The sequence below is a fragment of the Streptomyces sp. NPDC057697 genome, assembly GCF_042799335.1.
Taxonomy (GTDB): domain Bacteria; phylum Actinomycetota; class Actinomycetes; order Streptomycetales; family Streptomycetaceae; genus Streptomyces.
This window is the reverse complement of the sequence record NZ_JBHVJA010000010.1, coordinates 110,357-166,464: the sequence shown is the minus strand read 5'-3', so window position 1 is coordinate 166,464 and position 56,108 is coordinate 110,357. Positions and strand designations below refer to the sequence as shown.

Annotated in this window: 49 protein-coding genes (2 of these 49 running past the window's edge); 20 read left to right on the top strand and 29 right to left on the bottom strand. The window is 73.1% G+C overall.

Annotated elements, in window-relative coordinates; all coding sequences use genetic code 11:
* Both ACFVFH_RS24760 and groL read left to right on the top strand, forming a co-directional pair.
* Window positions 1-128, top strand: the 3' portion of a protein-coding gene (locus ACFVFH_RS24760) for a cold-shock protein (protein WP_003967346.1). The gene continues 79 nt to the left of window position 1, outside the view; the window shows 128 of its 207 coding nt (coding positions 80-207); its start codon lies beyond the left edge, outside the window; the stop codon is at window positions 126-128.
* A gap of 369 nt (window positions 129-497) precedes the next feature.
* A complete protein-coding gene (gene groL / locus ACFVFH_RS24755; protein ID WP_072487928.1) occupies window positions 498-2,120 on the top strand; it encodes a chaperonin GroEL in 1,623 nt (540 codons plus the stop codon).
* Between the two features lie 131 nt (window positions 2,121-2,251).
* Here groL and ACFVFH_RS24750 read toward each other — a convergent pair whose 3' ends face one another.
* The 3 genes from ACFVFH_RS24750 to ACFVFH_RS24740 all read right to left on the bottom strand — a co-directional run bounded on the left by ACFVFH_RS24750 (window position 2,252) and on the right by ACFVFH_RS24740 (window position 5,208).
* On the bottom strand, window positions 2,252-3,493 hold the full coding sequence (locus tag ACFVFH_RS24750) for a hypothetical protein (RefSeq protein ID WP_383772407.1): 1,242 nt from the start codon (window positions 3,491-3,493) through the stop codon (window positions 2,252-2,254).
* A 300-nt stretch (window positions 3,494-3,793) separates the two neighbouring features.
* Entirely contained in the window at window positions 3,794-4,012 is a 219-nt protein-coding gene (locus ACFVFH_RS24745; RefSeq protein ID WP_383772405.1) for a ferredoxin, read from the bottom strand.
* A gap of 5 nt (window positions 4,013-4,017) precedes the next feature.
* Window positions 4,018-5,208, bottom strand: coding sequence for a cytochrome P450 (locus ACFVFH_RS24740; RefSeq protein ID WP_383772403.1), 1,191 nt, complete (start codon window positions 5,206-5,208; stop codon window positions 4,018-4,020).
* Window positions 5,209-5,320: 112 nt separating this feature from the next.
* Between ACFVFH_RS24740 and ACFVFH_RS24735 the strand changes: the two genes are divergently transcribed.
* On the top strand, window positions 5,321-5,920 hold the full coding sequence (locus ACFVFH_RS24735; RefSeq protein ID WP_383772401.1) for a TetR/AcrR family transcriptional regulator: 600 nt from the start codon (window positions 5,321-5,323) through the stop codon (window positions 5,918-5,920).
* Window positions 5,921-6,014: 94 nt separating this feature from the next.
* On the opposite strand, the gene ACFVFH_RS24730 is transcribed toward ACFVFH_RS24735, so the two are convergent.
* The gene (locus ACFVFH_RS24730; RefSeq protein ID WP_383772399.1) at window positions 6,015-7,625 is read right to left on the bottom strand and encodes an adenosine deaminase; all 1,611 of its coding nucleotides are present in this window, start codon (window positions 7,623-7,625) and stop codon (window positions 6,015-6,017) included.
* A gap of 260 nt (window positions 7,626-7,885) precedes the next feature.
* Between ACFVFH_RS24730 and ACFVFH_RS24725 the strand changes: the two genes are divergently transcribed.
* The 4 genes from ACFVFH_RS24725 (at window position 7,886) to ACFVFH_RS24710 (ending at window position 9,468) form a co-directional block, all read left to right on the top strand.
* A complete protein-coding gene (locus ACFVFH_RS24725) occupies window positions 7,886-8,401 on the top strand; it encodes a hypothetical protein (protein WP_383772397.1) in 516 nt (171 codons plus the stop codon).
* Window positions 8,398-8,742: a winged helix-turn-helix domain-containing protein gene (locus tag ACFVFH_RS24720; protein WP_383772395.1), complete on the top strand. Its 345-nt coding sequence runs from the start codon at window positions 8,398-8,400 to the stop codon at window positions 8,740-8,742. The genes ACFVFH_RS24725 and ACFVFH_RS24720 overlap by 4 nt, the downstream gene beginning before the upstream one ends.
* Before the next feature lie 254 nt (window positions 8,743-8,996).
* Entirely contained in the window at window positions 8,997-9,245 is a 249-nt protein-coding gene (locus ACFVFH_RS24715) for a hypothetical protein (RefSeq protein WP_383772393.1), read from the top strand.
* Complete coding sequence (locus ACFVFH_RS24710; protein ID WP_383772391.1) at window positions 9,235-9,468, top strand: hypothetical protein; 234 nt, start codon at window positions 9,235-9,237, stop codon at window positions 9,466-9,468. Before ACFVFH_RS24715 ends, ACFVFH_RS24710 begins: the two co-directional genes overlap by 11 nt.
* Window positions 9,469-10,015: 547 nt before the next feature.
* Here the strand turns inward: ACFVFH_RS24710 and ACFVFH_RS24705 are convergent.
* The 3 genes from ACFVFH_RS24705 to ACFVFH_RS24695 all read right to left on the bottom strand — a co-directional run bounded on the left by ACFVFH_RS24705 (window position 10,016) and on the right by ACFVFH_RS24695 (window position 13,632).
* Window positions 10,016-11,563 (bottom strand): PTS transporter subunit EIIC, encoded by a 1,548-nt coding sequence (locus ACFVFH_RS24705; protein WP_383772389.1) that lies wholly within the window; start codon window positions 11,561-11,563, stop codon window positions 10,016-10,018.
* Between the two features lie 48 nt (window positions 11,564-11,611).
* Entirely contained in the window at window positions 11,612-12,592 is a 981-nt protein-coding gene (gene murQ, locus ACFVFH_RS24700; RefSeq protein ID WP_383772387.1) for an N-acetylmuramic acid 6-phosphate etherase, read from the bottom strand.
* A gap of 122 nt (window positions 12,593-12,714) precedes the next feature.
* Window positions 12,715-13,632 (bottom strand): MurR/RpiR family transcriptional regulator, encoded by a 918-nt coding sequence (locus ACFVFH_RS24695; protein WP_383772385.1) that lies wholly within the window; start codon window positions 13,630-13,632, stop codon window positions 12,715-12,717.
* 215 nt (window positions 13,633-13,847) lie between these two features.
* Between ACFVFH_RS24695 and ACFVFH_RS24690 the strand changes: the two genes are divergently transcribed.
* Window positions 13,848-14,216, top strand: a complete 369-nt coding sequence (locus tag ACFVFH_RS24690) for a hypothetical protein (protein WP_383772383.1) — start codon at window positions 13,848-13,850, stop codon at window positions 14,214-14,216.
* Window positions 14,213-14,485, top strand: a complete 273-nt coding sequence (locus ACFVFH_RS24685) for a DUF4031 domain-containing protein (RefSeq protein ID WP_383772381.1) — start codon at window positions 14,213-14,215, stop codon at window positions 14,483-14,485. The genes ACFVFH_RS24690 and ACFVFH_RS24685 overlap by 4 nt, the downstream gene beginning before the upstream one ends.
* 10 nt (window positions 14,486-14,495) lie before the next feature.
* Here ACFVFH_RS24685 and ACFVFH_RS24680 read toward each other — a convergent pair whose 3' ends face one another.
* The 3 genes from ACFVFH_RS24680 to ACFVFH_RS24670 form a co-directional block, all read right to left on the bottom strand.
* Window positions 14,496-15,728: a Cmx/CmrA family chloramphenicol efflux MFS transporter gene (locus ACFVFH_RS24680; RefSeq protein ID WP_383772379.1), complete on the bottom strand. Its 1,233-nt coding sequence runs from the start codon at window positions 15,726-15,728 to the stop codon at window positions 14,496-14,498.
* 90 nt (window positions 15,729-15,818) lie between these two features.
* The gene (locus tag ACFVFH_RS24675) at window positions 15,819-16,466 is read right to left on the bottom strand and encodes a hypothetical protein (RefSeq protein ID WP_383772377.1); all 648 of its coding nucleotides are present in this window, start codon (window positions 16,464-16,466) and stop codon (window positions 15,819-15,821) included.
* A gap of 140 nt (window positions 16,467-16,606) precedes the next feature.
* Window positions 16,607-18,886: a heavy metal translocating P-type ATPase gene (locus tag ACFVFH_RS24670; protein ID WP_383772375.1), complete on the bottom strand. Its 2,280-nt coding sequence runs from the start codon at window positions 18,884-18,886 to the stop codon at window positions 16,607-16,609.
* Between the two features lie 248 nt (window positions 18,887-19,134).
* Between ACFVFH_RS24670 and ACFVFH_RS24665 the strand changes: the two genes are divergently transcribed.
* A complete protein-coding gene (locus ACFVFH_RS24665; RefSeq protein WP_383772373.1) occupies window positions 19,135-19,824 on the top strand; it encodes a copper homeostasis protein CutC in 690 nt (229 codons plus the stop codon).
* A 229-nt stretch (window positions 19,825-20,053) separates the two neighbouring features.
* Here the strand turns inward: ACFVFH_RS24665 and ACFVFH_RS24660 are convergent, their stop codons facing one another.
* Window positions 20,054-22,147 carry a HelD family protein gene (locus ACFVFH_RS24660; RefSeq protein WP_383772371.1) on the bottom strand — a complete coding sequence of 698 codons (2,094 nt, stop codon included), beginning with the start codon at window positions 22,145-22,147 and terminating at the stop codon, window positions 20,054-20,056.
* A gap of 633 nt (window positions 22,148-22,780) precedes the next feature.
* On the opposite strand from ACFVFH_RS24660, the gene ACFVFH_RS24655 reads away from it, so the two are divergent.
* Complete coding sequence (locus tag ACFVFH_RS24655; RefSeq protein WP_383772369.1) at window positions 22,781-22,972, top strand: hypothetical protein; 192 nt, start codon at window positions 22,781-22,783, stop codon at window positions 22,970-22,972.
* 72 nt (window positions 22,973-23,044) lie between these two features.
* A complete protein-coding gene (locus ACFVFH_RS24650; protein WP_383772367.1) occupies window positions 23,045-23,428 on the top strand; it encodes a hypothetical protein in 384 nt (127 codons plus the stop codon).
* 220 nt (window positions 23,429-23,648) lie between these two features.
* On the opposite strand, the gene ACFVFH_RS24645 is transcribed toward ACFVFH_RS24650, so the two are convergent.
* The 3 genes from ACFVFH_RS24645 to ACFVFH_RS24635 all read right to left on the bottom strand — a co-directional run bounded on the left by ACFVFH_RS24645 (window position 23,649) and on the right by ACFVFH_RS24635 (window position 28,795).
* Complete coding sequence (locus ACFVFH_RS24645) at window positions 23,649-25,292, bottom strand: DNA repair helicase XPB (protein WP_383772364.1); 1,644 nt, start codon at window positions 25,290-25,292, stop codon at window positions 23,649-23,651.
* 171 nt (window positions 25,293-25,463) lie between these two features.
* Window positions 25,464-26,006, bottom strand: a complete 543-nt coding sequence (locus tag ACFVFH_RS24640) for a hypothetical protein (RefSeq protein WP_383772362.1) — start codon at window positions 26,004-26,006, stop codon at window positions 25,464-25,466.
* A gap of 329 nt (window positions 26,007-26,335) precedes the next feature.
* Window positions 26,336-28,795, bottom strand: coding sequence for a helicase-associated domain-containing protein (locus ACFVFH_RS24635; RefSeq protein ID WP_383772360.1), 2,460 nt, complete (start codon window positions 28,793-28,795; stop codon window positions 26,336-26,338).
* An 85-nt stretch (window positions 28,796-28,880) separates the two neighbouring features.
* On the opposite strand from ACFVFH_RS24635, the gene ACFVFH_RS24630 reads away from it, so the two are divergent.
* A complete protein-coding gene (locus tag ACFVFH_RS24630; protein WP_383772358.1) occupies window positions 28,881-29,966 on the top strand; it encodes a hypothetical protein in 1,086 nt (361 codons plus the stop codon).
* Between the two features lie 451 nt (window positions 29,967-30,417).
* On the opposite strand, the gene ACFVFH_RS24625 is transcribed toward ACFVFH_RS24630, so the two are convergent.
* From ACFVFH_RS24625 to ACFVFH_RS24610, 4 genes are all read right to left on the bottom strand, one after another.
* Entirely contained in the window at window positions 30,418-31,407 is a 990-nt protein-coding gene (locus ACFVFH_RS24625; protein ID WP_383772356.1) for an ABC transporter substrate-binding protein, read from the bottom strand.
* A gap of 74 nt (window positions 31,408-31,481) precedes the next feature.
* Window positions 31,482-32,405: an ABC transporter ATP-binding protein gene (locus tag ACFVFH_RS24620; protein ID WP_383772354.1), complete on the bottom strand. Its 924-nt coding sequence runs from the start codon at window positions 32,403-32,405 to the stop codon at window positions 31,482-31,484.
* A complete protein-coding gene (locus ACFVFH_RS24615; protein ID WP_383772352.1) occupies window positions 32,402-33,484 on the bottom strand; it encodes a FecCD family ABC transporter permease in 1,083 nt (360 codons plus the stop codon). Before ACFVFH_RS24615 ends, ACFVFH_RS24620 begins: the two co-directional genes overlap by 4 nt.
* The gene (locus tag ACFVFH_RS24610; protein WP_383772350.1) at window positions 33,481-34,491 is read right to left on the bottom strand and encodes a FecCD family ABC transporter permease; all 1,011 of its coding nucleotides are present in this window, start codon (window positions 34,489-34,491) and stop codon (window positions 33,481-33,483) included. Before ACFVFH_RS24610 ends, ACFVFH_RS24615 begins: the two co-directional genes overlap by 4 nt.
* 130 nt (window positions 34,492-34,621) lie before the next feature.
* Here ACFVFH_RS24610 and ACFVFH_RS24605 point away from each other — a divergent pair, with 130 nt between their 5' ends.
* Window positions 34,622-35,248 (top strand): HAD family hydrolase, encoded by a 627-nt coding sequence (locus tag ACFVFH_RS24605; protein WP_383772348.1) that lies wholly within the window; start codon window positions 34,622-34,624, stop codon window positions 35,246-35,248.
* Window positions 35,249-35,366: 118 nt separating this feature from the next.
* Here the strand turns inward: ACFVFH_RS24605 and ACFVFH_RS24600 are convergent, their stop codons facing one another.
* The 5 genes from ACFVFH_RS24600 to ACFVFH_RS24580 all read right to left on the bottom strand — a co-directional run bounded on the left by ACFVFH_RS24600 (window position 35,367) and on the right by ACFVFH_RS24580 (window position 41,697).
* Window positions 35,367-36,755 (bottom strand): DUF6177 family protein, encoded by a 1,389-nt coding sequence (locus ACFVFH_RS24600; protein WP_383772346.1) that lies wholly within the window; start codon window positions 36,753-36,755, stop codon window positions 35,367-35,369.
* 41 nt (window positions 36,756-36,796) lie between these two features.
* Window positions 36,797-37,813 (bottom strand): hypothetical protein, encoded by a 1,017-nt coding sequence (locus tag ACFVFH_RS24595; RefSeq protein WP_383772344.1) that lies wholly within the window; start codon window positions 37,811-37,813, stop codon window positions 36,797-36,799.
* A complete protein-coding gene (locus ACFVFH_RS24590) occupies window positions 37,810-40,047 on the bottom strand; it encodes a hypothetical protein (protein WP_383772342.1) in 2,238 nt (745 codons plus the stop codon). The genes ACFVFH_RS24595 and ACFVFH_RS24590 overlap by 4 nt, the downstream gene beginning before the upstream one ends.
* A gap of 65 nt (window positions 40,048-40,112) precedes the next feature.
* Complete coding sequence (locus ACFVFH_RS24585; protein ID WP_383772340.1) at window positions 40,113-40,511, bottom strand: DUF6507 family protein; 399 nt, start codon at window positions 40,509-40,511, stop codon at window positions 40,113-40,115.
* A gap of 187 nt (window positions 40,512-40,698) precedes the next feature.
* Window positions 40,699-41,697, bottom strand: a complete 999-nt coding sequence (locus ACFVFH_RS24580) for an alpha/beta fold hydrolase (RefSeq protein WP_383772338.1) — start codon at window positions 41,695-41,697, stop codon at window positions 40,699-40,701.
* Window positions 41,698-41,870: 173 nt separating this feature from the next.
* On the opposite strand from ACFVFH_RS24580, the gene ACFVFH_RS24575 reads away from it, so the two are divergent.
* Window positions 41,871-42,491: a helix-turn-helix domain-containing protein gene (locus ACFVFH_RS24575; protein ID WP_383772716.1), complete on the top strand. Its 621-nt coding sequence runs from the start codon at window positions 41,871-41,873 to the stop codon at window positions 42,489-42,491.
* A gap of 39 nt (window positions 42,492-42,530) precedes the next feature.
* Here ACFVFH_RS24575 and ACFVFH_RS24570 read toward each other — a convergent pair whose 3' ends face one another.
* Window positions 42,531-42,755 (bottom strand): hypothetical protein, encoded by a 225-nt coding sequence (locus ACFVFH_RS24570; protein WP_329590327.1) that lies wholly within the window; start codon window positions 42,753-42,755, stop codon window positions 42,531-42,533.
* A 247-nt stretch (window positions 42,756-43,002) separates the two neighbouring features.
* Between ACFVFH_RS24570 and ACFVFH_RS24565 the strand changes: the two genes are divergently transcribed.
* On the top strand, window positions 43,003-43,386 hold the full coding sequence (locus tag ACFVFH_RS24565; RefSeq protein WP_383772335.1) for a cold-shock protein: 384 nt from the start codon (window positions 43,003-43,005) through the stop codon (window positions 43,384-43,386).
* A gap of 38 nt (window positions 43,387-43,424) precedes the next feature.
* Here ACFVFH_RS24565 and ACFVFH_RS24560 read toward each other — a convergent pair whose 3' ends face one another.
* The 4 genes from ACFVFH_RS24560 to ACFVFH_RS24545 are packed head-to-tail and all read right to left on the bottom strand — an operon-like array spanning window position 43,425 to window position 46,958.
* A complete protein-coding gene (locus ACFVFH_RS24560; protein WP_383772333.1) occupies window positions 43,425-44,291 on the bottom strand; it encodes a 1,4-dihydroxy-6-naphthoate synthase in 867 nt (288 codons plus the stop codon).
* Window positions 44,272-44,988 carry a futalosine hydrolase gene (locus ACFVFH_RS24555; RefSeq protein WP_383772331.1) on the bottom strand — a complete coding sequence of 239 codons (717 nt, stop codon included), beginning with the start codon at window positions 44,986-44,988 and terminating at the stop codon, window positions 44,272-44,274. The genes ACFVFH_RS24560 and ACFVFH_RS24555 overlap by 20 nt, the downstream gene beginning before the upstream one ends.
* Window positions 44,989-45,026: 38 nt before the next feature.
* Window positions 45,027-45,506, bottom strand: coding sequence for a DUF2771 domain-containing protein (locus tag ACFVFH_RS24550; RefSeq protein ID WP_093540354.1), 480 nt, complete (start codon window positions 45,504-45,506; stop codon window positions 45,027-45,029).
* Between the two features lie 27 nt (window positions 45,507-45,533).
* On the bottom strand, window positions 45,534-46,958 hold the full coding sequence (locus ACFVFH_RS24545) for an MFS transporter (RefSeq protein WP_383772329.1): 1,425 nt from the start codon (window positions 46,956-46,958) through the stop codon (window positions 45,534-45,536).
* 443 nt (window positions 46,959-47,401) lie between these two features.
* Here ACFVFH_RS24545 and ACFVFH_RS24540 point away from each other — a divergent pair, with 443 nt between their 5' ends.
* From ACFVFH_RS24540 to ACFVFH_RS24525, 4 genes are all read left to right on the top strand, one after another.
* Window positions 47,402-48,337: a DUF3027 domain-containing protein gene (locus ACFVFH_RS24540; RefSeq protein WP_383772327.1), complete on the top strand. Its 936-nt coding sequence runs from the start codon at window positions 47,402-47,404 to the stop codon at window positions 48,335-48,337.
* Window positions 48,338-49,130: 793 nt separating this feature from the next.
* Window positions 49,131-52,337 carry a sacsin N-terminal ATP-binding-like domain-containing protein gene (locus tag ACFVFH_RS24535; protein WP_383772714.1) on the top strand — a complete coding sequence of 1,069 codons (3,207 nt, stop codon included), beginning with the start codon at window positions 49,131-49,133 and terminating at the stop codon, window positions 52,335-52,337.
* Between the two features lie 182 nt (window positions 52,338-52,519).
* Window positions 52,520-53,401, top strand: coding sequence for a DUF5707 domain-containing protein (locus ACFVFH_RS24530; protein WP_383772325.1), 882 nt, complete (start codon window positions 52,520-52,522; stop codon window positions 53,399-53,401).
* A 200-nt stretch (window positions 53,402-53,601) separates the two neighbouring features.
* Entirely contained in the window at window positions 53,602-54,375 is a 774-nt protein-coding gene (locus ACFVFH_RS24525) for a DUF5707 domain-containing protein (RefSeq protein ID WP_383772323.1), read from the top strand.
* A 125-nt stretch (window positions 54,376-54,500) separates the two neighbouring features.
* On the opposite strand, the gene ACFVFH_RS24520 is transcribed toward ACFVFH_RS24525, so the two are convergent.
* Window positions 54,501-56,108: the 3' portion of an HAD-IC family P-type ATPase gene (locus ACFVFH_RS24520; RefSeq protein WP_383772321.1), read on the bottom strand. 873 nt of this gene lie beyond the right edge of the window; only the last 1,608 of its 2,481 coding nucleotides appear in the window; its start codon lies off the right edge, out of view; its stop codon occupies window positions 54,501-54,503.

Below are 56,108 nucleotides of genomic sequence, written 5' to 3'. Positions count from 1 at the left end.
TCGTCCACTACAGCGCGATCCAGATGGACGGATACCGCACCCTCGAAGAGGGTCAGCGAGTTGAATTCGAGATCTCGCAGGGCCAGAAGGGGCCGCAGGCAGACATGGTCAAGCTCGCCGTCGGCTGAGTTCGAGCGGTCGGCCAACGACACCACTCACGCACGGAGGGCCCGTACCCCGGGGGTACGGGCCCTCCGTGCGTCTGCGTGCGTCTCAGTGCGTCCCGTGCGTCCCATGCGTGAGCCCCCGGCGCGCTCCGCGCCGCCGCCCCGGGAGCCCCGGCGCGGTGTCCACATCCCGAGGGGGACGCTTGCACTCTCGGGGGTCGAGTGCTAATCATTGGCGTTAGCACTCTCCAGGTGAGAGTGACAGAACTTGGACCGGGCCGGTGAGGCCCGCAGGTCGGTGGGGCAAGGAACCACCGGTCACGCAGGCCGTCCGTCGCGGGCGCCACTCGGTCCGGAGAAATCCACCCCTGTCCGGGAGGACCACTTCACATGGCCAAGATCATCGCGTTCGACGAGGAGGCCCGGCGCGGTCTCGAGCGCGGCATGAACCAGCTCGCCGACGCCGTCAAGGTCACCCTTGGCCCCAAGGGTCGCAACGTCGTCCTTGAGAAGAAGTGGGGCGCCCCCACGATCACCAACGATGGTGTTTCCATCGCCAAGGAGATCGAGCTGGAGGACCCGTACGAGAAGATCGGTGCGGAGCTGGTCAAGGAGGTCGCCAAGAAGACGGACGACGTCGCCGGCGACGGTACGACCACCGCCACCGTTCTCGCCCAGGCTCTCGTCCGCGAGGGTCTGCGCAACGTCGCCGCGGGTGCCAACCCGATGGCGCTCAAGCGGGGCATCGAGAAGGCCGTCGAGGCCGTCTCCGCCGCCCTCCTGGAGCAGGCCAAGGACGTGGAGACCAAGGAGCAGATCGCTTCGACCGCCTCCATCTCCGCCGCCGACACCCAGATCGGCGAGCTCATCGCCGAGGCCATGGACAAGGTCGGCAAGGAAGGCGTCATCACCGTCGAGGAGTCCCAGACCTTCGGTCTGGAGCTGGAGCTCACCGAGGGTATGCGCTTCGACAAGGGCTACATCTCGGCGTACTTCGCCACCGACATGGAGCGCATGGAGTCGTCCCTCGACGACCCGTACATCCTGATCGTCAACTCCAAGGTCAGCAACGTGAAGGACCTCCTTCCGCTGCTGGAGAAGGTCATGCAGTCCGGCAAGCCGCTGCTGATCATCGCCGAGGACGTCGAGGGCGAGGCCCTGTCGACCCTGGTCGTCAACAAGATCCGTGGCACCTTCAAGTCCGTCGCCGTCAAGGCCCCGGGCTTCGGTGACCGCCGCAAGGCCATGCTCGGCGACATCGCCATCCTCACCGGTGGCACCGTCATCTCCGAGGAGGTCGGCCTCAAGCTGGAGAACGCCGGTCTCGACCTGCTCGGCCGCGCCCGCAAGGTCGTCATCACCAAGGACGAGACGACGATCGTCGACGGCGCCGGTGACAGCGACCAGGTCCAGGGCCGCGTCAACCAGATCCGTGCCGAGATCGAGAACTCCGACTCGGACTACGACCGCGAGAAGCTCCAGGAGCGCCTCGCGAAGCTGGCCGGCGGCGTGGCCGTCATCAAGGCCGGTGCCGCGACCGAGGTCGAGCTCAAGGAGCGCAAGCACCGCATCGAGGACGCGGTGCGCAACGCCAAGGCCGCCGTCGAGGAGGGCATCGTCGCCGGTGGTGGCGTGGCTCTGCTCCAGGCCTCGGCCGTCTTCGAGAAGCTGGAGCTCTCGGGTGACGAGGCGACCGGCGCCAACGCCGTCAAGCTGGCGCTGGAGGCCCCGCTCAAGCAGATCGCCGTCAACGGTGGTCTTGAGGGCGGCGTCGTCGTCGAGAAGGTGCGCAACCTGGCCGTCGGCCACGGTCTGAACGCCGCGACCGGCGAGTACGTCGACATGATCGCCGAGGGCATCCTCGACCCGGCGAAGGTCACGCGTTCCGCCCTGCAGAACGCCGCGTCCATCGCCGCGCTGTTCCTCACCACCGAGGCCGTCATCGCCGACAAGCCGGAGAAGGCCGCCGCGGCCGCCCCGGGCGGCATGCCGGGCGGTGACATGGACTTCTGATCCTGACGGATCGGTCGTTCCTGTACGGCTCTGTCGTCTCGGCCCCCTGGACCAGCCGGTCCAGGGGGCCGAGGTGTCTCACCGCGCGTACACACGCGCCCTGCCCGGCCGGGTACCGGAGGAGTGCCGTCCTACGGGAGCCGGTCGAGGAGCCAGGCGCAGAGCTCCTCCGTCACCAGGGTGTGCCCCTCGTTCCGGGAGGCGAGCCGGAACTCGTCCAGCCCGCTCGCGCCCGGCGGGAGCCGCGAGATGTCCGTGTACAGCTCGTCGTCCGTGTCCAGGTCGGCGACGTCGACCGCACTGACGGACGGGACGAAGCAGTGCGAGCGGATGCGCACATCGGCCTTGAAGCCGAGGAACGGGTCGAGGGAGTTGAAGGCGTCGGCGAGGATGCCGAAGCCCTCCAGGGAGCCGCCGGGCGCGCCGTCGATCGACGGAAGCCCGCTCGTACGGCCCTCGTTGGTCTTCAGGGTCAGCACCCGCAGCTTCGCGACGAGTTCGTCGCGGCCGGGTGCCTGGGTGTAGAGCCTGGTCCCCACGACCGACAGGCCCTTGCCCTCCAGGGCCAGTTCCCCCGCGCGCACATCGGTGCCGATGCCGGTGTCCGTGCCGTTGGCGACGCCGATCAGCCGGGGCCGGCGCGGCCACTCGCCGACGGCCGCCATCTCCGCCAGGAACGCGGCGCGCGCGTCGCTCTGGTCCGGGGTGTCGTCCCACTTCGCGAGGTGCCGCCACAGCAGCTGGCGGGCGGCCGGGCTGTTGATCTGGTCGGAGAACCGGCTGTCGAGGTCCTTGATGTAGTGCGCGAACGCCTGGAGCGCGACCGGGATCCAGGCGCCCCGGTGCGGGCTGTCGTACGAGAAGTACAGCGCCGTCCGGTGGTCGATGCTGTCGGTCTCCATCCTGGCCAGCGCGTGCCGGGTGACGAGCCCGCCCGCGCTGAATCCGCCCACGGCCAGCGGCGCGTCGCCCCGCTGCTCGGCGATGGTCCGCGCGATCGCCGCCCGTGCGGTGCGGGAGTTGTCCAGAATCGATGCACTGCGTTCGTGGAAGCCGAGAAGAATGACGTCGTGGCCCCGGCGGCGCAGCTGGCTGATGAGCGCGTAGTCGCCGAACTCCATGATTTCCCAGGAGAATTCCAGCTCGCTCGGCCCGGTGCCGAAGCCGTCGGCGACGATGACCGGCCGCATCAGGCCGGTGTGCCCCTCGCCGTAGTAGACCCAGGCGGTGCCGCCCGGCAGATCCCATACGGTGCTGGGCGGCAGCGGAAGGGAAGCGGGCCGCTGGGCGTCGAGGCGGGGGCCCGGGGCCAGGGCGATGGCGGGCCTCTCGCGGAGCCCGGAGACGATCTGCTCGTGGGACGGTTCGGACATGGTTCGCTCCCCTTTGGGCCGGTTGATTACGATGCGCGCCAAGAGGACCACGCAACGTAGCGATCAAGCGGCGAAGGAGGATCAAACCACCCCCAGGTGGGAGCCGGTTTCGGACACCGGGCGTGGCGCGGTGCCGGGTCGGTCGCGGCGGCGCGATCTCGACGGTGGGGGCCGTCGGTCCGGCGTGCCCGGCCGGCCGGGCGGCCCGCCCGCGAGAGGGGCGGCGGGGGCGCGACCGCGTGCGGGGGCCCGAGCCGCCGGGCGGGGGCGCCGCGGCGGCTCGGGCGTGGTGGCGGGGGCTCAGTCGCGGCGGGGGCCGATGACCGAGGCTCCTTCGTGCACGGTGATCGCCAGGGCCGGGCAGATGTCGGCCGCGTCCAGGACCCGTTCGTCCGGCTCGATCCCCTCGGTCCGCGCGCGGGCGCGCTCGCCGTCCAGGGCGAACACCTCCGGGACCGTTCCGGCGCACATCCCCGAACCCTGGCAGAGCTGGGCGTCGACGCGTACGTTCCAGGTCACGGCGCTCACCACTCCACCGGCATGACGCGCGGACCGCGCACCAGCATCTCGGACTTCCAGGTCACGTCGCCCGCCAGGCGCAGCCCGGGGAAGCGGGTGATGAGGGCGGACAGCGCCTCCTGGAGTTCCAGCCGGGCCAGCGGGGCGCCCAGGCAGTGGTGGACGCCGTGGCCGAATCCGAGGTGCTGGTTGCCCTCGCGGGCGATGTCGAGCACGCCCGGGGCGGTGAACCGGAGCGCGTCGCGGTTGGCGGCGCCCACGGCGACCAGGACGGGGCTGCCCGCGCGGACGAGCGTTCCGCCGACCTCGATGTCCTCGGTGGCGTACCGGGGCTGACCGGCCCCGCTGCCCAGGGGGACGAAGCGGAGCAGCTCCTCCACGGCGTTCGGCACGAGCTCCGGCTCGGCCCTGAGCCTGGCCAGCTGGTCCGGGTGGTCGAGGAGGGTGAGGACGAAGTTGGGGATCTGGGACGCGGTGGTCTCGTGTCCCGCGACCAGGATGCCCACGCAGAGGTCGATGAGTTCGAGTTCCGAGAGCCGGTCGCCGTCATCGCGGGCCTCGATGAGCGCCGTCATCAGGTCGTCCTGCGGTGCCCGGCGGTGCTGGTCGATCAACCCGGCCATGTAGGCGCGGAGTTCGGCGCGGCTCGCGTCGAACTCCTCGGCGGTGAGCGAGCTGGTCGACAGCGCGTCGTCGCTCCACACGCGGAACCGCGGCCGGTCCTCGGTGGGCACGCCCAGCATCCGGCAGATCACGGCGACCGGCAGCGGCAGCGCGAACAGGTCGACCAGGTCGGCGGGCGGTCCGGCGGTCTCCAGCTCGTCGAGCAGGGCGGCGGTCAGCTCCCGGACCTGGGGGCGCAGCTTCTCGACCTGGCGGACGGTGAACGCCTTGGCGACCAGGGAGCGCAGCCGGGTGTGGTCCGGCGGGTCCATGCCGAGGATCCCGCCGTCGCGCTGCCCCTCGGACTGGCGGGGTTCGTCGTGCGAGGCGGCCGCCGCGCGGCTGAAGCGCTGGTCACCGAGGACCAGCCGGGCATCGGCGTAACGGGTGACCAGCCAGGCCGGCTCCCCGTACGGCAACTGGACCTTCAGGAGGCCCGATTGGCCGCGGACCCGTTCGTAGGCATCGGAGAGCTGGAGTCCGTCGGGGGTGTTGAAGGGGTAGGCAAGGGGTGCGATATCTGCGGTCGTCACTGCGGCCTCCCGGATGTAAGCAGCTGCTTACAACGGTAGGAGCGCCCTGCGCGGGCGGTCAACGACGCTTTACGGCCGTTATCCTGACGGGCCGTCCGAGAGGAATTCCGCCATGGAACCCCGTTCCGTCCCGCCGCCCGAGGAGCGCCGCAGGGACGCCTCGGCGACCCGTCGCCGCCTGTTGGAGGCGGCCCGTGACCTGTTCGCGGAGCGGGGCTACGAGGGCACGACGGTCCGGGCCATCGCGGCGCGGGCCGGGGTCAACCAGGCCCTGCTGTTCCGCTATTTCGGCTCGAAACGGGGTTTGCTGACGGAAGTCGTCGCGCTGGGCGGGCTGGAGCAGCTGCGGGCGACGCCGCCGGAGGAGCTCTTCGAGACCGCCCTGCGGTCGATGCTGACCCGGAGCGCGGAGAAGACGGAGGACCGGTCCCTGGAGGTCTATCTGCGCTCGGTCGGGCGGGGCGACGAGGCGGCCGGAACGCTGCGGGAGCTGGGGGAGGAGTACCAGAGCGCGTTGGCCGGGCTCTCCGGTGCCCCGGACGCGGTGCTGCGGGCGGATCTCGCCATGGCCTGGCTGCTGGGGATCGGTCTGATGCGGACGGTCGTCGCGCGGGAGCCGCTGGCCGGTGCCGAGCCGGACGACGTCTGCCGTCTGGTCCTCGGCACGCTCAGCCATCTGTGGGCGGCGGAACCGGGCGACGACGAGGCGTAGCAGGGGCGCGCCGGGGCCCGGGGGACGCGGCCGGGCCCGGGACGTGTGCCCCGGGCCCGGCGCAGGGCCCCGGAGGGTCCTGGTCTGCGGTGGGTCAGCGGTTGGCGTGCTCGAAGGCGGCGAAGGCCGTCTCCTGGCGCCACTCGGTCGCCGCCTTCGGGTTGGCGGCGAGGAAGCGGGCGCAGCGCGCGCTGGGCCGCTCGGCGCCGGGACGGTCGCCCCGGCAGGCGGCCACCGGACGGTAGCGGGACGGGGCGGAGCCGGTGTCCCACAGGCTGCGGCCGTTCCGGAAGGCGTACTCCAGCGAGGCGCGGGCCAGGTCCTTCAGCTCGACGTAACCGAGGTCGTACGTCTTCGCCGCGTACTGGTACTCGTGGCTGATGTCGATGCGCGAGACGCCCGGGTCGTCGGTGGCCAGGACGATCGGGACGCCGTAGTGGCGGTAGGCGTTGAACGGGTGGTCGGCGCCCGCGATGCCGAGGATCTGCTTGTTGCTGGAGAACGGCACCTCGACGGCCACGTTGCGCCGGGCCATCGTCCGCGCCAGCTGCCGCCAGTCGTTCTCGTGGACCAGGTCCACGCCGTGGCCGATGCGCTCGGCCCCGGCGACGAGCACCGCCTCGCGGATGTGGAAGGTCAGGTCCTCGGGCTTGACCAGGCCGGGGGCCAGTTCACCGGCGTGCAGCGTGAGGTGGGCGCCCGGGTACTGGCCGCGCAGGTACTTCAGCATCCGCATCTGGAGGCTGTAGTCGGCCAGCGCGGTCGCGCCGTCCTCGGGCTGGACGAGGTTGGTCGCGACGAACCTCGGGTCGCGCTCGGCCAGCCGCATCCCGACGGCCATCTGCGTGAACACCCGCACCGGGGAACTGCCCCGGGAGACCTGGGAGATCCACCGGACGGGGAGCCCGCACCCCGGGTCGGGGCGGGCCGTGTCGCAGTGCGCGGCGGCCCGGAACTGCACGTCGGTGTCGTCGGCCTCCTTGACCGCCTCGTCCACCACCCGGTCGAGCCCGCCGCCCGCGACGAGCTTGCGGTGGAGGGCGGCGAGGTCGGCGTCGTAACCGACCTTGTCGGCGAGCGCCTTGCTGCTGTCCGAGGCGGGGGTGACCAGGGTCTCCAGGTAGAACTGGTTCTGTTCGGCCACGGTGTTGGCCACATTGGCGAGCATCTTGCCCCGGGTGTACCAGGTGGCCATGCTGAACTTGCCGAAGGTGTCGAAGAAGTGGTCGTGCCCGGACTGCCCGGCCGGGAAGTCCTGCATCGACCAGGCCCGGACGATCCGTTGGCGGAACGCGGCGTCGTGCGCGGCGTCGGCCGCGGGCCGGGTGCCCGGCCCGCACGGCGGCGCCACGGCCGTCGTCGTGGCGTCGATGCACAGCCCGTCGTCGGCCGCGAGCTTGATCAGGTACTCGGTGGTGACGGCACCCGAGAGGTGGTTGTGGAGGTCGCCGCCCTTGGGCAGCGCCTTGAAGAACGCCTTCAGTCGGGCCGGCCTGCCCTGCAACGAGGCGAGGCGCGCGGAGGTCCTGGCCTCGGCGGGGGTGACGGGCCGGGGCAGCGCGTGGGCGGCGGGCCGGGGCGCCGGTCCGCTCGCCGGGGCGGCGGCGGCCGGGATCGCCGGGAGCAGAGTGAGCACGGCGAGTGCGCCGAACCCGGCCGTGCGCAGCGACTTGGGACGGCGTGCCGTCCGAAATGTTGAGATCACCGCCGAATGATGGCGTTCGAAGGAGCCTTTCCTCACCCAAACCGCGTGTATGGCCTGAAACCCTCACTCAATCGAGCGATTCCCGCCCTTCTTGCCGCCGTTCTCCCGGTGTGCGCCAAACCCGGTGCCGGATGCGGTAGTTGGAGCCTCCGGTTCCACGGCAGAAGGAAAGTACTTTCCTTCCTGGAAAGTAGATGTCAGGATGAGGGTCGGCTCGTTCGGACGGTGACGAGCAGGGTCCAGGGTCCGGGAGAGATGTGATGGCGCAGCAGGAGAACACCCCCGCCCGCGCGGGAGGCGCGGCCGTGTCCGCCGCCTTCGCGGCCGAGGCCCTGCGGGGCGTCGACGCCTCCCGGGAGCGGGCCCGTCTCACGGCCCGGCTGGTTCCCGGCTGGTACGGCCCGGTGGCGGCCTCGGCCCTGATCGTCCCCGCCCTCGCCGACGCCTGGGCCCAGCGGCGGGGCGGCTGGGCGGTGTTCCTCTCCCTGCTGGTCGCGCTCGCGTTCCTGGCGGTGCTGGTGGCGCTCTTCGACGCCGTCCGGCGTGCGTCGGGGGTGCGGGTGACGCTGCCCTGGACCGCGCGGCTGCGCCGGTCCGGGGCCCCGCTCCTGGGCCTCCTCGCCGCGGGCGGTGCGACGTACGGGGTGTGCCTCTGGTCCGGGACCGGCCGGACGGCCGCCAAGGTCGCGATGTTCGTGGTGCTGGGGCTGGGCGTCTGGGCGGTGTGCGTCGTGCGGAACGCCTCGGTCCGGCGGAAGCTCCGGGTGGCGGGATGACCGCCGCCCCCGCGCCGGGCGGGCCCGCGATCGACGCGGCGATCAACCACCCCACCCGGTTGACGGTCGTCGCCTTCCTCTCGGCGTGCGACGAGGCCGAGTTCGCCACCGTGCGCGCCGGGTGCCGGGTGTCCGACTCGGTGCTCAGCAAGATCGCCTCCGCGCTGGAGGGGATCGGCTACCTCGCCGTCCGCAAGGGGTACGTCGGCAAGCGGCCCCGCACCTGGCTGTCGCTCACCCCTGACGGGCGGCAGGCCCTGGCCCTGCATGTCGCGGCCCTCCAGGACATCGCCGCCACGGCCCGGAGGGCGGGCGCGGCGGCGGAGGACACGCGTTCCTGACCTCCGCGGCGCACGACCCTGACGTCCGCGGCGCACGACGTCCCGGCGAGGGGCGGCGGCCGGTGACGGCGCGTACCCTCCGACGCCTCTCGCGGCGCCCTCCGCGCCTGCCGTCCCCGCGAGGCACTTGGGACCGGCATGACAACTCCCTGTGACACATGTGCGGTTGTTGGTTCTGCGCCTCTTCCAGGTCGTCGACGCGTTGGACACGCTGGGTATGCATTGTCATTACTCAGCGTGGAAAGAGATGGATCATGACGATCAAGGAACGGCGCAGGATGACGGAGGGCAGAGTGCGGGCAGCAGAGGACGTGGTGGCGCGGTTGAAGGAGGGGTTCTCAGGGGTGGGGATCACGCTGCCGTCGCTGCGGATCGACCCGGTGACCTGCGCGGGGAACGATCCGGCGTCGCCGCTGGTCGACCTCGGCCGGTGCAACCTCGACACGGCGCTGCGGTTGAGCGTGGTGCTGGAGGCGCAGAGGTCGGCCGGCCATGACGGGTGAGGGCCGTGAGCCGCGTGCGCCCGAGCCCGGGTCGTTCGCCGTGGACACCAGGGACGGCAGGGTGGGGCGCGTGATGGGGAACGTCGGGCCGTACGTGCAGTTGCGGGCGCCGGGGGGCGGGCCGGAATGGGAATGCCCGCCGGAGTCGGTGCGCCCGGCTCCCCTGGGGGAGGTGCTGCGGGCCAGGGTCCGGGAGGTCAACAGGGAGGGGAGGCTGCCATGAGGGTGCCGGGACGCCGCGTGTGATCCGGCGGCGTGTGTACGGAAGGGCGACGCCCCGGGAGGGTGCCGCCCTTCGAGCGGGCCGACGAGGGCGGCACCGCCTCGGTCACGGGACGCGGACTTCCGGTCCGGGAGCCGGAGTCCGGGGGCAGGGGACGGGGCAGGGGCAGGGGCCGGGGGACGAGGCCGGGCGGAAAGGGGCTGCCGGCCTCGCCGAGGCGGTCGAGGGGCGCCCCTCGCGATCGTGGGACGCCGAGGGGAGCGGCGAGTGGCCGCAGCCGCGCCGGTCCGCGCTTCTTCGACGGGCCGAGGAGAGGGGGCTCGCGAGGCAGAGGGGACCCGCGAGGCACGACGCCCCTCATGGATGGGTTCCCGGCCCGAATGGACATGGCAAGGACATGGCGGGCGCGTGGGCATGGCGGGCACATGGGCATAGCTGGTGTGGCAGGCATGGCGGGCATGGCGGGCATGGCGGGCGTGCGGATGTGGGCGAGGGCGGCACCCGGTGTGCCGGGTGCCGCCCTCGCCCGTGTCCGGGTGCCCCGGGGTCAGACCCCGGCCGGCTCCTTCGCCGTCGGGGACGTGGGGCCGGAGCCCGCCGCCGCGACCGTGGACCCGTCCGGTTCCTGTGCGACGTCGAACTCGGCGAGCAGGTCCTTGCCGAAGCCGAAGAAGTACGTCGCGAGGAACCCGGTGAGGTATCCGGCCAGCAGGCCGCCCGCGTAGATCGCGACCGTGGTGCCCAGGCCGTGGTCGCCGTCGAGGAGGGGGAACAGCGCCCAGCCGGACGGGCCGATGGCCGTGGAGCCGACCTTGTCGCCGAGCTGGTTGAACAGGCCGACGAAGCCGCCGCCGAACGCGCCGCCCACACAGGCCGTGATGAACGGGCGGCCGAGCGGGAGGCTGACGCCGTAGATCAGCGGTTCGCCCACACCCAGCAGACCGGCCGGGAGGGCGGACCGGATGGTGCGGCGGATCGACTGGTTGCGCGGGAGGCGGAAGTAGACCGCCACGGCCGCGCCGACCTGGCCGGCTCCCGCCATCGCGAGGATCGGGAGCAGCACGGTGTAGCCCTGCTGCTCGATGAGGGTGGTGTGGATCGGGATGAGTGCCTGGTGCAGGCCCAGCATCACCAGGGGCAGGAAGAGACCGCCGAGCACGAAGCCGGCGCCCGCGCCGCCGTTGGAGAGCAGCCAGTCGGCGAACGTACCGATCGCGGTGGAGACCTCGCCGGCCACGTACATCAGGCCGAAGATCGTCACCAGGCCGGAGAGCAGGACCGTGAGGGTCGGGGTGACCAGCACGTCCAGCGCCTCCGGAACCCAGCGCCGGCACCACTTCTCCACGTACACCGCGAGCACCGCCGCGCCGAGCGCGCCCAGCACTCCGCCCTGCCCGGGGGAGAGCTTCTGGCCGAACGCCTCGATGTTCGCGACGCCCGGGAAGACGATGATCGCGGCGACCGCACCGCCCAGGATCGGCGTGCCGCCGAACTCCTTCGCCGTGTTGTAGCCGACGAACACGGCGATCAGCGCCATGAAGCCGGATGCCATCGCGGCCAGGGCCGGGGTGACCGAGGGCAGCCAACCCAGGTTGACCAGCAGGCCGTTGAGGCCGGCGATGATGCCGCAGCCGATGAGCGCCGGGATCAGCGGGACGAAGATGTTCGCGATCCGGCGCAGGAACAGCTTGAACGGGGTGGCGTTCTTCGCCTTCCGCGCCGCCTTCATCGCGGCCCCCTGGGAGGCCAGCTCCTCGGCGGACGCGGACGCGGACCCGGACCCGGAGGCCGGGGCGGGGGCGGGCTCGGAGGCCGGTGCGGCCCCCGCCGCCCTGCCCTCCTCGACCAGCTGCTCGAACTCCGGGGTGACCCGGGCGACGGTGCCGGGGCCGAGGACGATCTGGTACGTGTCGTCCTCGACCACGCCCATGACGGCGGGGATCGCCTTCAGGGCCTCGTCGTCGACGAGCGAGCGGTCGTGCAGACCCAGCCGGAGCCGGGTCATGCAGTGGGCGATGGAGCCGACGTTCGCTGCGCCACCGACGAGCGGAAGGATCGCGGCGGCGGTGGCGCGGTTCTTGTCTTCTGTTGCCATGGTGCGTGGGCCTTGCTGTGCGGGGGGTGCGGGGGTGGAGCCGGTGGGTCAGGTGGTGCGGGGGGCGGCGGCGAGGGCGGCGCGGAGGTGGCCGTCGGACGCGGCGAGCAGGGTGGCGGCGGTGGGGCCGTCGACCCGGCCGAGGATGGTGAGGATCGCGTTCTTCACCTCGCCGTCGGTCGCGGCGAGCGCGGCCTCGATCTCCTCGTCGGACGCCCCGGTGGCGAGCGAGACGATCCGGCGGGAGCGGGCGCGCAGCTTCTCGTTGGAGGCGCGGACGTCGACCATCAGATTCCCGTACGTCTTGCCGAGCCGGATCATCGTGATCGTCGAGAGCATGTTGAGGACGAGCTTCTGGGCCGTGCCCGCCTTGAGCCGGGTGGAGCCGGTGAGCAGCTCGGGGCCGACGACGACCTCGATGCCGTGCTCCGCCGCGGCGCCCAGCGCGGAGTCCGCGTTGCAGGACAGCCCGATGGTCAGCGCGCCCTTGCGGCGGGCGTGCTCGACGGCGCCGATCGCGTACGGCGTGCGGCCGGAGGCGGAGATGCCGACCACGGTGTCGTCGGCGGTGAGCTCCAGGGCGTCGAGGTCGGCGGCGGCCAGCTCCTTGCTGTCCTCGGCCCCCTCGACGGCCTTGACCATGGCGGTCGGGCCGCCCGCGATCAGGCCGATGACCTCGGAGGGATCGGTGTTGAAGGTGGGCGGGCACTCGCTGGCGTCGAGCACGCCGAGCCGGCCGGCGGTGCCCGCGCCCGCGTAGATCAGCCGGCCGCCGCGGGCCATGCGCTCCGCGGTGCCGTCGATGGCGGCGGCTATCTCGGGCAGCCGGGCGCCGACGGCGGCGGGGACGGACACGTCCTCGCCGTTCATGATGCGGGCGATCTCAAGCGTGCCGAGGCGGTCGATCTCGGCGAGCTCGGGCCGGAACGCCTCGGTGGTGAGCGTGGCGAGCTGGGCGCGCAGCTCGCCGTAACCGTCGGGGGTGGCGTCGGCGGAGGAGGTGGCGTCGGCGTCGGTGGTGGAGGTCATGGAGGGCGGCTCTCTGCTTTCTCGGTCTCGTACGGTTCAGCGGGTGCGGGTGCGGGTGCGGGTGCGGGTGCGGGTGCGGGTGCGGGTGCGGGGGCTTCGGCCCGGCCGGGCGGCCGGGGTCGTCAGCGCGGGCGTGGGGTGTGGCGGTGGGCCAGCGCCTCGTAGGAGGCGGCGAGGGCCGGTGCGGCCGTCTCGTACGTACGCTGCGCCACGCCTATGAACAGGCAGTCGACGACGAGGAGCTGGCTCGTGCGGCTCGACATGGCGGCGGGCCGCAGCTCGCTCTCCCGGGCGGTGGACGTGGTCAGCACGTGGTCGGCGTACTGCGTGACCGGGCCGTCGGGGCGGCCGGTGATCGCGACCGTCGTCGCGCCGCGGTCGAAGGCGACCCGCAGCGGCTCCATGACGTCGACCGTGGAGCCGGAGTGCGTGATCGCGATGGCCACGTCGCCGGAGCGGAGCTGCACGGCGTTGGTCACCGCGAGGTGCGGGTCCGTGTGGGAGTGCGCGATCAGGCCGATGCGGGCCAGCTTCTGCGCGAGGTCCTGGCCGACGAGGGAGGAGGCGCCCACGCCGTAGATGTCGATGCGCCGGGCGGTGGCGGCGGCGGCCACGGCGGCACCGAGCTGGACGGTGTCGAGCCCGGCGGCCGTGTCGGCGAGGGTCTGCTGCTCGTCGTAGGCCAGCTTGGCGACCACGTCGGCGATCGGGTCGTCGACCGCTATGTCGGCGGTGACGGAGGGCGCCCGGCCGGACTGCTGGTGCGCGGCGAGACCGGCGAGGGCCAGGCGCAGATCGCGGTAGCCCGGGTAGCCGAGGAGGCGGGCGGTGCGGACCACGGTCGCCTCGCTGGTGCCGGTGAGCTCGGCGAGACCGGTGACCGTGAGGGCCGCGCAGCCGGCCGGGTCACCGGCCACGGCCTCGGCGACGCGCTGCATGGAGCGGGTCATGGACGGCGCGAGCGTACGCACCTTGGCCGCGAGGGCCGCCGGGGCGGGCGGGGAATCAGTGCTGAAACTTTCCTTCAGGTCATGGGTCACCTTTGAAAGATATTTTCAACCGGGTTGCCCGTCAAGCCCCCCTTTGGCCCCGGTCATTGATCCCCGGCCCTCGGCCCGGCCCCGGGCCACCGATACTCGGCCCCGGCCCGCCGATCCCCGGCCCCGGCCCGCCGTCGACAGCCCGCCGTCGACAGCGCGGCGACGGCGGCGGCGGGCGCGTGAGGCTGGTCCGGGGGCGGGGTGACAATGGGGCCATGGAGATGAACCCCCTGGAACAGGCGTTGCACACGGCCCGCGCGCTGGTCATGGCCGATCTCGCCGCGGGTGACGTCGCCGAGGCCGGGATCGTCTCGCTGGTCGAGGACGCGGTGACGCACCGCCGCTGGTGGGTCGAGCAGTGGCCCGAGGGCGCCGCGTTCGTGGTCGGGCTGGTGGCCCAGGACGTCCAGGACGCCCTGCTCGAACGGTACGGGCGGTGGCCGCTCTGCCCGGTCTGCGACGCGGGCGACCCGCACGCCCTGGACGTCGAACCCGAACTGGGCCCGGACCCGCACTGGGTGTGCACCAAGGCGGCGGTGGCCGTGGCACCGGTCGGCTCGCTGGGCGGGATAGCGCGACGGTGACCGTCTACATCGACCCGCCGCAGTGGCCGGGCCACGGGCGGCTCTGGTCGCACCTGGTCAGCGACGTGTCCTTCGAGGAACTGCACGCCTTCGCGGCGTCCATCGGCTGCCCACCGCGCGCGTTCGAACGCGACCACTACGACATTCCGGAGTCGCGGTACGAGGACGCGGTGCGGGCCGGGGCCCGGCAGATCGGCTCGAAGGAGCTCGTCCGCCGGATCACCGAGGCCGGACTCCGCCGCCCCAAGGGCCGGCCCGCACCGGGGTGAGCGGCGCCCCTCAGGCGGTCGTCGAAGGCGCGCACGCCGGGGCCGCGTCCGGCGACGCGGCGGCCGGGGCGCCCGTGACCAGCAGCGACGACGCACCGCGGCCGCGCTGGAGCCGCAGCGAGACCACCACGGCGGCCAGCGCCAGTACCGTCATCGCCGCCCCGGCCCACGCGGTCGCCGCGAAACCGAAGTCCGCGTCGATCACCGTGCCGCCCAGCCAGGGGCCGCCCGTGTTGCCCAGGTTGAACGCGGCCGTCGTCGTCGCACCGGCCAGCGTCGGGGCGGCGCCCGCGACGTTGAACATCCGGGCGTTCAGCGCCGGAGCCGTGTAGAACGCGGACAGGCCCAGCAGGAACGCGAGCCCGACCGCCGCGACCTGGCTCGACGCGAACAGCGCCAGCGCCGCCAGGAAGACCGTGGAGGCCGCGATCCCGCTCATCAGCACCCCGAAGAGATGCGCGTCCGCGACCCGGCCGCCGACCGTCGTACCGACCAGCGCGCCGATCCCGAAGAGCGCGAGCACCGTCGGCACCCAGCCCGAGTCCAGCCCGGCGACGTCCGTCAGCAGCGGGGCCAGATAGCTGAACGCGCAGAACACCCCGCCCGCGGCCAGCGCCGTGATCACGATGGACAGCCACACCTGCCGGTCCCGGTAGATGCTCATCTCCTGCTTGAGCCGGGGCTTCTGCTCCGGCAGCGGAATGCGCGGGATCAGCGTGCTCACCCCGACCAGTGCCACGGCGGAGGCCGCGCCCACCGCCCAGAACGCCGAACGCCAGCCGAAGTTCTCACCGAGGAACGCGCCCAGCGGCACGCCCAGCACATTGGCGATCGACAGGCCGCCGATCATCACGGCCATCGCGCGGGCCCGCGCGTTCACCGGCACCATCGCGATGGCGACCGCCGCCCCCACCGCCCAGAACCCGGCGCAGGCGAACGCGCTCACCACCCGGGACGCGAAGAGGACCTCGTACGTCGGGGCCAGCGCGCCCGCGACCTGGCCGAGGCCGAAGACGGAGATCAGGGAGATCAGCGTGGTGCGGCGCGGCAGCCGGAGCGTGGCGACGGCGAGCAGCGGGGCGCCGATCACCATGCCGATCGCGAAGGCGGATATGAGGAGTCCGGCGCGGGGTATCGACACGTCCATGTCGTCGGCGATGGGCGGCAACAGCCCGGAGAGCATGAATTCGCTGGTTCCCAGGGCGAAGACCGAGAGACCCAGGATGTATACGGCCAGGGGCATACGGGAGCGGCGAGCGGCAGAGTCGGGCATGACAGCTGCCAACAGCGGGCCGGGCCTCCGCATTCCCCGGCGGCGCCCCGCCGCCGGGGGTCAGTGGCCGAGCAGCTCCGATTCGGTCAGCAGGTTCCGCCGTGCCCGGGACTCCCAGTGCTCGGCCCCGTACGGGGTGCGGAAGAGCCGGGGCAGCCCGAGCAGCTGGCGCAGCACCGTCGCCCGGCCCTCGCGGAACGCTTCGTCGGGGACGAAGCCGTACTCCTCGCGCACCTGCGCCGCGTACGCCGCGTACGGGCCCGGGGGCGCCGCGAGAATGGCCAGGTCCGCGTCGCAGAGCACCTCGCCGTCCGCGTCGCCGTCCGCCGGGTCGTGGGTGACGGTCAGCCGGACGAGCCGGGCCACCTCGGCCGTGACGTCGTCCGGCACGCCCGCCTCGGGGAGGGCGCGCTCGGCGAGCGCCGCGCTGCGCTCCTCGTTCTCGGACCGGTCGGGCCGGTACACCGCGTCGTGGAACCAGGCGGCGAGGCGGACCGCGTCCGGGTCGGTGGCGTGGCCGGCGAGCGTGTCGATGTGGCCGAGCACCGCGGCCAGGTGTGCGGTGGTGTGGTACCGCCGCTGCGGTTCGGCCCAGCGCGCCAGCAGATTGTCGGCGTACGGAGCCGGATCGGGGCCGGGGGCCCCGCCCCGGGCGCGGGTGAGCGTCTCCCGCCAGCGGGCGCGGAGGGAGTCGTCGGTGTCGGTCATGAGGACGACCTTAGGTCCTTTCGGGAGCTTCCCGGGGGCGTCGGCGCCGTGCGCGCGACCGCACTCGCGGGAGCGGGTGCGGGTGCGGTCGGGGTACGCGGGCGGGCGGGCCGGGCCGCGGTGGCCCGGCCCGGCCCGGTCTACGACGCGGCCCTGAACCCCCGCAGCCGCAGCGAGTTGCCGACCACGAAGACCGAGGAGAACGCCATCGCGGCGCCCGCGATCATCGGGTTGAGCAGCCCGGCCGCGGCGAGCGGCAGCGCGGCCACGTTGTAGGCGAAGGCCCAGAACAGGTTCGTACGGATCGTGCCGAGGGTCCTGCGCGAGAGCCGGATGGCGTCGGCGGCGGCCCGCAGGTCCCCGCGGACCAGCGTCAGGTCGCCCGCCTCGATCGCGGCGTCCGTGCCGGTGCCCATCGCCAGGCCCAGATCGGCCTGGGCGAGGGCGGCCGCGTCGTTGACGCCGTCACCGACCATCGCGACCGCCCGGCCCCGCGCCTGGAGGCGCTTGACGACGTCGACCTTGTCCTCGGGCATGACCTCCGCGTACACCTCCTCGATCCCGACCTCGGCCGCGACCGCCTCGGCCACCGCCCGGTTGTCGCCGGTCAGCAGGATCGGGGTGAGGCCCAGGGCCCGCAGCCGCTCGATGGCCTGCGCGCTGGTGTCCTTCACCGCGTCGGCGACTTCGAGGACCGCCCGCGCCTCGCCGTCCCAGGCGACCGCGATGGCCGTCCGGCCGGCCGCCTCCGCCTCGGCCTTGCGCCGGGCCAGCTCCACCGGGAGGTGGATCTCCCACTCGGCCAGCAGCTGCTCGCGGCCGACGAGGACGGCACGGCCCTCGACGACGCCCTGGACGCCGAGGCCGGGGACGTTGGTGAAGTCCTCGGGTGCGGGGAGGGGTGCGCCGGTGCGTTCGGTGGCTCCGGCGGCGACGGCCTGGGCGATGGGGTGCTCGGAGGAGTGCTCCAGTGCGCCCGCGAGCCGGAGTACGTCGGTTTCGTCGGTCCGGTCGGTGGTGTGGACGTCGAGGAGGGTCATGCGGCCGGTGGTGACGGTGCCGGTCTTGTCGAGGACGATGGTGTCGACGCGGCGGGTGGTCTCCAGGACTTCGGGGCCCTTGATCAGGATGCCGAGCTGGGCGCCGCGTCCGGTGCCGACCATGAGGGCGGTCGGGGTGGCGAGGCCCAGGGCGCAGGGGCAGGCGATGATCAGTACGGCCACGGCGGCCGTGAACGCGGCGGTCAGGCCCGCGCCGTTGCCCAGCCAGAAGCCGAGCGTGCCGAGCGCCAGGGCGATGACGACGGGGACGAAGACGGCGGAGATCCGGTCCGCGAGGCGCTGGGCCGCCGCCTTGCCGTTCTGGGCGTCCTCGACGAGCCGGGCCATCCGGGCCAGCTGGGTGTCGGCGCCGATCCTGGTGGCCTCGACGACCAGCCGGCCGCCCGCGTTGAGCGTGGCCCCGGTGACGGAGTCGCCGACGCCGACCTCCACGGGCACGGACTCGCCGGTGAGCATCGAGGCGTCCACGGCCGAGGCGCCCTCGACGACGGTGCCGTCCGTGGCGATCTTCTCGCCGGGGCGGACCAGGAACCGGTCCCCGACCTGGAGGTCGGCGGTGGGCACGGTCACCTCGCGGCCGCCGCGCAGCACGGTCACTTCCTTGGCGCCGAGTTCGAGCAGCGCCTTGAGGGCGGCGCCCGCCTTCCGCTTGGAGCGGGCCTCGAAGTAGCGCCCGGCCAGGATGAACGCGGTGACCCCGGCGGCGGCCTCCAGATAGATGTTCCCGGCGCCGTCGCTCCGGCCGATGGTCAGCTCGAACGGGTGCGTCATGCCGACCATGCCCGCTGTGCCGAAGAACAGGGCCCAGAGCGACCAGAGGAACGCGGCCGAGGTGCCGACCGAGATCAGCGTGTCCATCGTGGCCGCGCCGTGCCGGGCGTTGGTGAACGCCGCCTTGTGGAACGGCCAGGCGGCGTAGGTGACGACGGGGGCCGTCAGCGTCAGGGAGAGCCACTGCCAGTAGTCGAACTGGAGCGCGGGGACCATCGACATCGCGATCACCGGCACGGCGAGCACGACCGCGGTCAGCAGCCGCTGGCGCAGCGGCCGCAGCTCGTCGGTCTCCCCGGCCCCGGGCCCCTCGTCCTCGGCGGGCGCCGGGGGAGCGGGCTCGTGGGCGGTGTAGCCGGTCTTCTCGACGGTGGCGATCAGGTCCTGTACGGAGACGTCCTCGCCCCGGTAGCTGACCTTGGCCTTCTCCGTGGCGTAATTGACGGTGGCCTCGACGCCGTCCATCCGGTTGAGTTTCTTCTCGATCCGGGCCGCGCAGGAGGCGCAGGTCATGCCGCCGATCGCGAGCTCGACCTCTGCGGTGCCGGTGCCGTCGGCGGTGCCGGTGGTGGCGGTGTGCGCGGACACGGTTTCCTCCCTGGCGGAGACGTTCATACCCCTAGGGGGTATGCATTGCTGATTCAGGTATACCCCCCTCCCCTATGAAACGCAAGGGTGGATATGCCGTGCGGGTCCGGATCGTGAGCGTTCGATCACCCGATGTGCGTCTGACCTCACGTATCTTCACCTGGCATTGAGGCTGCATCCTCGGTGTACTGACCCGTAGGCTGGCATTGGACTAGACCTATTGCTGTCTCCTGGAGGATTGGGATCCCATGAGCAACCGTGCAGTCCTGGAGGTGATCGCTCTCGACGCGGAGGACGCGGTCGCCGCCCAGGCGGGTGGTGCGGACCGGCTGGAGCTGGTCACCGACATGGCGGCGGACGGTCTGACCCCGTCCTGTGCGACCTTCGCGGAGATCCGGGCGGCGGTGGACATCCCGCTGCGGGTGATGCTCAGGGTGGCGGACGGTTTCGCGGCCGGTGACATCGAGGTGCTGGTGGCCAAGGCGGGCGAGCTGCGTGCGGCGGGCGCCGAGGAGTTCGTCCTCGGCTTCCTCGACGAGCGGGGGCGCCCGGACCTGGTGGCCGTCGAACGGCTCGTCGCCGCACTGGACGGCTGCCGCTGGACCTTCCACCGCGCGATCGACCGGGCCGCCGACCGGGACGCCCTGCGCAAGCAGCTGGCGGACCTGCCCGGACTGGACACGTACCTCACCGCCGGTTCGGCGAAGGGCGTCGACGAGGGCATCCCGACGCTGGTGGTCGAGGCGGCGCGCAAGGGCGAGCCCGGTTACGAGCCGCAGATCCTGGTGGGCGGGGGCCTGCGCCTGGAGCACCTTCCGGAGCTGCTGGACGCGGGGATCGACGCCGTGCACATCGGCGGCGCGGCCCGGCCGCGCGGATGGTCGGGACCGGTGGACGCGGCGGCGGTACGGGAGTGGCGGACGGTGCTCGACGCGTAGGGCGTGTCTCGGCGCCGTAGGGCGTGTACCGAAAGCTCCGGCTGCCCGGGGGAGCCCGGCGCGCGCGCTCGCCGCGTCGTCGGGAGCGCACGTACCGGACTCCGCCGGGCCCGCCCTTCGGGCGGACGGTGCTCGACGCGCGGGGGGAGGCGGTGGGGCACCCGTGAGGGGCCCGTTCCGCCGCCCGCCGCTTCCGGGGTCCGGGGGTCCAGCCCCCGGACCCCGCTCCTCAAGCGCCGGAGGCGCTCGAACGCGTCAGCTCGGCCGGCAGCTCCGCCGCGTGCACCACCGTCAGCCCCGAGACCGCACGCGTCAGCGCCACGTACAGACGGCGCAGGCCCGTGCGCTCGTCCGGCTCGCCGTCGACCACCGCGGCCGGTTCGTCCAGCACCACGTAGTCGTACTCCAGGCCCTTCGCCAGCGAGGCCGGCACCAGGGTCAGCCGGGACTCCGCGGTCGTCTCCTCGCCGGGGGAGAGGTACGCGTGTCCGGCCGCGGCCAGGGCCCGCGCCAGCGCGGGAATCCGGGCGTCGGCCGCGATCAGGCCGATCGACCCCTCCTGCGTCAGCGACGCCTCGCACGCCGCGAGCACCGCCGCGTCCAGCTCCGCCGCGTCCGCCACCGCCCGCACCTCCAGCGAACCCGGCGACTCACGCACCGACTCCACCGCCGCCAGGCCCGGCGAGATCACCGGCAGCAGCCGCGAGGCGTACGCGATCACCTCGCGCGGCACACGGAAGCCCGCCGTCAGCTCCTCCACCACCGCGTCCGACTTCCCGAGATGGTGCAGCGCCTGTGCCCAGCTCTCCGTCGACCACGGCGTCGTGCCCTGCGCGAGGTCGCCCAGGACCGTCGCGGAACCGGTCGTGCAGCGCCGGCCCACCGCCCGGTACTGCATGGGGGAGAGGTCCTGCGCCTCGTCGAGCACCACATGGCCGAGCGAATGCGTGCGCGCCACCAGGTCGTTGGCCTCGTCGATCAGCACCGCGTCCGCCGCCGACCACTTCGCCGACTTCACGCTCCGCGCGGGCTTCTGCCACAGGATCGTCTTCTGCTCCTCCTCGCTGAGCAGCCCCTCCGCGTGCGCGGCCAGGAACTCCGCGTCGCCGAGCAGCCGCAGCACCAGCTTCGCCGGGTCGACGGCCGGCCAGATCGCCTTCACGGCCGCCTTCACCGCGGGATTGCGGGCCACCGCGTTCTGCACCCGGTCGTCGGGCGCCTCGCCCGCCTCCTCCATCCGCACCAGGACGGAGTGCGCGATGCGCTGCGGGAGCGCGTCGTGGGCGGCCCCGTACCGCATGTCGCGGGCCAGCAGTTCGGTGACCATCTCCTCCAGCTCGTAGGCGGGCACCCGCCAGCGCCGCGAACCGCGCACCACCACGACCGGCTCCGTCGGGAGCGTCACGTGGGAGCGGATCGCCCGCCGCAGCACCTCGGCCATCCGGGCGTCGCCCTTGACGACGGCGGCGTCCGCCGCGTCCGTGCCGCGCACCTCGACACCGGCCGCCACCAGGTCGTCGACGGTCGCCTGCTTCACCGCCAGCTCACCGAGGGCCGGGAGCACCTGCTCGATGTACTGGAGGAAGGACCGGTTCGGCCCGATGACCAGCGTGCCGGTACGGGCCAGCCGCTCCCGGTGCGCGTACAGCAGATACGCCACCCGGTGCAGGCCGACGGCCGTCTTCCCGGTGCCGGGACCACCCTGCACGCACACCGTCCCGCCGAGTTCGCTGCGGACGATCTCGTCCTGCTCGGGCTGGATCGTCGCGACGATGTCCCGCATCGGGCCGACGCGCGGACGCTCGATCTCCGCCTGGAGGAGCTTGCTGGTCTGCTCGGCCTCGGCCGGATCGGTCAGGTGCTCGTCCTCGTAGGCGGTCAGCTCACCGCCGGTGTACCCGAAGCGGCGGCGCTGCCCGACGTCCTGCGGGTCCTTCCGGGAGGCCCGGTAGAAGGGCTGCGAGACGGGCGCGCGCCAGTCGATGACCATCGGGTCGCCGTCGGCGTCGTGGACATGGCGGCGGCCGATGTAGAACTGCTCGCCCTCGGCGCCCTCGGCCTCCTCGGCACCGACCCGGTGCAGATAGTCCAGGCGGCCGAAGAACAGCGGGGTGTGGGCGAGATCGGCGAGCGACTTGATGCGGTCGTCGATCTGGGCCTGAAGGACCGCCGCGTTGACCCAGTTCGCCGTGACATCGCGGATGTCCAGGGCCTGGGCGTCCTCACGCATCGCCCGCAGCGCGGCGCGGGAAGCGGTGAGGTGGGCGCGTTCGCGCGCCAGGGGATCGGTCGTGGTGTCGCTCTCGTGTGCGTGCGCGGGCACGGTGTTGCCTCCGGCTGTTCAACGCAGGACGGCGGACCGCAGCCCGGCCCCGGGCGGTGCGCGGGGGCGATGCGGTCCGCTCGGGGATCGATCACGGGTACGCGCAGCGGGTGCGCGTACGGCTGTCGGCCGGTTTCCGTCCGGTCGGCGGCGCTCCCCCGGCTGCCGGCGCGGTCCCTTACGGGCCGCCGGTACCACGGTGCGGGAGGCGGGCAGACCGGCGATTGTATAGACCGGGGCCGCGGGGAGCGAACGAATTACCGCCGGAGCCCCGGAACCCACCGGCCGGGGTCGCGGGCCCGGCCCCCGGAACCGTGGATCGCGCACGCCGTGACCCGCCGGTCAGATCCGCCGGTCCGGTCCGCCGGTCCGGTCCGCCGGTCCGGTCCGCCGGTCAGATCCGGCGGTCCGGTCCGCCGCGTGGGGGCCGCGGGGCCGTGGGTCCTGCCTGTCGGGTCCGCCGGGTCCGCCGGTCAGATCCGCCGGTCCGGTCCGCCGCGCCGGGATCGCGGGGCCCGTCCGCCGGGTCCATCCCGTAGGGGACGGCATGCGACCGCAGACCTACCCGGGCCGCCGCCGGATTCCATCCCCGGGCCGATGCCCGCGCGGGCCGGGCGCAGGACCATGGAATACATGAGCACAGTCCTTCTGAACCCCCGCAGGACCGGCCCCGCGCACGGCGCGACCGCGGCCACCGGTCACCTCCGCACCCACCGCGTCGGCGACGCGGTCCGGGCCGTCAAGGTCTTCGCCCGCGCCGCGTTCGGCGTGGTCGTGCTCGGCGAGTACGCCGAGGAGGCGGGCGTCCGCCACGGGTCCCGTTGAGTACCCGGAACCACACCGGTATGAGTATCTGACCGGAGGTGGTCCGGCCCTGCCGCGCGATGAGGTGGAGACATGGAGAACAGCCACGTCCCGGTGACGCGCCCCGCTCCCGTCGCCGCCGCGCGCGGCCCCGGCGTCTGGGTCGCGCCGATGACGGCCACGGCCCTTTCCTTCCTCCTGATCGGCTTCGGCGCGTTCGCCATCGGCTTCGCGGCGATGGCCACCGACAGCTGCGGCCCGGACGACTGCTCCTGGCGCATCACGGTCCCGCTCGACCTCATGGGCTACGGGCTGTACGCGGCCCCGTTCGTCACGCCCTTCGCCCTGATCGTCCTCTGGGTGCTGGCGTTGTGCCGCCGCTGGACCGTCGCCCGCCGGAGCGCCATGGTGATCGCCCTGCTGCCGGGGCTGACGGCGGTGGGCGGCCTCGTCCTGCTCGTGATGGTCGGCGGCTGACCCGGCCGGGCCCCGACCGGCTCACGCGCGCGGACCGGCCGCCCGGAGTCAGCGGGTAGTCCGCCTGCGCCGCCCGACCGGTCCACGCGCGCGGACCGCCCACGCGCGCGGTGCGGTGGGCGTCGCGGCCGGTCCACGCGCGCGGACCGGCCGCCCGGAGTCAGCGGGTAGTCCGCCTGCGCCGCCCGACCGGTCCACGCGCGCGGACCGGCCACCGGCCTCAGCTGTCCGTCAGCAGCTCGTCCGCGTCCACGATCCGGTACGCGTACCCCTGTTCGGCCAGGAACCGCTGGCGGTGCGCCGCGAAGTCCTGGTCGATCGTGTCGCGCGCGACCACCGAGTAGAACCGCGCCTCGTGCCCGTCCGCCTTCGGCCGCAGCACCCGGCCGAGCCGCTGCGCCTCCTCCTGGCGCGAGCCGAACGTCCCCGAGACCTGGATGGCGACGGTCGCCTCCGGCAGGTCGATGGAGAAGTTCGCGACCTTCGAGACCACCAGGACGTTGATCTCGCCCTCCCGGAACGCGTCGAAGAGCTTCTCGCGCTGGGCGTTGCTGGTCTCGCCCTTGATCACCGGGGCGTCCAGATGCTCACCCAGCTCGTCCAGCTGGTCGATGTACTGCCCGATGACCAGGGTCTGCTCGCCGCGGTGCTTGCGCACCAGCGCCTCCGTCACCTTCCGCTTCGTCGCGGTCGTCGCGCAGAACCGGTACTTCTCCTCGGCCTCGGCGGTGGCGTACGCCAGCCGCTCCGAGTCCGTCAGATTGACCCGCACCTCCACGCAGTCGGCCGGCGCGATGTAGCCCTGCGCCTCGATCTCCTTCCACGGGGCGTCGAACCGCTTGGGCCCGATCAGCGAGAAGACGTCCGACTCGCGGCCGTCCTCACGCACCAGCGTCGCCGTCAGCCCGAGCCGCCGCCGGGCCTGGAGGTCGGCGGTGAACTTGAAGACGGGCGCGGGCAGCAGATGCACCTCGTCGTAGATCACCAGCCCCCAGTCCCGGGAGTCGAACAGCTCCAGGTGCGGATACACGCCCTTGCGGCGCGTCGTCAGCACCTGGTAGGTGGCGATGGTGACCGGCCGGATCTCCTTGCGGGTACCGCTGTACTCGCCGATCTCGTCCTCGGTCAGCGAGGTCCGCTTCACCAGCTCGTGCTTCCACTGCCGGGCCGAGACGGTGTTCGTCACCAGGATCAGCGTGGTCGCCTTGGCCTCGGCCATGGCACCGGCGCCGACCAGCGTCTTCCCCGCGCCACAGGGCAGCACGACGACACCCGAGCCGCCGTGCCAGAACCCCTCGACGGCCTGCTTCTGGTACGGCCGCAGCGCCCAGCCGTCCTCGGCCAGCTCGATGGGGTGCGCCTCGCCGTCGACGTAACCGGCGAGGTCCTCGGCCGGCCAGCCCAGCTTCAGCAGCGTCTGCTTGATCTGCCCGCGCTCGGAGGGGTGCACGGCCACCGTGTCCGGGTCGATCCGCGCCCCGACCAGCGGCTGCACCTTCTTCGACCGGAGGATCTCCTCCAGCACGGGCCGGTCGGTGGAGGTCAGCACCAGGCCGTGCACCGGGTGCTTGGAGAGCGTGAGGCGGCCGTACCTGGCCATCGTCTCGGCGATGTCGACGAGCAGCGCGTGGGGAACGGGGTAGCGCGAGTACTGCACCAGCGCGTCGACGACCTGCTCGGCGTCGTGCCCGGCGGCGCGCGCGTTCCACAGCCCGAGCGGCGTCAGCCGGTAGGTGTGGATGTGCTCGGGCGCCCGCTCCAGTTCCGCGAAGGGCGCGATGGCCCGGCGGCAGGCGTCGGCCTGGTCGTGGTCGACTTCGAGGAGCAGTGTCTTGTCGCTCTGGACGATGAGAGGTCCGGTCACGCGCGGCCCTTTCTGCTGCGGGGACGGCCGGGACAGCCGGTCCTGGCCAAACGTCCAGTGTGCCGCATCCGGGGGCCGTGGCGCGTGTGTTGTCGGGCACGGCGGCGGACACGGCCCGGCCGGTACGGGCCGGTCGCCGCGGGCGAGGGCCGGGCTCCCCCGGTCCGCCGCTCAGTCCGTCCGGCGGTGGCCCCGCCCTTGGGGGAACCGGCCCAGGTGCACCGCGGCGTGGGCGGTCAGCGCCAGTTGCCGGACGTCCTCGGTGAAGGTGTCGATGCGGATCCTGCGCCCCTCGGCCAGGACGATGTCGCAGGTGAAGCCCATCCCGCGGGCCTCGGCCAGCGGCCGGCCGTCCTCGCCCCGGGCGCCGACGGACGCGATGTCCCGCCACGGGATCAGGGTGGTGGTGCCCGCCACGCGGTGGGTCAGCCCCCGTTCGTGGACGTCGAAGCACTGCTCGCGGGTACGGAACCCCTGGACCAGCCGCCAGGTCCCCAGGCCCAGCCCTATCAGCCCGACGCCGAGCAGCAGACCGGCCAGCTGCGGGGCCCCGTGGGTGGTACCGATCGAGGCGACGGCCACCGGAATCCCGGAAGCCGTGCCCGCCGCTCCGACGAGGAGCATGAGTGCGGCCTGCCGCATCCGCCTGCCCCCGTCCGTACGGTGCTCGCGGACGAATCCCCCCAGCTGCCTGGCCACTTCGGTGCGCCGCATGACATCCCCCTCCAGCGTCGTGAACACGACAGAGTGTGCCCTGCGGCCGCCCTGCGCACCCCTGATTCGCACGCACTGCCGGACGCTCGGCAGAGGCCGGGGGGGAGGGGGGAGGGGCGGGAACGCGCCGAGGGCTACGCCGTGCCATGCGACGGAGCGTCACGGCCGTCGTCAAGTCTCTCGGAGCGTGCGCCGCGAGCCCTGCCGCAGGCGATCGGTTCGGCCGAGCGGTTCGGCCGAGCGGTTCGGCCGAGTGGTTCGGCCGATCGGTTCGGTGAGGTTGAACTGCCGGCGCACCTCCCCGTCGCTGTGCGCGAGGTGCCCCGTGCTCAGGCCGTCGCGTCGTCCGCCAGTTCCGCGACGCCGGTGATGCGGTGCAGCGGGTACGTGCGGACCTCGTCCGCCGTGTGGTCGTACGCCGTGACGAAGCCGCCCTCGACCCGGACCGGGGCGATGACCCGCTGGCTGGCGGCGCCGTCCGCGTTCACATAGCCGATCCAGAGCGCCGAGCCGGTCATCGCGGCGGCCTGGACCGTGGCCAGGGTCTCGGCGGAGGTCGTGCGGGGCAGGGCGCCCGGTGCGGTGGCGGGGGCCTCCGGGGCGTCCTTGCGGACCACCGTGGCGGCCGTGTCCCCGGCGCGGATGGCCCGGACCGCCGCGCCGAGCAGGGTGGCGTCCGGCACCGGAGGGCCCTCGGGCACGGGGACGGGGGCCGTGCGGGGCGGGGTGCGGCGGGCGCCCGCGCGGGTGATCAGGACATCGCCCTCGGCGGACTCGGCGGCCGGGGCGTACCCCATCTCGCGCAGCCCTTCGAGCAGGGAGGCCGGGTCGACCTGGGCGGCCAGCACGGTCGGTGCGAGGCGGCGCAGCCGCAGGGTGACCGAGCGCTTGTCGGCGAGGATCTCGTTCAGCACGGCCTCGTCGTCGCAGCGCACGTACGAGGAGGCGGCACCGATCCGGAGGTGGCCGTGGCGGCGGGCGACGTCGTCGATGAGATAGCTGAGCGGCTGCGGGACGGGCGTACGGCTGTGGGCGGCGAGGAAGGCGTGCAGGTCGGCGGCGGACTGCCCGGCGTCCAGGGCACGGCGCACCGAGCCGGGGGTGAAGCGGTAGACCGTCGCGCCGCCCTTCGACTCGATGTCGGCGAGGGCGGAGAGCATGTCCGCCAGCGGGCGCTCCAGCGGACCGGGGGCGACGGCCGTCAGGTCGGCCTGGAGCAGGACGTGGTCCAGCGGCTCCGGGATGAGGGGGGCGAGCAGGGCGGCGGCCTCGGCGGGCCCGGTGTCGAGCAGGGCGCGGGTGTGGGTGGCGAGGGCGCCGCGCCCGGTGATGCCGAGGAGCTCGGACTCGTTGAGCGTCCACAGGGCGATCCGGGACCGCAGATCGGTGGTGTCCCCGGGGGAGACGGAGGCGCCGCGCAGGGGGCGTTCCCAGCGCAGCCGGGCCAGGACCGTCTCCGGGTCGGGGGCGGTGCCGGGGGGCAGGGCGGCGAGCAGGGCGAGGACCCGGTGGCGTACCTCGGGGGCGGCCGAGCGGTCCAGTTCGGGGCCCAGGGCGGAGAGCGCCCGGCCCTTGGCGTCCTGGCCGCCGACCAGGCCCGAGGTGCGGGTCGCGGCGAGCCAGGCGGTCGCGAGGGCCGACCAGCGTTCCTGGGCGGGGAGTTCGGCCCAGTCGTCGTACGCGGGCGTCGGCGCGTAGCGTTCGTCCGCCTCGCCGTCCGAGGCCAGCAGCCCGGCCGCGTAGGCGAGTTCGGCCCAGAACGCGGCGACCTGCTCGGGGACCTCCAGGGCGGTGGCGGTCTTCTTCAGCTCCCGGACACTGAGCCCACCGGCCCGCAGTATCGCGGGGCCGCCGCCGTTCCAGCTCTTCAGCAGCTCCTCGACGGTGCTCACGGCGAGGAACGCCTGACCGGCCGCGGCGCTGTCCACAGCCTGTGGATCCCGCTCGGCGACTGCCTCCACGGCCGGCGGCCGCGGCTCCGGCACGCGGTGGGCGCGCCCGGCCCGCAGATGCAGGGCCGCCTCGCGGGGCAGCACCACGGTGCGGGTCGACACCGGCAGCAGCAGCCCGTGGTCGCGCAGCCACTTCACGGGCGGGGTGGGGTTCGGCGTCACTTCCCCGTACGGCGGCCCCCACACCAGCCGGTCCAGCACGGACAGGGCCTCGGCCGGGGCGGTGTCCAGCAGCGCGCCCATCCTGGCCCGGTCGGTGAAGAGCGCGGACAGGGCGGCCACGGCGGAGACCGGGTCGTGCGTGGCGGGCAGCCCGGCGGCGGCCAGGATCTCCTGGAGCCGGCCCGGGGACATCCCGGAGGTCGCCTCGGCGACGGTCGGCCCGAGACCGGTGGGGGAGGCGTGCTGCGGGGACGGCGCGAGGATCTCGCGCGCCGTGCGCACCAGCCGCAGCCGCTCGTCCTCGCCCCAGACGAGGGCCTGTTCGCGCAATGTGGCCAGGGCGCCGGGCAGCGCGTCCACGATCGCCGTCCCCGTGTCGTCGCGGTGCCCGCCCTCGTCCCGGCCGTCACCGGTGAGCAGCCCGAGCAGCGTCCCGTACGGGGCGGGGTCGGCGGCGACCGCGAGCGCCTCGGCGGTCTGCAGGGCGAACCTGTCGAGGTGCTCCAGGGCGCGTACGACGGAGGCGCGGGTACCGGCCCTCGTCGCGAGTTGGGTGATGTCGCCCGGCACCGGGCTGAGGAGATCGGGGCGGGCGCGCAACAGCCCGGCCAGCGACTCGTCGTCCCGGGCGCGAAGGGCTTCGGCGAGCGTCCGCGGTGGTGTGGTCATCCCCATCCGCCCCACGGTAGTCGCTCCGGGCGGGCCTGACGGGCTCCGAGGGCGCTACCGTCGGTGCAGGGCGGCAGAGGGGACGGATCGCGTGGGGATCGAGAGCGACCAGCTGGTCTACGACTACCTGAGCCGGGTCGGGGACCTGGCGCAGCAGCAACAGCTGTCCTCGGCCGCCCGGATGAGGCTCGTGGCGACGCTCCGGGGCGAGATCGACCGGCAGCGCGGAAAGCAGTCCGGGGACAGCCCGGCGGCGGTTCGCCGCATCATCGGGAGGCTCGGCGCCCCGGACGAACTGGTGGCCGCCGCGGCCGCGTCGGGCGACGGCGCGGTCGAGCCGCCGGAGCGGCCCGAGCGGACGAGGGCCGTACCGGAGGAGGGGCGCACCGTCCCCCGTCCGCGCAAGGGGACGCTCCGGAAAGAGAGTCCGGGCAAGGGCGCGTCGCGGCCGCAGGACCCCGGCCCCGAAGCCCCGGAGCCCCCGCCCGCCCATGTGCCCTCGCCCCCGCACCGGGCCGGTACGGACGAGCTGGGGGAGTCCGGCAGCGAGCCCGACTGGTGGCGGATCGAACCGGTGCCGTTCGGCGGCGGGGTCGACGTGCCGGGGTTCGTCGGCGGCGTGGAGATCGCGGACATGATGCGCCCGCCGCCCGGGGACGCGGTGCCGCGCCCGCGCGCGGCGGCCGACGGGCGGCTGGACGAGGACGAGGACGAGGACGGGCTCGTCCACGAGGACGGGGACGAGGAGGACGCCGGCCCCGAGGAGGCGGCTCCGCGCCGCCGCCGGTTTCCGGGGCTCCGCCGCCGCGCGCCGCGCGAGGACGGGGCACGTGGGCACGGGATCTCGCACCCGCTGCTGCTGCTCGCCGCGGTCCTGCTGGTGGCCGGTGCCGTGACGGGTTCCTGGCTGGCCCTGGCGGGCGGCTGGCTCCTCGCGTACAGCTCGCGCACGCTGTCCCGCGCGGAGGCGAAGTGGGCCGCGATGGGCCTGCCGGGCGTGGTCGCGGCGGGTGCCGTGGTCTGGCTGTGGGGCAGGAGCGACGGCAGATGGGGCGAGCCCATCGGGGCCGGGCAGATGAGCGACGCGATCGGCCAGTTGTGGCCGTGGGTGGTGCGGGGGGCGGCCGTGGCCTCCGCGCTCTACCTGATGTGGAGGGCGCGGCGGCCACGGTCGTGAGGGGGCGGCGGGGCCGCTTTGTGGCTGCGGCCCGGCCGCTTGATGGCTGCGACCTCGCCGCTTTACGGCGGCCGCCCTGTCGCTTCGTGGCTGTCCTGGCCGTTTATGGTTGCGGCCTGTCGCCTCGTGGCTGCGGCCCGGCCGCCTGACGGCTGCGACCTCGCCGCTTCACGGCGGCCGCCCTGTCGCTTCGTGGCTGTCCTGGCCGTTTATGGTTGCGGCCTGTCGCCTCGTGGCTGCGGCCCGGCCGCCTGACGGCTGCGACCTCGCCGCTTCACGGCGGCCGTCCCGCCGCCTCGTGGCTGGCCTGGCCGCTTCACGGCTGCGACCTCGCCGCTTCACGGCGGCCGCCCCGCCGCTTCACGGCCGCCGCCCCGCCGCCTCAAGGCTGTGGGGCCGCCGCCCGCGACGTCGGGCCGGCCGTCAGTCGGCCATCTTCGCCTGGAAGCCGTCAGCCGGCCATCTTCGTCTGGAACTCGTCGAGGATCTTGCCCGCGGCCGTGTAGCCGATGCCCGCGATCCACAGCCGGTCGTCGACCTTGAAGACCTTGCCGTTCTTCGACGCCTTCAGCCCCTTCCACAGACCGCCGTTCATCGTCTTGGTCGTCCCCGCCTTCGCCGGGTCGCCGTACGTCGACGTGAAGATGACGTCCGCGTCCGCGAGGTCGATCTTCTCGGGCGACACGTCGTACGAGAAGCCGTCCTTGGCCTTGTCGGTGATCGCGGGGCGGCCCACGCCGAGGTCGGCGAGGATCGAGCCGATGTAGTTCTGCTTGCCGTAGATGCGGATGTCGGCGCCCTCGACGAAGCGGACGAAGTTGACCTCGGTGGCGGCGGCCTTCTTCTTGCCGCCGATCGCCTCGGTCACCTTCGCGACGTGGGCGTCGTAGTCGGCGACGACCTTCTTCGCCTCGGCCTGCTTGCCGAGCGCCTCCGCGTGCAGCTGGAAGTTCTCCTTCCAGGCGCTGCCGGTGGACTCCGTCATCACGGTCGGGGCGATCGCGCGGAGCTGGTTGTAGCGGTCGCCGTCACGGACCTTGCTGGTGAGGATCAGGTCCGGCTTCAGCGAGGCGACGGTCTCCAGGTTGGGGTTGGCGATCTCACCGACCTCCTTGATGCCCTTGGTCCGGCTCGCGGGCAGGTACGAGGGGAAGCTGTCCTCCGACGCCGAGTGCGTCGCGCCCACGGGCTGGACGCCGAGGGTGAGCGCGGAGTCCAGCTCGCCGGTGTCCAGGACCACGACGCGCTTGGGGTCCACCGGGACGTCGACGTCGCCCATGGCCGTCTTGACGGTGTGGGTCGCGGCGCCTCCGGAGCCGGAGTCGGAGGAGCCGCTCGCGCTCCCGCCGGACTCCGAGAAGCCACAGGCGGAGAGCGCGAGCGCGCCGGTCAGGGTGAGTGCGCCGAGAGCGAGGCCGCGGCGGCGGACGGAGGGGGCCATGGGGTGCCTTTCGTGGGGACGGGGGTGGTCGTCCAGGGAGTGCGCGCCCGGGTGACCGGGGCCGGGGCGCGGGTTCACGAGGCCGGTCCGGGCTGCCATGGAGCGCCCGGCACCACGAGCGGCGAACCGGTCACCGGGTCCGGGACGATCACCGCCTCCAGGCCGAAGACCTCGCGTACGAGACCGGCCGTGACGATGTCCGCCGGGCGGCCCTCGGCGACGATCCGGCCCGCCTTCATGGCGACCAGGTGGTCCGCGTACCGGGCGGCCTGGTTGAGATCGTGGAGCACGGTGACGACGGTCCGGCCGCGGGTGCCGTCCGCCGCCGGGGCGGTGAGCCGGCGCACCAGGTCCAGGACCTCCACCTGGTGCGCGATGTCGAGGTACGTGGTCGGCTCGTCGAGCAGCAGCAGATCGGTCTCCTGGGCGAGCGCCATCGCGATCCAGACCCGCTGGCGCTGACCGCCGGAGAGCTCGTCCACGGAGCGGTCGCCGAGCGCGGTGATGTCCGTACGCTCCATCGCGTCCGTCACCGCCCGCTCGTCCTCGTCCGACCACTGCTGCCACCAGTGCTGGTGCGGCTGGCGTCCGCGGGCGACGAGGTCGCTGACGGTGATCGCCTCCGGGGCCACCGGGGTCTGCGGCAGCAGCCCGATCGACTGGGCGATCCTCCGGGTGGGGATCTTCGACAGCTCGGTGCCGTCGAGGAGCACGGCCCCGCCGCGCGGCTTGAGGAGGCGTCCGAGGGCGCGCAGGGTGGTCGACTTGCCGCAGGCGTTCGGGCCCACGATGACCGTGACCCGGCCGTCCGGCACGTCGAGGTCCAGCGCGTCGACGACGGTGCGGTCCTCGTACGCGAGGGTCAGCCCGCGCGCGGTGAGCCGGCCGGCACCGGCACCGGCCGTCCCGGCCTCGGCCACGGCGGCCTTCGCGCCGGGCCCGGCCGTCGCGGCGTCGGCACCGGCCGTCGCGGCGTCGGACCTGGGGGTCGAACTCATGCTGTGCCTCCACTACGGCCGCGACCGCCGCCCTGACCGCGGATGATCAGCCAGATCAGATACGGGGCGCCGACCGCCGCCGTCAGTACGCCCACCGGCAGCTCGGTGGGCGAGAAGAGCTTGCGCGCCAGCAGGTCCGCGAAGACCACGATCACCGCGCCGAGCAGCGCCGAGCAGAGCAGCGGTATCTGCGCGGTGCGGGTCATCCGGCGGGCGATCTGCGGGGCGAGGAGCGCCACGAAGTCGACCGGCCCGGCCGTCCCCGTCGCCACGGACGCCAGGATCACGCCGAGCGCGACCAGCCCGAGCCGTACCCGCCCCAGCCGCACCCCGAGCGCGGTCGCGGTGTCGTCGTCCATCGAGACGGTGCGCTGGGCGCGGGCCGCCCACAGGACGGCGGGCAGCAGGACCAGCAGCGTCCAGCCGATCGGCGCGGCCTCCGACCAGCCGCGGCCGTTGAGCGAGCCGGTCATCCAGATCTGCGCCTGCTGGGCGACCAGGTAGTCGCCCTTCGTCAGGAACAGCGTGGTGACCGACCGCAGCGCGATGGCGAAGCCGATGCCGATGAGGACGAAGCGGGTGGCGTGCAGCCCGCCGCGCCAGGCGAAGACGTACACGAGCGCCGCCGCGGCCACCCCGCCGATCACGGAGAGGTACGGCAGCACGGTGTACGAGGTGATCCCGAAGGTCATCGCGCCGACCGTGAGCGCGCTCGCCCCCTGGCTGATGCCGATGATGTCGGGGCTGGCCAGGGGATTGCGGGCGACGGTCTGGATCAGCGCACCGGCGATCCCGAAGGCCAGGCCGACCAGCAGCCCCACGGTCATCCGCGGCAGCCGCAGCGTGCCGACGACCAGTTCGTCCGGGGACGGCTGCCCCAGGACCACCTTCACGACCTCGCCGGGCGCGACGAAGCTCTCGCCGACGCAGAGGTAGGCGACGCAGACCGCGGCCAGCACCACCACCAGCGCGGCGGCGACGAGGGCCGCCCGCCGGTGCAGCAGGAACCGCCCCCGCGCCCCGATCCGTACGAGGTGGTACCCGGCGGGCCGCACCCGGACCGCGGCTTCGGCACTCATGCGGGAACCGCCTTCCGGCGTACGAGGGCGACCAGGAACGGAACGCCGATCAGCGCCGTCATCACGCCCGCCGGGACCTCGCTCGGCGGGAAGACGATACGGCCGATCACGTCCGACACCAGCAGCATCACGGGTCCGATCAGCGCCGCCATCGGCAGCACCCAGCGGTGGTCGGAGCCGACGACCGCGCGGGCGATGTGCGGGACGGCGAGTCCGATGAAGGCGATCGGCCCGGCGGCCGCGACACCGGCGCCGGTCAGCACCGTGGCGCCGATCCCGCCGACGACCCGTACCGTCGCCACGTTCTGCCCGAGCCCCTTCGCCACGTCCTCGCCGAGCGCCAGCGCGTCGAGCCCGCGCGCGACGAACAGCACGAGGACCACGCCGAGCAGCATGAACGGCCAGATCTGCCCCGCCACATCGGCCTCGCGCCCGCCGAGCGAGCCGACCTGCCAGAAGCGGAACTCGTCCAGCGCGGACGCCTTGGTGGTCAGCACCGCCGAGACCACCGACACCAGCAGCGCGTTGATGGCGGCGCCGCCCAGCGCGAGCTTCACCGGGGTGGCGCCCCCGCGCCCGCTCGACGCGATCGCGTACACGGCGACGGAGGCGAGCGCGGCCCCCGCGAAGCCGAACCACACGTACCCCGTCAGGCTGTGGACCCCGGCGAACGCGATGGCCAGCACCACACCCACCGAGGCGCCCTGGCTGATGCCGAGGATGCCGGGGTCGGCGATGGGGTTACGGGTGATGCCCTGGAGCACCGTGCCCGCGAGGGCCAGCGCGGCGCCGACCATCAGGCCGATCAGGGTGCGCGGGACCCGCATGTTCCGGATGACTTCGGCGTTGTCGGAGTGCCCGCCGTGCAGCAGCACGTCGAACACTTCGGACGGGGGTATGGAACGGGCCCCCACGGCCAGGCTGAGGATGACCGCCACGAGCAGCGCCACGACGGCCGCCGCCGTCGCGAGTGCGCGTCTGGAGCGGCGTGGTGCGGCGGCTGACATCGGACCCAATCACGTGGCGTGGAACAAGTGGCGCGAACAGTGCAAAGGTAAGGCTTGGCTAAGTCTAAGCACCGCTGTTTCGGCCCCGAAGACCGCACCGGCACCGCACTTGCGCCCGCCCGCGCGGACAATGGACGCCATGCCTTCGCACCCCCTGACGGTCGGCTTCGACCTCGATATGACGCTCATCGACACCCGGCCCGGAATCAAGGCCGCCTACCTGGCACTTTCCGCTGAAACCGGGACGCCGATCGATGCCGACCTGGTGGTGAGCAGGCTCGGCCCGCCGGTCGAGGAGGAGCTGCGGAACTGGTTCCCGCACGCCTCGGTCCCCGCCACAGCCGACCGCTACCGGGAGATCTATCCCACACACGCCATCGCCCCCAGCCTCGCGCTGCCGGGCGCGCGGGAGTCCGTCGCGGCGATCCACGAGCGGGGCGGCCGGACGGTGGTCGTCACCGCCAAGTACCGCCCGAGCGCGGAACTCCACCTGACCCACCTGGGCATCGAACCCGGCGCGATCATCGGCGGCCTCTGGGCCGAGGCCAAGGCCCGCGCCCTGCGCGAGCACGGCGCCCACATCTACGTAGGCGACCACACCGGCGACGTACGCGGCGCCCGCACCGCCGGCGCCCTGTCGGTGGCGGTCACCACGGGCCCGTGCGACGCCCAGGAACTCCGGGAGGCGGGCGCGGACGTCATCCTGTCGTCCCTGGAGGAGTTCCCGGCCTGGCTGGAGGAGTACATGGGCCGCTGAGACGGGGGCGGGGGCGGGGTGCGGGGTGCACGGGGCGGGGTGCACGGGGCGGGGTGCGCGGTGCGGGGTGCGGACCACTGGACCCCGTCCACCGGCCCGGCCCGGCCCGGCGCGGGGACTAGTCCTGGCCGGTGGTGGCGGCCAGGTGGCCGTTGATCTGCCGCAGGCGCTCCCAGGAGGCGGGGTCGGTGCCGTCGCCGAGTGGGTAGTACAGGGCGGGCCGGGTGGCCGGGCCGAGCCGGACGGGCGCGAAGGCCGTGCCGGCCCCGTCGTGACCGGCCACGGCGTCAGGGCCGAGAGCGAGTGAGAGCGGCACCGCAGGCGGCTCGTAGTGGGCCGGGGTGGTCAGGTCCGCGCGTGCGGTGCGCAGTTGGCCGATCATCGTGGCGAGGTTGTGCCTGTCGGCCAGGGACTCGGCCAGCTCCGGGAGGGCGTCCACCGGGACGTCCCTGCCGACGTGGTAGCCGAGGGCCAGGGTGATGTGCTCCTCGACGCCGAGGTGGGTGCGGGCGGTGCGCACGGTGGCGATCGCCGGGCAGCCGGGGGCGCCGGTCGCGACGGCCCAGGTGGGCAGGGACCGCCGGGCGCGGGTGCGGGCCAGGTCGGTCAACTGCCGTGGAGACCAGGGAACGCCGACCGGTTCGGCGGTCGCCCATCCGGCGGGCGGGGCTCCGGTGAGTGTGCGCCAGGCCTGTTCCAGGGCGCCGCCCAGGACGAGATGCTGGTCGGCGGGGTGGACCGTACGGATGGAGAGGAGCAGTTGCCGTTCGCCCTCGGTGCCGGGTCGGGGCCGGAAGGCGTCCGCGATCCGGGGTCCGTCGGCGGCGTGGGTGAACCGCCCCTCGTGCCAGCGCAGTACGGCTCCGGAGAGGCCGTCGTAGTAACCGCACGCTGGGTCGTTCACGACCCAGCGTGCGGGCAGGCCGTCCAGCAGCGTGCGGGCGGGGAAGGTGAGCCGGGTGCCGGGCGGGGTGACGAGGTGCAGTTCGCGTCCGGTGCGGGCCGCGTTGCGCACCACGTCGGTCAGCCAGGTCGTGGCGGCGATCACGGGGCGGTCCTGGATGACGACGGCGGCCCGGTCGGTGAGCAGGTCGACGCCCGGGGGAGTCGCGTCCGTGACGGCGTCGGCGAGACCGGCCACCACACCGGTGTGCCCGGCCCCGCGCGGCCAGACGGTGCCCCCGTGCACGGCGACCAGCCTCCCGGCGACGGACCCGGCCAGCCGCACGGCCCCCTCCACGGAACCGGCCGCCCGCGCCTCGGTCCACCACACGGGCGACTCCACACGCACATCCGGCCCGAGCAACCGGGCCACCTCGCCCGGGACTTGGACGTACCGGGGCGCTTCGAGCGACACCAACGCCTGCCCGGCGGCCGTGCACAACCGCGCGACGGACCCGTCGCCCGCCCGGTCCACCAGCAGATCGGGACCGCCGGCGAGGAGCCCGGCCAGGAGCGCCTTGGTGTCCGGCATCTTTGGGGTGAGGGCTATGACGTCCTGGGTCATCGGCTGCTTTCTGGCAGGGAAACAGGTACGCGGGGCAGGCGTCAGTACCGACCCGACAACTCTTCCAAGGCGTCCAGGGACGACGCCGCCCGGGGGGTGTCCTCAACGATCACGCCGATTCCCGGGCGGGCCGGGTGCTTGGCCAGCCAGTCCAATGCCGTGAGCGGGGCGAGCCCTTGTCCGTGGGCTTCTCGCAGGGCCAGCAGCCAGGCCGCTCCCGCATCGAAGGCATCGTCCCCGGCTGCGGTTCGAGGGACATAGCCGGCGGCGGCATCGCCGACGGAGGCCCAGAGGAATCCGAGCGTCCTTCCGTCCCGTCGAATGGTGAAGTACCGGACCGAGTGCTCGGTGATCTGCTCGTACTCGTCCTCGGATCGCGGAATGCGGGATTGCAACAGGCTTGCCCGGTCGAGCCCTTCGAAGGTCCCCCAGGAATCGTCGTAGGCAGGACCTTCGTCCCGGAGGTCACGGAAGCCGGTCTCGCTCGGCGCCGCGTAGTGGTTCTCGTCTCCGGGGACGGGCGCAGTGCCGAGCAGTGCCGAGACGGCCTGGAGCGCGGCGGCGAGTCGGGGAGCGTTCGCCGCGTACACCTCGGGCTGCTCCCGGTTGCGTGTGTCCATTGTCAGCCAGGCGTCGGAGTACGTCTCCAACGTCGCGGTAAGCAGGCTGCCGCTCCACACTTCCAGATGAATGGCGAACAGCTTCTCCGCGCGGTACTCGAATCCCGGCTCCAGCCACAAGCCGGGGCATTCGACGCGGATGACGGTGATGAGGTCCCCGTCGAACGCCTCGGCTCGCGCCACTGCCCGTGCGAGGGCCGATCGCGGAGCCAAGGGGGTCGTCCCCATGCTCAGGTCCTCTGCGGCGAGGTGGACATCGCGCGGATCGTTCCGGTTCATGACCCGAACGTCGGCCTTCCCCCCGGGGAGAGCGAGCTCTCGTACAGCCAGCTCGTTCCAGATCGCTGCCACGACCTGCGCGGCACGGGTAGGCCGAATCTCACCACTGTCCGCGGTGAGTTCCCATGTCCATTCGCCGATGGGCGTCGAGGTGATCACAACATGTCCTTGGGGTCGAGCTTGCTGCCGGGCGGGATCACGAGGTTTCCATCCTCCAGGCGTACGACGAATGCGATGCCTTCACCCTTCGGTCCACTCCCGCCGCGGTGGATGTCCATCAAGGCATCGTATGAACCGTTCGATATCCAGTCCGCGCGAGTTCCCCGGCCACCGTCCACGAGCAGTACGTGGTGGTCTGCTTCGGCTCTCGCCAGCTGAAGCAGGTTATGGCCTCTGGTGATCTCACTGACCTCATCCATGGGGTTGTTGAGGTGTTTCATCTGGTAGGCGTAGACGGCACCGGACTCGTCCTTGACGCGGACGTCCATGTCGGCACCGACCGGAACTTTCTGCTCGAAGTCGATGGTGTGCCCGGGCACACCACTCCTGACCAAGTCGTCCGCAAACATGATTTGGTCGGCACCGGGTTGGAACATGTGCTCCTTTTTCGCCCCCAGGGAGGATATGACGTGCCCGAACTTGTCGCTCCGGCTGAATTGCCCAGAAGCAATGACGTCGGCGACCCGTTGGCCGTCGGGTTCCGAAGCGAGCCGGTCGAGCACTCTGTCGAGGACGTTGGGCTTCGGCCGTTGCGAGCCAGGAATTCCTTTGATCGCGTCACGAACACGTTGCTCTGTCTCGCCCCCGCGAACCATGGGTTGCCCATCGCCGTCCGGTGATGGACCGTCGGGCGTCGCCGGAACATCCCCGTCGGACCCGCCGTGGCCGCCAGAGTCGGGGAATGCGCCCGCTCCGTCCGGAACACCGTCATGAGGATGGCCGTCCGAGCCCCCGAGTTCCCCATCCTGGAGGTCATGGGGGTGCCGCCCTTCCGTGGCATGCCCCGCGTTGGTCTCACCGGACCGGCCGCTCTTCCCCTCACGCGCCGAATCAACGCGATCACCGTTTTCGCCGTGCGGGTCATGGCTCGCCCGTGGCGACCCGTGGCCGCCCGCATGTGCGGAGTTCTCGTCCGTCCGCGCGCCCACGCCCACCGGCTCGCGGTCGCCGTGCGGACGCCCGGCGCCCCGTTCGGCGGCGGAGGGTTCGTGTTTCGCCGGGTCCAGGTGGGGTTTGCCTTCCGGGTCGAGGGGGACGAACGTGCCGTCCTTGTCGACCCGGTAACGACTGTCGAGGTCGAACGCACCGTCGGGGAACCTGGTCCTCGGCATCTGGAGGTGGTCGCTGACGTTGGCCAGGATCTGGGAGACCTTGGGCAGGTCGGAGAGCGCCTTGGCGGCCTTGAACGTGCCGGAGAGCGGGTCCAGGGCGTCGCCGATCTTCGCCATGGTGCCGGCGGCCTTCGCGATCGTGCCGCCCTTGCCGAGCCTCGCGGCGGCGGCGAAGGGGCCGGTGGCGAGGGTGAGGATGTTGAAGGAGAGCACGGCGTGGGCACGGGCCGGATCCTCGTTCGCCATGTCGTACGCGATGAACTGCTTGCCGAACTCCTTCGCGTACGCCTTGCTGTCGCGTTGCCAGTCGGACAGGTGCTCGTCCTGTCCGAACAGGTCCATCCCGTACGCGTAACCTCCGACGACAGTGCGACGCAGACCGTCCCAGGCCTGGTCGCGGGCCTCGCCGCCGTGAAAGCCGACCAGGGTGCCCAGTCCGTCGAGGCCGCCCCAGATGCTGTCCTTGATCAGGCCGTCCCACGCCCAGCTCTTGGCCCCGTGCCCCCACCACTCCAGGCTCCAGCGCTCATAGGTACGCCCTTCGGGGCTGCCCCACGGCAGGTCCTCCATGCCCTTGAGCGTGTCGGCGTTCTGGCCGTACATACCGAGCCCGTGGGTGCCGTCGTCCACGATCCACGCCGGGCGGCACGCCCCCGGGCTGATCGCCGCGATCTTGTTGGCCGCGCTGCGTTCGGCTTCCTGGAAGGCCGCGCACGCCGCGGCCACGTCGTCCATCAACGCCTGGTGCGCATCGGTCTTCTTCTGGTCCTCGGTCCAGTCGTCGTCGCCCCGGACGCTGTCGACGAAGGTGATCGCGTCCAGCTTCAATTGCTTGAGGCGGTCCGCGTGCGGCTTGGCCTCGTGGATGAACGTGTCCAGGGCGTCGGCGAGCGACTCGATGTCCGTCGCGAACTCCTCGGCCGTGTCCATGACCGGCCGGGTCGAGGAGAACAGCTTCTCCGCCTCGGGCGCCTGGTAGTACGCGGCCGTCGCCTGGAAGCGCGCATGCACGTCCTTCCCGCCGTTCCGGATGCCCGTGGCATGCGTACGCAGACCGGACACGGCCTTCTCCAGCCGGCCGAAGTCACCGGTGTACTGGGGCACCCCACCCGGTTCGATCACGGCGGCTACTCCCCGCCCCGGTGGCCGGGCTTCTGCCCGACCGCCCTGATCTCGGCGGGGGTCGGGGCCTTCGCCGCCTCGCGCTGGGCGCGGGCGGCCATGGCCAGATCGCCCTCGATGTACTCGGTGGTGGCCTCGACGGTGCCGTCCATCGACTTCTTCGTGCGGGCGGCCATGAACCTGATCCGCTGCTGGGTGTCCGCGATGAAGTCCGCCACCGAGGCGCCGACCGGCCCGGCGGGCGCCTCGCCGCAGTACGGTCCGCTGATCGTCCCCGCGTGCAGCGCGGCGTCCTCCACGCTCTCGCCGTAGCCCCGGACCCCCTTGCTCAGGTCCTCGGCGGCCAGCCCCACCAGCGAGAGAACGGACTCCACCCCGCTCGGCCTGATGTCCCACCCCGTCACGCCAATCCCCCCTCGCGTCCCCTGAGCTTCATCTGTATCAACGGGGCGATAGCAAAGGCAACGCACTTCAAGCCAATCGCATGGCTATTTGTACGTGAAGTTACGTGAAGTAGTTACGTGAAGTGCAGCGAAGGGCAGTGAAGTGCAGTGGTGGGGGGAGTTTTTTTGTGTTTGCGGATGAGAAGAGTTATGCGGGTGTCCGCCGGGAGACCTCCGCGAGCCAGGAGACCAGCAGCCGGTTGGTCTCCTCGGGGTGTTCCTGCTGGAGCCAGTGGCCGCAGTCGTCCAGGACGTGGGAGGAGACCAGGCCGGGAAGCGTGACCGGATAGGCGGCGATCGCGTCGGCCATCCAGGTCGTGGAGGCGTCCAGGGCGCCGCCGATGAACAGGGACGGCTGGGTGAGGGGCGAGCCGTCGAGGTCGGAGAGTTCCTCCCAGTCGCGGTCCATGTTCCGGTAGCGGTTGAGCGCGCCCGTCAGGCCGGTGCGTTCGAACTCCCCGGCGTAGTGGTCGAGATCGGCCTCGCTGAGCCAGGCGGGGCGCCGGTCCGCGGGGAACCGGTCGCGCATCCGCCCGCCGGGGCCGACGAAGTGCGGGTCGGGCTCCCCGGGGCCCGGCATGGTGTCGGCGGACAGGGCCGCGTAGATGCCCGCGAGCCAGCCCCGGACGTCGGGCTCGATCTCGGCCTCCGCCCGGCCCGGCTCCTGGAAGTACGAGACGTAGAACTCCTCGTCCCCGCCCAGTTGTGCGAACACCTCGCTGGGGCGCGGGCCGCCGGGCGGGGCGTAGGGAACGCTCAGCAGGCCCACCGCGCGGAAGACCTCGGGGTGCAGGAGGGCGGAGGCGGCCGCGATGTTGGCCCCCCAGTCGTGCCCGACGACCACCGCCGACTCCTCGCCCAGGGCGTGCACCAGGGCCACGTTGTCCGCCACCAGGGCGCGCATCCGGTACTCCTGCGGTGCGGACGGCTTCGAGGAGCGGCCGTAACCGCGCACGTCGAGCGCGACCGCCCGGTATCCGGCCGCCGCGAGGGCCGGGAGCTGGTGGCGCCAGGAGTACCAGGACTCGGGGAAGCCGTGGACCAGCAGGACCAGGGGGCCGGTGCCCTGCTCGACCACGTGCAGCCGCCCGGCGGGGGCGGTCACGGTGCGGTGGCGCGGTTCTGTGGGGGATACGGACGGCTGCATGCGTTCTCCTCGGGCTCCCGGTCGGCTGCGAAGCGCACCGGTCGGCTGCGGTACGCACCGATCATGCGCCGCGGCGCCGGCGGATGCGACCGGCGTTGACACTTTGGCAAACTCGCAGGACAGGGGGTGGGCACATGGACCGGAACAGGACCGGGGAAGAAGGGTGGGACGGCATGGCGGACGACGGGACCGGCGGTCTTCCGGCCGCCATCGGGGCGCGGCTGCGGGCCACGCGCGAGGCCCGGGGGGAGACGCTCACCGAGGTGAGCCGTGCCAGCGGCATCGCGCTCAGCACGTTGTCGCGGGTCGAGAACGGGCGGCGCAGGCCGAACCTGGAACTGCTGCTGCGCCTGGCACGGGTCTACGGCGCCTCGCTGGACGAGCTGGTCGGTACCGCGCCCGCCGGGAGGGAGGGGCGGGAGGCGGAGGAAGGGGCTCGTCGTCCGCCGCGGCGGGCTCCGGTGGACGAGAAGGCGGTGCTGCCGCTGACCCATTACGTCGGGGGCGTGCACGCCCACAAGCACGTGCTGCCCGCGACCGACGTACGGCCGCCGCGACCGCGTCGGACGGCGCACGAGGGGCACGAGTGGCTGTGCGTGCTGTCCGGGCGGCTGTGGCTCGCGCTCGGTGAGCACGATCTCGTCCTCACCGCCGGAGAGGTCGCCGAGTTCGACACCCGTACCCCGCACGGGGTCGCCAACGCCGGACCGGGCGGGCCGGTCGAGTACCTGGTCGTGTTCGGGCCGCAGGGCGAGCGCCTGCGGCCCCGCGCACTGCCGCCCCACGCGGGGTGATGAGCCGGGCCCGCCCCGGTGGTGGTCGGCCGGTACCCGCTACCTCTTGGCCGCTCCCGCGCGGACCGAGCGGATCACACCCGCCGCCGCGATCAGGAAGCCGACGCCCATCAGCATGCAGAGCGACCAGGCGATGGACGGGAGCGGATGGGTGCCGAGGAAGAGCGGGGCCATGGTGGCCAGTGTGGACAGTGCGCCGACGAAGAAGACGATCGCGCCGATGCGGACCAGCCGGTCGCCCGCGCCAGAAGGTGTAGTACTCACCCCGCCAGGGTAGTTCCCGGCACCGGCGAACCGACCCGTGACCACCGGCGCGGAAAGCAGGCGCCGTTTCCGGACAGAGTCCGGATGACCAGGCTTGACGAGGGGTACTTCCCCTGGGGAGGCTGCTGCCAGCAGGGGAGCACCACCACTGGATAGCCTGACCTGCTGAGGCTTTGTTCCGGCATACAGGTTGCACCGGTGCCTACAGGTTGCGCGGTTGCATACGGGTTGAGATGGGGTGCGTGCTTTGCCGACTGGCAAGGTCAAGTGGTTCAACAGCGAGAAGGGCTTCGGCTTCCTCTCCCGCGACGACGGCGGCGACGTCTTCGTGCACTCCTCCGTGCTCCCCGACGGTGTCGACGTCCTCAAGCCCGGACAGCGCGTCGAATTCGGAGTCGTCGCGGGCCAGCGCGGTGACCAGGCACTCTCGGTGGCGGTTCTGGACCCGACCCCCTCCGTCGCGGCCGCGCAGCGCCGCAAGCCGGACGAGCTCGCGTCCATCGTGCAGGACCTGACCACCCTGCTGGAGAACATCACACCGATGCTGGAGCGCGGCCGGTACCCCGACAAGGCGGCCGGCAAGAAGATCGGCGGCCTGCTGCGCGCGGTCGCCGACCAGCTCGACGTCTGATCCCGGGCAGGACCCGGGCCCGTCTCGGATCTCCGGGCTCAGGCGAAGGACAGCGCGTCGGGGCCGAGGGGCGGTACGAGCCCCTCGGCCGCCGCGCGGGTCAGCAGTCCGCGGATCGCCGCGTAGCCGTCCTCGCCCAGGTCGGCCGTGAACTCATTGACGTACAGCCCGATGTGCTGGTCCGCCACGGCCGGGTCCATCTCCTGGGCGTGCGCCAGCACATACGGCCGTGACGTCTCCGGGTCGTCCCAGGCCATCCGGACCGAGGTGCGCACCGACTCGGCGAGCAGCTTCAGCGTGTCCGCGCCCAGCGACCGCTTGGCGATGATCGCGCCGAGCGGGATCGGCAGCCCGGTCGTCTCCTCCCAGTGCCGGCCCATGTCCGCGAGGTTGTGCAGCCCGTAGTTCTGGTACGTGAACCGGGCCTCGTGGATGACGAGACCGGCGTCCACCTTCCCGTCGCGCACGGCGGGCATGATCTCGTCGAACGGCATCACGACGATCTCGCCCACCCCGCCCGGCACCACCTCGGCCGCCCAGAGGCGGAACAGCAGATAGGCGGTGGAGCGCTCGCTCGGTACGGCGACGGTCCGGCCCGTCAGGTCCGTGCCCGCCTCCTTCGTGAGGACGAGCGGGCCGCAGCCCCGGCCCAGCGCCCCGCCGCACGGCAGCAGCGCGTACTCGTCGAGCACAAAGGGCAGCACCGCGTACGAGACCTTGAGGACGTCCAGTTCGCCGCGCTCGGCCATCCCGTTCGTGAGGTCGATGTCCGCGAAGGTGACGTCGAGGGCGGGCGCGCCGGGGACCCTTCCGTGCGCCCAGGCGTCGAAGACGAAGGTGTCGTTCGGGCACGGCGAGAACGCGATCCGCAGCGGGGCCGACGGGTCAGGAGTCGTTTCGGTCATGGTGGGTCCAACCTTCCAGTACGGGTACGAGCTTCCCGAACGCCTCGGTGAGCGCGGCCAGCGCGTCGCCGATGCGCCAGGCGTCCCGGTCGCGCGGGCCGACGGCGTTCGAGACGGCCCTGATCTCCAGGGCGGGTGTGCCGACCCGTGCGGCGGCCTCGGCGACCCCGAAGCCCTCCATGGCCTCGGCGGCGGCCCCCGGGTGCGCGGCGAGCAGGGCGGCGGCGCGGTCGGCGGTGCCGGTCACGGTGGAGACGGTGAGGATCTCGGCGGCGAGCGCGCCGGTGGCGGCGGCCACGTCCCGTACCCGGGCGGGCGGTGGCGTGAACCGGTCGCGGCCGAAGCCCAGACCGGTGACGGGCACGAATCCGTCGGGGGTCTCGGCGCCCAGGTCGGCGGCGACGATGCCGCTCGCGACGACGAGCGAGCCGACCGGGGCGGCGGGGGCGAATCCGCCGCCGATACCGGCGGAGACGACCAGCCCGTACGGCCCCGAGGCGAGGCCGAACGCCGTCGCGGCGGCCGCGGCGGCCGGTCCGGCACCGGCCGCGAGGACGTCGAAGGGGCCCGCGCGGTGGAGTTCAGCGCCCGGCACCCGGAGCACCGTGGTCCCGGGGCCGCCGTCGGGACCGTCCCCGAACGCACGTGTGACCGCGTCCCGTTCCGCGGGGACGGCGGTCACGACGAGCACACGCACGGCAGGCGCCTCCGGGGCCGGGAGGGGTCGGGCAGGGGTCAGGAGGACTTCTTCAGTTCGAAGTGCCAGACGCCGGTCAGTTCCTTGCCCTTGGTCTCCACGATGCTGATCTGCGTCTTGTCCGCGGTCTCGCCGGTCTGGCTGGAGAAGAAGGCGCTGCCCGGGATGGACCGGTAGGTCTTCTTGTACGGCTCCTGCTCGGCCTGCTGGCCGTTGATGAACAGGGTCCAGCCGTTGTCCGCGATCTCGGGGTCGACGCCGAAGCGGACCTTGTCGTCCATCGCGACCTCGACGGACTTCTCCGCCTTCTTGTTGAGGCAGCTCTGGTACTCGGACTTCTTGAGGGCCTTGCCGTCGTTGTAGCAGGACGCCTCGGTGCTCACCGAGTTGCCGCCGACCGTTACGGTCGCGAGCGGCGTCGGCTTGTCGCAGGCGGAGAGGACAAGGAGTCCCGCGGACACGGCACCAAGAGCGACGCCGATTCGGCGGCCCTTACCGGAGAAGAACGCAACGGTCATGGGCCGAAGGCTATCGGTCGCTCCGGCTCACGCCACGCGGGGGTGCGGCGAGCCGCGTCGTGCGGCGCCCAGCAGACCCCGTACGGACGTTGCCGCGCCGAGGGCGAGGATGCCCGCGGCGACCGACATGCCCAGTACGCCGTTGAGGGGGAGGGCGATGCCGATGCCGCCGCCGACCACCCAGGCCATCTGGAGCGCCGTCTCGGACCGGGCGAACGCGGAGGTGCGGACCTCCTCCGGCACATCGCGCTGGATCATCGCGTCCAGCGAGAGCTTCGAGAGGGCCTGGGTGAACCCGGCGGTGGCGCTGAGCGCGGCGACCATCACCGTGCCGAAGAAGAGCGCGGCCAGCACGGCGACCCCCAGGGCCAGGGCCAGCACCGACACCACGATCACCTCGGGGCCCCGGTCCCGCAGCCAGGATCCGACCGCCGTACCGAGCGCGTTCCCGGCACCGGCCGCGACACCGGCGATACCGAGCGAGACGGCGGCGCTCTGACCGGCGAGCGGGTGCTCGCGCAGCAGGAACGCCAGGAAGAAGATCAGGAAGCCGGAGAGCGCGCGGTGGGTGGCGTTGGCCTGGAGCCCGTTCAGCACGGAGGGGCCCACGGACCGCAGACCGGGCCGCTTCTCGCCGTTCCGCTCCCGGCCCCAGGCCAGGCCCCGCAGCCGGCCGCTCCAGGACCCCTTCGCGCCGGGGGCCGCCGCGCCGTGCGACGGGACCAGCCTGGCCTTCCGCTCGCCCTTCGAGGAGTCCACCTTGGGCGGCAGGGTGAAGGCGAGGACCGTACCGCCGATGAAGATCGCGCACGCCCCGTACAGCGGCCAGCCGGGCCCGATGAGCTGGAGCCCCGCACCGATCGGGGCGGCCGCGCCGGTCGCCAGCAGCCCGGCCAGGGTGACCCGGGAATTCGCCTTCACCAGCGAGAAGCGGGGCGGCAGCAGCCGCGGCACCACCGCGCTGCGCACCACCCCGTACGCCTTCGAGCAGACCAGGACGCCCAGCGCGGCCGGATACAGCTCCAGGCCCCCGGTGGCGACCGCGCCCGACATGGCGAGGGCGAGCACCGCGCGGGCCAGCATCGCACCGGCCATCGCGGCGCGGCGGCCGTGCGGCAGCCGGTCCAGGAGCGGGCCGATCACGGGGGCGAGGAGGGTGAAGGGCGCCATGGTGATGGCGAGGTAGAGGGCGACCCGGCCGCGGGCCTCGTCGGTCGGCACGGAGAAGAACACCGTCGAGGCGAGCGCGACCGTGATCATCACGTCGCCCGCGCCGTTCACGGCGTGCAGTTCGATCAGTTTTCCGAGCCCGGACTCCCCGGCGCCATGGGCGTGCGTCGCCTTGCGGATGCCCCTGGCGGTGCCGGTGAACGGCATCCGCAGGGCATGGCCGACCGCCCGGCCCGCCCTGCGGAGCGGGCCGGGTTCCTCGTGCGACCGGGCGGAAGTCACTTCGTCATAGTGCCCCAGTCCCGGTGGTGGCGAACCGGGACCGGCGTGGGGCGCGGTGCACTCCGCCCCGTCGGGCCAGCGGATCCGTCCCTGCCGGGCGGGTCGACCCGGTGTGGGCCGTGGCCGACGCACGTCCGGAGGCGGGCGCCCGAGGAGGTCTTCGCAGGGGACACGACACCGGATAGGGCCTTGTTTGGGACGGGCAGGTGGGCGGGGGGCGGCGGAGAGGGTAGCGTGCGTAGCGCGCCACCGGCGGTTGTTCTCGGCCGCGCGCCTCTCGGCGATCCCGCAGAATGGATTGCAGAAGGTGCGCCCGAGGCAGGCAGCAACGGGTGTGGACGTCGACGCGGCCCCCAGGTCCGCTCCGCCCGCATCCGTCATGGCCGAAACCGATGGATGTGCTGGCGCGCTCGTGAGACTGGCGTAGGAGAGAAGCGAGACCTGTGAGTGCTGCGACGACGCGAAGCCGTACGGCCCGTACCCCTGTCCCCGACCGTCTGTGCGCCGAGGCGGTAGACCTCGCCCGCGCGGCGGCCGAGGAGGCAGCCGCGCCGGGGGTCGTCGGCGAGCATGTGGCCGTGGTCTCCGAGGGTGACCGGGTCGTCACGCACTTCTTCGAGTGCAAGGAGCCCGGCTACCGGGGCTGGCGCTGGGCGGTGACCGTCGCCCGCGCCTCCCGCGCGAAGTACGTCACCCTCGATGAAACGGTGCTGCTGCCCGGCGAGGACGCGCTCCTCGCCCCGGAGTGGGTGCCGTGGAGCGAGCGGCTGCGCCCCGGTGACATGGGCCCCGGCGATCTGCTGCCCACCGAGGCGGACGACATCCGCCTGGAGCCCGGCTACACCGGCGAGGACGAGCCGCCGCCGAACTCCGTGGTCTCCGAGGTCTCGCGGGAGATGGCCGACCTCGTCGACGTGGAGGACGCGGAGCTGACGACCCGCCCGGCGACGACCGGCCGGGGTGCGATCGCCGCGGTCGCGGACGAGCTCGGCATGAGGCGGGCCCGGGTGCTGTCCCGTTACGGGCTGCACGCGGCGGCCGACCGGTGGGACGAGGCGTTCGGCGCGAAGACACCGATGGCCCAGGCCGCCCCGGCCTCGTGTGTCACCTGCGCCTTCCTGGTCCCGCTGGCGGGGTCGCTCAGGCAGGCGTTCGGGGTGTGCGCGAACGAGTTCGGTCCGGCGGACGGGCGGGTCGTCTCGCTCGCCTACGGGTGCGGTGGGCACTCGGAGGCGGCGGTGATGCCGAAGCCGCCGAAGCCGGTGCCGCACGCGCTGGACACGATGCAGGTGGACGAGTACCCGTTGCGCCCGGCCCGGGACTCCGGCTCGGTCCCGGCGGAGCCGGACGCACCCACGGAGGACCTCGGCCACTCGTAGACGGCGGCCTGCCCGGGGGCGGGCGGTCGGCGGGCGCGGGCGGGTTCCGCGGGGCGGGCGGGGTGCGCGCGGCTGCGGGTGCGGGTCGCTCCGGGGGCCGGTTCCGTTCCTCGACCGGCTGACGGGTTTGATCGTGCCGTTGGGGGTCGGGGGGGGGCTTTCCGCTTGTCCGGGGGACTGGTTTCGTCCTCGTTCGCCGGGCGGGCTTGATCGTGCCGTTGGTCGGGGGCTTTTCCGCCTGCCCGGAGGACCGGTTCCGTCCTCGTTCGCCGGACGGGTTCGATCGTGCCGTTCGTCCGGGGGGCTTTCCGCCTGTCCAGGGGCCGGTTCCGTCCCCGTTCGCCGGACGGGCTCGACTGTGCCGGGCGTCCGGGGCCTCTGCCGGACTCTGCGCGGGCTCAGGAGATTTCCCGCTCGCCCGGGAGACATCCTGCTCGCTTCCGGGAGGCATCCTGCCCGCTTCGGGACGGGGCTCCCCGCTCTCCCCGGGGCTTCCTGCCCGCCCCGCGGCGGTGCCGGACGCGGGCGCCCGCGTCCGGCAGGGAGAACCCGCCGGTGGCGTACGCGGTCCGGGGGCAGAACCCGCGGGGACGGGCTCGCGCGCATGCGGTCCGGGGGCGTACCGGCCCAAGCGCCGGCCCGTGGCGTACGCGGCCCGGCGGGCCGAACCGGCCGAAGCGCCGACCGGTGGCGTACGTCCGGTGCGAGGACCCGGTACCTTCGGGCGCACACTTGGCGGCATGGGCAGTGCCCGTCCGGAAAGACCGGAGAGAGCGGAGATCAGAGCGTGAGCATGAATGCCACCGAGGGGGCCGATCCGTTCGGGACCGCACGGCTGCGGCGCGGTGTGCTCGACGCCTGGGGCGCCGGTCCCGCCAGATTCCGGGAGGACGCCAACGCCGAGGAAGACCTCGCGCTCGGCGGCTACCGCGACCGCCTCGTCGTCGAGCTGGCCCAGAACGCCGCCGACGCCGCCGCCCGCGCCCGGGTCCCCGGCCGGCTCCGCCTCACCCTGCGTCCGGCGGGCCCGGACACCCCCGCGGTGCTCGCCGCCGCCAACACCGGCGCACCCCTCGACGCCACCGGCGTGGAGTCGCTCTCCACCCTCCGCGCCTCCGCCAAGCGCGAGGGCCACGAGGGTGCCGTCGGCAGGTTCGGCGTCGGGTTCGCCGCCGTGCTCGCGGTGAGCGACGAGCCCGCCGTCGTCGGGCGGCACGGCGGCGTCCGCTGGTCCCTCGCCGAGGCCCGCGACCTCGCCGCCCGGGCGGCCGTCGCCAGCCCCGGCCTCGGCGACGAACTGCGCCGCCGTGACGGCCACGTGCCCCTGCTCCGGCTCCCGCTGCCCGCCGAGGGCACCGCACCCGACGGATACGACACCGTCGTCGTCCTCCCGCTGCGCGACGGCGGCGCCGAGGACCTCGTGCTCCGGCTGCTCGGCGCGGTCGACGACGCCCTGCTGCTCACCCTGCGCGGCCTCGACGAGATCGTGATCGAGACCCCGGAGGACGTACGGACGCTGCGCCGCTCCGAGCACGGCCCGTACACCCATGTCGAGGACTCCGCGCGCGGGACGAACCGCTGGCGCACCGTCACCCAGCACGGCCCCGTCGAACCCGCCCTGCTCGCCGACCGGCCCCGCGAGGAGCGGCTGCGCCCGCACTGGTCGGTCACCTGGGCGGTCCCGGTCGACACCGAAGGCTCCCCGGTGCGCCCCCGCACCCTCCCCGTCGTCCACGCGCCGACCCCCACCGACGAACCCCTCGGCATCCCCGCGCTGCTCATCGCCTCGCTGCCGCTGGACACCGCCCGCCGCCACTTCGCGCCGGGACCGCTCACCGACTTCCTGGTGCGGCGCGCCGCCGACGCCTACGCCGAACTGCTCGCCGGATGGCAGCCGGTGTCCGTCGACACCATCGACCTCGTACCGGGACCGCTCGGCAAGGGCGAGCTGGACGGCATGGTGCGCGGCGCGATCCTGGAACGGCTGCCGCGCGTCGCGTTCCTGGCGCCCGCCGCCCCGCGCGACACCGCCGCCGACGCGGACCGCTGGGACGGCTGGGACGAACGGCCCGACGGCCTCCCCGGCACGGCCACCGCCGCGCTGCGGCCCATCGAGGCCGAGGTGCTGGAAGGCGTCGGCGCCGAGACGGTACGGGTGCTCGCCGAGGTCCTGCCGTGTCTGCTGCCCGCCGGACTGGAACGCCGCAGCGAACTGCGCACGCTCCAGATCGCCCGGGTCCCGCTGACCGAGGCCATCGACCGGCTCGCCGGACTGGAGCGCGACCCCGGCTGGTGGCGGCGGCTCTACGACAGCCTGTCCGGCATCGACCCGGACCGGCTCTCCGGCCTGCCCGTGCCGCTGGCCGGGACGGCACGGGACGCGGACTCCGGGGCCCCGGCCGTGCCCCGCACCACCATCGGACCCCGCCAGGTCCTCCTCCCGCTCCCCGACGCGGCCGCCGGACCGGTGCTGGAGCGCCTCGCCCGGCTCGGGCTGAAGGTCGCCCACCCGGACGCCGCCCATCCGCTGCTGGAGAAGCTGGGCGCCCTGCCCGCCACCCCGCGCGCCGTGCTGACCACCCCGCAGGTGCGGGCCGCCGTCGCCGGTTCGCTGGACGCGGGCGAGATCTGGGACGAGGACGCGCTGGACGGCGAGGAGCTCGCGGAGACCGTCCTCGCCCTCGTCCGGGACGCCGAGCTGGCACCCGGCGACGAGCCCTGGCTCGGCGCGCTCGCCCTCCCCGACGAGGACGGCGAACCGGCCCCCGCCGGAGAACTCGTCCTGCCCGGCAGCCCGTTCGCCGCCATCATGCGCGAGGGCGAACTGGCCCTCTGCGAACAGGAGCTGGCCGACCGCTGGGGCGAGCAGCCGCTCACCGCCTGCGGCGTGCTGGCCACCTTCGCCCTCGTACGGGCCACCGATGTGGTCCTGGACCCGGACGAACTGGAGCCGCGCGAGGGCGACTTCGCCGAGCCCGACGACGCCGGGCTGCTCGACGCCGTGGACGTGTGGTGCGAGGACATCCTCGACCAGCTGCCCGACACCCCCGTGCCGCCGGTCGCCACCGAGATCGTCGCCGTCCGCGATCTGGACCTGGTCGACGACGACGCCTGGCCGCAGGCGCTCGCCCTGCTCGCCCGGCCGCCGCTGCGCGACGCGCTGACCCAGCCGGTGCGGGTGCTGCTGCCGGACGGCACCACGCAGTCCGTCCGCCCGTACACGGCCTGGTGGCTGCGCGACCACCCGGTGCTCGACGGCCGCCGCCCCGCCGGGCTGCGGGCCGCCGGCGGCGACCCCCGGCTGGCCGGGCTGTACGACTCCGCCGACGCGACCGGCTTCGACGACGCGCAGGTGCTGCGCGCCCTCGGCGTACGGACGTCCGTGGCCGCCCTGCTCGACGAGCCGGGCGGCGCGGCCGAACTCCTCGGCCGGCTCGCCGACGAGGACCGCCCGGTCGGCCCCGTACAACTGCATTCGCTCTACACGGCCCTGGCCGAGCTCGACCCCGAGCAGGTCACGCTGCCCGACGAGTTGCGGGCCGTGGTCGACGGCGAGGTACGGGTCGTCGACGCGGCGGACGCGGTGATCGCGGACGCCCCCGATCTGCTGCCGCTCACCGACGGGCTCCCGCTGCTCCCGGTCGCCCCGGCGCGCGCGGCCGAGCTGGCGGATCTGTTCCAGGTGCGCCGCCTCGGCGAGAGCGTCGAGGCGGAGGTGTCGTCGCGGGGCGAGGAGCACCGGGTACCCGACGCGGTCCGGGTGCTGCTCGGCGCCGGGACCCCGCAGGTGTACGTCGAGCACGTCGAACTGCGCGCGGGCGGCGTCGAACTGGACTGGCGGCGCACCCCCGACGGCGCGGTCCACGCCGCCACGCTGGAGGGCGTCGCGGCGGGCCTGGCCTGGGCGGCGGGTCAGTGGCCGCGCCGTTTCGAGGTCGCGGCGCTGCTGGAGGACCCGTCCCGCACGGAGGAGCTGGCCCGGGACCGCTGGTTCGACTGACAGGCGGTCACGGGCGCCCGGGTGCGGTTGCCGGAGGGATCTTCGCGAGAAGTTCATCTCTGTGTACAACCCTTCACAGGCCCCGGGGGTCTGGTTCGACGAGTCAGCAGACTCACAGTCCGAACCAGCCCCGCCCGTGGCGCGTCATGCGCCCGCGGGGCCTTTCTCCACTGGGGAAACACATGCGTATTCGTGCCACTGTTGCCGCCGTTTCCGGCGCCCTGGCCCTGTCTGCTCTGGCTGTCCCGGCCGCCCACGCGGGCGACCGCTCCATTCCCGACCCGCACAAGCCGACGTCGGGCGCCGAGGTCTTCGGCACCGCGGCCCGGGGCGCGTCGAAGGCCGCCGCGGCCGCCGCCGCCGCCGCGCAGCCGGCCATCTCCAAGGTCGTCGTCAACGGCGGCAAGGACATCGTCCTCGGCACCACCGCCAAGAAGACGATCACCGTCTCCGTCACCGCCTCGCACGCCACCGGGATCTCCGACGCCTACGCCGACCTGTGGCACGGCACGGACCCGACGTCGGAGACCGGCATCGACGGCGCGATCCTGGCGAACGAGGACGAGGCGAAGTGCACCAAGGTCAACGCCACGACCTCGACGTGCAAGCTGACCTTCACGGTCGACCCGCGCTACGACCTGTACAAGAACTCCCTGGCCGGCACCTGGCACGTCACCGCGGCCGCGCTCGCGGGCAACCGGACCGACATGACCTACACCGACTTCTACGGCACGGCCCGTGTCCAGCGGCTGTCGAAGCTGACGGTGAACGCTTCGCCGGAGCCGGTGAAGAAGGGCAAGACGCTCACGGTGACGGGGAAGCTGTCGCGGGCGAACTGGGAGGACCACGCGTACCACGGCTACAGCGGTCAGCCGGTGAAGCTCCAGTTCCGCAAGAAGAACAGCTCCACGTACACCACCGTCAAGACGATCAAGACGAACAGCACCGGGAATCTGAAGACCACGGTCAAGGCGTCGGTCGACGGTTACTGGCGCTACAGCTTCGCCGGTACGTCCACCACTCCGGCCGTCAACGCCGCCGGGGACTTCGTCGACGTGAAGTAGGCCCGACTCGTCACGGAGCGAGTCGGCGGTAAGCGCGTCGGCGTGCGTCGAGCCGGCGTGGAACGAGCAGCGCCACCCGGCCGTGTCCGCGGCCGTCCGTGAGCGGGCAGCGGGATCCCTCCGCGAGGGGGCCCGCTGTTCACGCCTCTGTCCCGTGCACCCCCATCCGGCCTCTCAAGGCCTTCTCCACGGAGAACCTCATGCGCATACGTGCCACTGTCGCCGCAGCCTCCGGCGCCCTGGTCCTGACCGCCCTCGCCGTTCCGGCGGCGCACGCGGCACCGGCCGACCCCGTCCTCTCCAAGATCACCGTCAACGGCGGCAAGGACGTCGTCCTCGGCACCACCGCCAAGAAGACGATCACCGTCTCGGTCACCGCCTCGCACGCCTCCGGCATCGAGGACGGCTGGCTGATCCTCTGGCACGGCAAGGACCAGGACGAGGGCATGGACGGTGCCCTGCTGCCGAACGAGGACGAGTCGACGTGCAAGGCCGCGAACGCGACCACCAGCACCTGCTCCCTCACCATCACCATCGACCCCAAGGTCGACCTGTACAAGAACGCCCTGGCCGGTACCTGGCACGTCCTCGCGGGCGCGGAGGCCAAGGACGGCTCCAGCTACTACTCCGACTACGCCGCCACCGCCCGTGTCCAGCGGCTGTCGAAGCTGACGGTGAACGCTTCGCCGGAGCCGGTGAAGAAGGGCAAGACGCTCACGGTGACGGGGAAGCTGTCGCGGGCGAACTGGGAGGACCACGCGTACCACGGCTACACCGGTCAGCCGGTGAAGCTCCAGTTCCGCAAGAAGAACAGCTCCACGTACTCGACGGTGAAGACGGTCAAGACGAACGGCACCGGGAATCTGAAGACCACGGTCAAGGCGTCGGTCGACGGTTACTGGCGTTACAGCTTCGCGGGTACGTCCACCACTCCGGCCGTCAACGCCGCCGGGGACTTCGTCGACGTGAAGTAGGCCCGCTCGGAAGTAGGCCCGCTCGGAAGTAGGCCCGCTCGGAAGTAGGCCCGCTCGGAAGCGGGCCCGCCACGGAGCACGGGGACGCCGCCCACGCGGGGCGGCGTCCCAGGGGCCCGGCCGCCCTACACCGGGAAGCGCCGGCCGACCAGCCGCCAGGCGTACTCCAGTCCGGCCGACGCCACCACCGCGATGCCCACCGCGGTCCACGGCATCGCCGCCCCCACCAGCTTCAGCGCGAAGAAGTTCTGGAGCCAGGGCACCACCAGCACGATCAGGAACGCCAGCCCCATCGCCACCACCAGGCTGATCCGCCACCAGGTGTACGGACGGGCGATGATCGCCAGCACCCACATCGAGACCAGGAACAGCGTGAGCGTGGCCGCGCTGGTCTCGGCGTCGAGGGCGCCCGCGCCGGAGTAGTGGTGCCGGGCGATCAGATACGTCACGAAGGTGGCGACGGCCGCGATGACGCCCGAGGGAATCGCGTACCGCATGACCCGGCGCACGAAGTGCGGATGGGCGCGTTCCTTGTTGGGCGCGAGGGCCAGGAAGAACGCCGGGATGCCGATCGTCAGCGTCGACAGCAGGGTCAGATGGCGCGGCAGGAACGGGTAGTCGACCTGGAAGCAGACCACCAGGACCGCCAGCAGCACCGAGTAGACGGTCTTGGTCAGGAACAGGGTGGCGACCCGGGTGATGTTGCCGATCACCCGGCGGCCCTCGGCGACCACGGACGGCAGCGTCGCGAAGCTGTTGTTGAGCAGCACGATCTGGGCGACCGCCCGGGTGGCCTCGGAGCCCGAGCCCATGGAGACGCCGATGTCGGCGTCCTTCAGCGCCAGGACGTCGTTGACGCCGTCGCCGGTCATCGCGACGGTGTGGCCGCGGGACTGGAGGGCGGCGACCATGTCCCGCTTCTGCTGCGGGGTGACCCGGCCGAAGACCGCGTTCTCCTCCATGGCCGTGGCCATGTCGTCCGGGTCGGTGGGCAGCCGGCGCGCGTCCAGGGTGTGCTCGGCGCCGGGCAGGCCCAGCTTCCCCGCGACCGCGCCGACGGAGACCGCGTTGTCGCCGGAGATGACCTTCGTGGCGACCCGCTGGTCGGCGAAGTACGCCAGGGTCTCCGCGGCGTCCGGCCGCAGCCGCTGTTCCAGGACGACCAGGGCGCTCGGCACCGCTCCGGTGGCGCTGTCCGGCCCGTCGAGCGAGCCCTCGGCGCGGGCCAGCAGCAGCACCCGCAGGCCCTTCTCGTTGAGCTGCTCGATCTCGGCGAGTGCCGGGTCCTGCTCGGGCAGCAGCACATCGGGGGCGCCGAGCAGCCAGGACGACTCCTGGCCGCCGCCCTCGTCGAACGCGGCGCCGCTGTACTTGCGGGCCGAGGAGAACGGCAGCGCCTGTGTGCACCGCCACCGCCCGTCGTCCGGGCAGGCGTCCACGATGGCCTGGAGGCTGGCGTTGGGGCGGGGGTCGGAGGAGCCGAGGGCGCCCAGCACGGCACGTATGTACGTGTCGTCCGCCCCGCCCAGGGTCCGCACCTCGGTGACGTCCATGCCGCCCTCGGTGAGGGTGCCGGTCTTGTCCAGGCAGACGACGTCGACCCGGGCGAGCCCCTCGATGGCCGGCAGCTCCTGCACCAGGCACTGCTTGCGGCCGAGCCGTACGACGCCGATCGCGAAGGCGACCGAGGTGAGCAGCACCAGGCCCTCGGGGATCATCGGGACGATGCCGCC

Excerpts from the sequence above, each read along its gene's own strand:
- groL (WP_072487928.1), top strand. The coding sequence starts at position 498 with ATGGCCAAGATCATCGCGTTCGACGAGGAGGCCCGGCGCGGTCTCGAG.
- ACFVFH_RS24750 (WP_383772407.1), bottom strand. The coding sequence starts at position 3,493 with ATGTCCGAACCGTCCCACGAGCAGATCGTCTCCGGGCTCCGCGAGAGG.
- ACFVFH_RS24735 (WP_383772401.1), top strand. The coding sequence starts at position 5,321 with ATGGAACCCCGTTCCGTCCCGCCGCCCGAGGAGCGCCGCAGGGACGCC.
- ACFVFH_RS24725 (WP_383772397.1), top strand. The coding sequence starts at position 7,886 with ATGGCGCAGCAGGAGAACACCCCCGCCCGCGCGGGAGGCGCGGCCGTG.
- ACFVFH_RS24720 (WP_383772395.1), top strand. The coding sequence starts at position 8,398 with ATGACCGCCGCCCCCGCGCCGGGCGGGCCCGCGATCGACGCGGCGATC.
- ACFVFH_RS24715 (WP_383772393.1), top strand. The coding sequence starts at position 8,997 with ATGACGATCAAGGAACGGCGCAGGATGACGGAGGGCAGAGTGCGGGCA.
- ACFVFH_RS24710 (WP_383772391.1), top strand. The coding sequence starts at position 9,235 with ATGACGGGTGAGGGCCGTGAGCCGCGTGCGCCCGAGCCCGGGTCGTTC.
- ACFVFH_RS24705 (WP_383772389.1), bottom strand. The coding sequence starts at position 11,563 with ATGGCAACAGAAGACAAGAACCGCGCCACCGCCGCCGCGATCCTTCCG.
- murQ (WP_383772387.1), bottom strand. The coding sequence starts at position 12,592 with ATGACCTCCACCACCGACGCCGACGCCACCTCCTCCGCCGACGCCACC.
- ACFVFH_RS24690 (WP_383772383.1), top strand. The coding sequence starts at position 13,848 with ATGGAGATGAACCCCCTGGAACAGGCGTTGCACACGGCCCGCGCGCTG.
- ACFVFH_RS24680 (WP_383772379.1), bottom strand. The coding sequence starts at position 15,728 with ATGCCCCTGGCCGTATACATCCTGGGTCTCTCGGTCTTCGCCCTGGGA.
- ACFVFH_RS24675 (WP_383772377.1), bottom strand. The coding sequence starts at position 16,466 with ATGACCGACACCGACGACTCCCTCCGCGCCCGCTGGCGGGAGACGCTC.
- ACFVFH_RS24665 (WP_383772373.1), top strand. The coding sequence starts at position 19,135 with ATGAGCAACCGTGCAGTCCTGGAGGTGATCGCTCTCGACGCGGAGGAC.
- ACFVFH_RS24655 (WP_383772369.1), top strand. The coding sequence starts at position 22,781 with ATGAGCACAGTCCTTCTGAACCCCCGCAGGACCGGCCCCGCGCACGGC.
- ACFVFH_RS24650 (WP_383772367.1), top strand. The coding sequence starts at position 23,045 with ATGGAGAACAGCCACGTCCCGGTGACGCGCCCCGCTCCCGTCGCCGCC.
- ACFVFH_RS24640 (WP_383772362.1), bottom strand. The coding sequence starts at position 26,006 with ATGCGGCGCACCGAAGTGGCCAGGCAGCTGGGGGGATTCGTCCGCGAG.
- ACFVFH_RS24635 (WP_383772360.1), bottom strand. The coding sequence starts at position 28,795 with ATGGGGATGACCACACCACCGCGGACGCTCGCCGAAGCCCTTCGCGCC.
- ACFVFH_RS24625 (WP_383772356.1), bottom strand. The coding sequence starts at position 31,407 with ATGGCCCCCTCCGTCCGCCGCCGCGGCCTCGCTCTCGGCGCACTCACC.
- ACFVFH_RS24620 (WP_383772354.1), bottom strand. The coding sequence starts at position 32,405 with ATGAGTTCGACCCCCAGGTCCGACGCCGCGACGGCCGGTGCCGACGCC.
- ACFVFH_RS24615 (WP_383772352.1), bottom strand. The coding sequence starts at position 33,484 with ATGAGTGCCGAAGCCGCGGTCCGGGTGCGGCCCGCCGGGTACCACCTC.
- ACFVFH_RS24610 (WP_383772350.1), bottom strand. The coding sequence starts at position 34,491 with ATGTCAGCCGCCGCACCACGCCGCTCCAGACGCGCACTCGCGACGGCG.
- ACFVFH_RS24605 (WP_383772348.1), top strand. The coding sequence starts at position 34,622 with ATGGACGCCATGCCTTCGCACCCCCTGACGGTCGGCTTCGACCTCGAT.
- ACFVFH_RS24600 (WP_383772346.1), bottom strand. The coding sequence starts at position 36,755 with ATGACCCAGGACGTCATAGCCCTCACCCCAAAGATGCCGGACACCAAG.
- ACFVFH_RS24580 (WP_383772338.1), bottom strand. The coding sequence starts at position 41,697 with ATGCAGCCGTCCGTATCCCCCACAGAACCGCGCCACCGCACCGTGACC.
- ACFVFH_RS24575 (WP_383772716.1), top strand. The coding sequence starts at position 41,871 with ATGGCGGACGACGGGACCGGCGGTCTTCCGGCCGCCATCGGGGCGCGG.
- ACFVFH_RS24560 (WP_383772333.1), bottom strand. The coding sequence starts at position 44,291 with ATGACCGAAACGACTCCTGACCCGTCGGCCCCGCTGCGGATCGCGTTC.
- ACFVFH_RS24550 (WP_093540354.1), bottom strand. The coding sequence starts at position 45,506 with ATGACCGTTGCGTTCTTCTCCGGTAAGGGCCGCCGAATCGGCGTCGCT.
- ACFVFH_RS24535 (WP_383772714.1), top strand. The coding sequence starts at position 49,131 with ATGAATGCCACCGAGGGGGCCGATCCGTTCGGGACCGCACGGCTGCGG.
- ACFVFH_RS24530 (WP_383772325.1), top strand. The coding sequence starts at position 52,520 with ATGCGTATTCGTGCCACTGTTGCCGCCGTTTCCGGCGCCCTGGCCCTG.
- ACFVFH_RS24525 (WP_383772323.1), top strand. The coding sequence starts at position 53,602 with ATGCGCATACGTGCCACTGTCGCCGCAGCCTCCGGCGCCCTGGTCCTG.